The organism is Streptomyces sp. NPDC107528, from assembly GCF_055639295.1.
The window spans coordinates 1-57,200 of sequence record NZ_JBVKAV010000021.1 but is presented as its reverse complement, the minus strand read 5'-3'; the positions used below and the strand labels follow the sequence as shown (position 1 = coordinate 57,200).

Annotated in this window: 48 protein-coding genes and 1 other RNA gene (1 of these 49 running past the window's edge); 23 read left to right on the top strand and 26 right to left on the bottom strand. The window is 71.2% G+C overall.

All coding sequences use genetic code 11. The features are described from left to right. Positions 1-131: the start of an ABC transporter ATP-binding protein gene (locus ACZ7L5_RS43395; RefSeq protein WP_471524465.1), read on the bottom strand. It extends 745 nt beyond the left edge of the window; 131 of the gene's 876 nt are visible here — the first part of the coding sequence; it begins with the start codon at positions 129-131; its stop codon lies beyond the left edge, outside the window. A gap of 49 nt (positions 132-180) precedes the next feature. Continuing rightward, positions 181-1,104, bottom strand: coding sequence for an ABC transporter permease (locus tag ACZ7L5_RS43390; protein ID WP_471524425.1), 924 nt, complete (start codon positions 1,102-1,104; stop codon positions 181-183). Positions 1,105-1,251: 147 nt separating this feature from the next. Between ACZ7L5_RS43390 and ACZ7L5_RS43385 the strand changes: the two genes are divergently transcribed. Together ACZ7L5_RS43385 and ACZ7L5_RS43380 are read left to right on the top strand one after the other, a co-directional pair. Then, positions 1,252-1,890 carry a TetR/AcrR family transcriptional regulator gene (locus ACZ7L5_RS43385; RefSeq protein WP_365063394.1) on the top strand — a complete coding sequence of 213 codons (639 nt, stop codon included), beginning with the start codon at positions 1,252-1,254 and terminating at the stop codon, positions 1,888-1,890. An 80-nt stretch (positions 1,891-1,970) separates the two neighbouring features. Beyond that, on the top strand, positions 1,971-2,615 hold the full coding sequence (locus ACZ7L5_RS43380; RefSeq protein WP_471524423.1) for a response regulator: 645 nt from the start codon (positions 1,971-1,973) through the stop codon (positions 2,613-2,615). An 85-nt stretch (positions 2,616-2,700) separates the two neighbouring features. Here ACZ7L5_RS43380 and galE read toward each other — a convergent pair whose 3' ends face one another. Both galE and ACZ7L5_RS43370 read right to left on the bottom strand, forming a co-directional pair. Then, complete coding sequence (gene galE / locus ACZ7L5_RS43375) at positions 2,701-3,681, bottom strand: UDP-glucose 4-epimerase GalE (protein WP_471524421.1); 981 nt, start codon at positions 3,679-3,681, stop codon at positions 2,701-2,703. A gap of 76 nt (positions 3,682-3,757) precedes the next feature. Beyond that, on the bottom strand, positions 3,758-5,455 hold the full coding sequence (locus tag ACZ7L5_RS43370) for a glycosyltransferase family 2 protein (RefSeq protein ID WP_471524419.1): 1,698 nt from the start codon (positions 5,453-5,455) through the stop codon (positions 3,758-3,760). A 138-nt stretch (positions 5,456-5,593) separates the two neighbouring features. Here ACZ7L5_RS43370 and ACZ7L5_RS43365 point away from each other — a divergent pair, with 138 nt between their 5' ends. Further along, entirely contained in the window at positions 5,594-7,225 is a 1,632-nt protein-coding gene (locus ACZ7L5_RS43365) for a glycosyltransferase family 39 protein (protein WP_471524418.1), read from the top strand. On the opposite strand, the gene ACZ7L5_RS43360 is transcribed toward ACZ7L5_RS43365, so the two are convergent. Next, complete coding sequence (locus ACZ7L5_RS43360) at positions 7,179-7,673, bottom strand: MarR family winged helix-turn-helix transcriptional regulator (RefSeq protein ID WP_384185406.1); 495 nt, start codon at positions 7,671-7,673, stop codon at positions 7,179-7,181. The two genes, ACZ7L5_RS43365 and ACZ7L5_RS43360, sit on opposite strands and share 47 nt — an antisense overlap. A 93-nt stretch (positions 7,674-7,766) precedes the next feature. Here ACZ7L5_RS43360 and ACZ7L5_RS43355 point away from each other — a divergent pair, with 93 nt between their 5' ends. Next, positions 7,767-8,180, top strand: coding sequence for an organic hydroperoxide resistance protein (locus ACZ7L5_RS43355; protein WP_328881267.1), 414 nt, complete (start codon positions 7,767-7,769; stop codon positions 8,178-8,180). Positions 8,181-8,199: 19 nt separating this feature from the next. Here ACZ7L5_RS43355 and ACZ7L5_RS43350 read toward each other — a convergent pair whose 3' ends face one another. The 8 genes from ACZ7L5_RS43350 to ACZ7L5_RS43315 form a co-directional block, all read right to left on the bottom strand. Beyond that, positions 8,200-9,846, bottom strand: a complete 1,647-nt coding sequence (locus ACZ7L5_RS43350; RefSeq protein ID WP_471524415.1) for a hypothetical protein — start codon at positions 9,844-9,846, stop codon at positions 8,200-8,202. 88 nt (positions 9,847-9,934) lie between these two features. After that, the gene (locus ACZ7L5_RS43345) at positions 9,935-12,175 is read right to left on the bottom strand and encodes a bifunctional glycosyltransferase/CDP-glycerol:glycerophosphate glycerophosphotransferase (protein WP_471524413.1); all 2,241 of its coding nucleotides are present in this window, start codon (positions 12,173-12,175) and stop codon (positions 9,935-9,937) included. A 9-nt stretch (positions 12,176-12,184) separates the two neighbouring features. Further along, a complete protein-coding gene (locus ACZ7L5_RS43340) occupies positions 12,185-14,386 on the bottom strand; it encodes a CDP-glycerol glycerophosphotransferase family protein (protein WP_471524411.1) in 2,202 nt (733 codons plus the stop codon). Between the two features lie 177 nt (positions 14,387-14,563). Beyond that, positions 14,564-16,843: a bifunctional glycosyltransferase/CDP-glycerol:glycerophosphate glycerophosphotransferase gene (locus ACZ7L5_RS43335; protein ID WP_471524409.1), complete on the bottom strand. Its 2,280-nt coding sequence runs from the start codon at positions 16,841-16,843 to the stop codon at positions 14,564-14,566. A gap of 170 nt (positions 16,844-17,013) precedes the next feature. Further along, positions 17,014-17,928, bottom strand: coding sequence for a carbohydrate ABC transporter permease (locus tag ACZ7L5_RS43330; RefSeq protein WP_471524407.1), 915 nt, complete (start codon positions 17,926-17,928; stop codon positions 17,014-17,016). Next, complete coding sequence (locus ACZ7L5_RS43325) at positions 17,925-19,271, bottom strand: carbohydrate ABC transporter permease (protein WP_471524405.1); 1,347 nt, start codon at positions 19,269-19,271, stop codon at positions 17,925-17,927. The genes ACZ7L5_RS43330 and ACZ7L5_RS43325 overlap by 4 nt, the downstream gene beginning before the upstream one ends. A 4-nt stretch (positions 19,272-19,275) precedes the next feature. Further along, positions 19,276-20,658, bottom strand: coding sequence for an ABC transporter substrate-binding protein (locus ACZ7L5_RS43320; protein WP_362388611.1), 1,383 nt, complete (start codon positions 20,656-20,658; stop codon positions 19,276-19,278). Between the two features lie 244 nt (positions 20,659-20,902). Continuing rightward, positions 20,903-24,397, bottom strand: a complete 3,495-nt coding sequence (locus tag ACZ7L5_RS43315; protein ID WP_471524463.1) for an FHA domain-containing protein — start codon at positions 24,395-24,397, stop codon at positions 20,903-20,905. Between the two features lie 370 nt (positions 24,398-24,767). On the opposite strand from ACZ7L5_RS43315, the gene ACZ7L5_RS43310 reads away from it, so the two are divergent. From ACZ7L5_RS43310 to ACZ7L5_RS43295, 4 genes are all read left to right on the top strand, one after another. Beyond that, positions 24,768-26,471, top strand: a complete 1,704-nt coding sequence (locus ACZ7L5_RS43310) for a serine/threonine-protein kinase (RefSeq protein ID WP_471524403.1) — start codon at positions 24,768-24,770, stop codon at positions 26,469-26,471. Positions 26,472-26,604: 133 nt separating this feature from the next. Then, positions 26,605-27,846 carry a serine/threonine-protein kinase gene (locus ACZ7L5_RS43305; protein ID WP_471524401.1) on the top strand — a complete coding sequence of 414 codons (1,242 nt, stop codon included), beginning with the start codon at positions 26,605-26,607 and terminating at the stop codon, positions 27,844-27,846. A 102-nt stretch (positions 27,847-27,948) separates the two neighbouring features. Next, the gene (prfB, locus tag ACZ7L5_RS43300) at positions 27,949-29,055 is read left to right on the top strand and encodes a peptide chain release factor 2 (RefSeq protein ID WP_362388616.1); all 1,107 of its coding nucleotides are present in this window, start codon (positions 27,949-27,951) and stop codon (positions 29,053-29,055) included. A 294-nt stretch (positions 29,056-29,349) separates the two neighbouring features. Continuing rightward, a complete protein-coding gene (locus ACZ7L5_RS43295) occupies positions 29,350-29,964 on the top strand; it encodes a hypothetical protein (RefSeq protein ID WP_471524399.1) in 615 nt (204 codons plus the stop codon). Positions 29,965-30,080: 116 nt separating this feature from the next. Here the strand turns inward: ACZ7L5_RS43295 and ACZ7L5_RS43290 are convergent, their stop codons facing one another. Then, positions 30,081-30,272: a hypothetical protein gene (locus ACZ7L5_RS43290; protein ID WP_272123918.1), complete on the bottom strand. Its 192-nt coding sequence runs from the start codon at positions 30,270-30,272 to the stop codon at positions 30,081-30,083. 257 nt (positions 30,273-30,529) lie between these two features. On the opposite strand from ACZ7L5_RS43290, the gene ftsE reads away from it, so the two are divergent. From ftsE to ACZ7L5_RS43250, 8 genes are all read left to right on the top strand, one after another. Further along, a complete protein-coding gene (gene ftsE / locus ACZ7L5_RS43285; RefSeq protein ID WP_328427280.1) occupies positions 30,530-31,219 on the top strand; it encodes a cell division ATP-binding protein FtsE in 690 nt (229 codons plus the stop codon). A 36-nt stretch (positions 31,220-31,255) separates the two neighbouring features. Beyond that, positions 31,256-32,173, top strand: a complete 918-nt coding sequence (gene ftsX, locus ACZ7L5_RS43280) for a permease-like cell division protein FtsX (RefSeq protein ID WP_328427281.1) — start codon at positions 31,256-31,258, stop codon at positions 32,171-32,173. A 67-nt stretch (positions 32,174-32,240) separates the two neighbouring features. Beyond that, complete coding sequence (locus ACZ7L5_RS43275; RefSeq protein WP_471524396.1) at positions 32,241-33,407, top strand: S41 family peptidase; 1,167 nt, start codon at positions 32,241-32,243, stop codon at positions 33,405-33,407. A 59-nt stretch (positions 33,408-33,466) separates the two neighbouring features. Then, positions 33,467-34,015, top strand: coding sequence for an SsrA-binding protein SmpB (gene smpB / locus ACZ7L5_RS43270; RefSeq protein WP_328884435.1), 549 nt, complete (start codon positions 33,467-33,469; stop codon positions 34,013-34,015). Positions 34,016-34,142: 127 nt separating this feature from the next. Beyond that, positions 34,143-34,530: a transfer-messenger RNA gene (ssrA, locus tag ACZ7L5_RS43265) on the top strand. A gap of 178 nt (positions 34,531-34,708) precedes the next feature. Further along, positions 34,709-35,719 carry a DUF4232 domain-containing protein gene (locus ACZ7L5_RS43260; protein ID WP_471524395.1) on the top strand — a complete coding sequence of 337 codons (1,011 nt, stop codon included), beginning with the start codon at positions 34,709-34,711 and terminating at the stop codon, positions 35,717-35,719. Next, positions 35,716-36,279: a hypothetical protein gene (locus tag ACZ7L5_RS43255; RefSeq protein WP_471524393.1), complete on the top strand. Its 564-nt coding sequence runs from the start codon at positions 35,716-35,718 to the stop codon at positions 36,277-36,279. Before ACZ7L5_RS43260 ends, ACZ7L5_RS43255 begins: the two co-directional genes overlap by 4 nt. A 77-nt stretch (positions 36,280-36,356) precedes the next feature. After that, positions 36,357-37,340 (top strand): extracellular catalytic domain type 1 short-chain-length polyhydroxyalkanoate depolymerase, encoded by a 984-nt coding sequence (locus ACZ7L5_RS43250; protein WP_406415757.1) that lies wholly within the window; start codon positions 36,357-36,359, stop codon positions 37,338-37,340. 148 nt (positions 37,341-37,488) lie between these two features. Here ACZ7L5_RS43250 and ACZ7L5_RS43245 read toward each other — a convergent pair whose 3' ends face one another. After that, positions 37,489-38,334: an SDR family oxidoreductase gene (locus ACZ7L5_RS43245; RefSeq protein WP_471524391.1), complete on the bottom strand. Its 846-nt coding sequence runs from the start codon at positions 38,332-38,334 to the stop codon at positions 37,489-37,491. 102 nt (positions 38,335-38,436) lie between these two features. Then, entirely contained in the window at positions 38,437-39,402 is a 966-nt protein-coding gene (locus ACZ7L5_RS43240) for a helix-turn-helix transcriptional regulator (protein WP_471524389.1), read from the bottom strand. A 64-nt stretch (positions 39,403-39,466) separates the two neighbouring features. Here ACZ7L5_RS43240 and ACZ7L5_RS43235 point away from each other — a divergent pair, with 64 nt between their 5' ends. Further along, positions 39,467-40,048 carry a TIGR03086 family metal-binding protein gene (locus tag ACZ7L5_RS43235; RefSeq protein ID WP_362388632.1) on the top strand — a complete coding sequence of 194 codons (582 nt, stop codon included), beginning with the start codon at positions 39,467-39,469 and terminating at the stop codon, positions 40,046-40,048. A gap of 71 nt (positions 40,049-40,119) precedes the next feature. Here the strand turns inward: ACZ7L5_RS43235 and ACZ7L5_RS43230 are convergent, their stop codons facing one another. The 5 genes from ACZ7L5_RS43230 to ACZ7L5_RS43210 all read right to left on the bottom strand — a co-directional run bounded on the left by ACZ7L5_RS43230 (position 40,120) and on the right by ACZ7L5_RS43210 (position 47,160). Further along, complete coding sequence (locus ACZ7L5_RS43230) at positions 40,120-41,640, bottom strand: FAD-binding oxidoreductase (protein WP_471524387.1); 1,521 nt, start codon at positions 41,638-41,640, stop codon at positions 40,120-40,122. A gap of 170 nt (positions 41,641-41,810) precedes the next feature. Next, positions 41,811-43,514, bottom strand: coding sequence for an NAD(P)/FAD-dependent oxidoreductase (locus tag ACZ7L5_RS43225; protein ID WP_471524461.1), 1,704 nt, complete (start codon positions 43,512-43,514; stop codon positions 41,811-41,813). An 80-nt stretch (positions 43,515-43,594) separates the two neighbouring features. Next, positions 43,595-45,067 (bottom strand): FAD-dependent monooxygenase, encoded by a 1,473-nt coding sequence (locus tag ACZ7L5_RS43220; protein ID WP_471524385.1) that lies wholly within the window; start codon positions 45,065-45,067, stop codon positions 43,595-43,597. A gap of 176 nt (positions 45,068-45,243) precedes the next feature. Beyond that, positions 45,244-45,639: a pyridoxamine 5'-phosphate oxidase family protein gene (locus ACZ7L5_RS43215; RefSeq protein ID WP_328881287.1), complete on the bottom strand. Its 396-nt coding sequence runs from the start codon at positions 45,637-45,639 to the stop codon at positions 45,244-45,246. Positions 45,640-45,672: 33 nt separating this feature from the next. Continuing rightward, positions 45,673-47,160: an MFS transporter gene (locus tag ACZ7L5_RS43210; protein ID WP_471524383.1), complete on the bottom strand. Its 1,488-nt coding sequence runs from the start codon at positions 47,158-47,160 to the stop codon at positions 45,673-45,675. 161 nt (positions 47,161-47,321) lie between these two features. On the opposite strand from ACZ7L5_RS43210, the gene ACZ7L5_RS43205 reads away from it, so the two are divergent. Next, on the top strand, positions 47,322-47,741 hold the full coding sequence (locus tag ACZ7L5_RS43205; protein WP_383239539.1) for a winged helix-turn-helix transcriptional regulator: 420 nt from the start codon (positions 47,322-47,324) through the stop codon (positions 47,739-47,741). A 36-nt stretch (positions 47,742-47,777) separates the two neighbouring features. On the opposite strand, the gene ACZ7L5_RS43200 is transcribed toward ACZ7L5_RS43205, so the two are convergent. The 3 genes from ACZ7L5_RS43200 to ACZ7L5_RS43190 are packed head-to-tail and all read right to left on the bottom strand — an operon-like array spanning position 47,778 to position 50,093. Then, positions 47,778-48,329, bottom strand: coding sequence for a flavin reductase family protein (locus tag ACZ7L5_RS43200; RefSeq protein WP_471524381.1), 552 nt, complete (start codon positions 48,327-48,329; stop codon positions 47,778-47,780). Positions 48,330-48,342: 13 nt separating this feature from the next. After that, entirely contained in the window at positions 48,343-49,653 is a 1,311-nt protein-coding gene (locus ACZ7L5_RS43195) for a cation:proton antiporter (protein WP_471524379.1), read from the bottom strand. Further along, positions 49,650-50,093, bottom strand: coding sequence for a nuclear transport factor 2 family protein (locus ACZ7L5_RS43190; RefSeq protein WP_471524377.1), 444 nt, complete (start codon positions 50,091-50,093; stop codon positions 49,650-49,652). Before ACZ7L5_RS43190 ends, ACZ7L5_RS43195 begins: the two co-directional genes overlap by 4 nt. Positions 50,094-50,379: 286 nt before the next feature. Here ACZ7L5_RS43190 and ACZ7L5_RS43185 point away from each other — a divergent pair, with 286 nt between their 5' ends. Then, positions 50,380-51,072: an antibiotic biosynthesis monooxygenase family protein gene (locus ACZ7L5_RS43185; protein ID WP_328881292.1), complete on the top strand. Its 693-nt coding sequence runs from the start codon at positions 50,380-50,382 to the stop codon at positions 51,070-51,072. Between the two features lie 64 nt (positions 51,073-51,136). Continuing rightward, on the top strand, positions 51,137-51,811 hold the full coding sequence (locus tag ACZ7L5_RS43180) for a response regulator transcription factor (protein WP_471524375.1): 675 nt from the start codon (positions 51,137-51,139) through the stop codon (positions 51,809-51,811). A 41-nt stretch (positions 51,812-51,852) separates the two neighbouring features. Here the strand turns inward: ACZ7L5_RS43180 and ACZ7L5_RS43175 are convergent, their stop codons facing one another. Continuing rightward, a complete protein-coding gene (locus tag ACZ7L5_RS43175; RefSeq protein ID WP_471524373.1) occupies positions 51,853-52,686 on the bottom strand; it encodes a ScbR family autoregulator-binding transcription factor in 834 nt (277 codons plus the stop codon). A 218-nt stretch (positions 52,687-52,904) separates the two neighbouring features. On the opposite strand from ACZ7L5_RS43175, the gene ACZ7L5_RS43170 reads away from it, so the two are divergent. After that, the gene (locus ACZ7L5_RS43170) at positions 52,905-53,900 is read left to right on the top strand and encodes a ScbA/BarX family gamma-butyrolactone biosynthesis protein (protein ID WP_471524371.1); all 996 of its coding nucleotides are present in this window, start codon (positions 52,905-52,907) and stop codon (positions 53,898-53,900) included. Positions 53,901-54,611: 711 nt separating this feature from the next. On the opposite strand, the gene ACZ7L5_RS43165 is transcribed toward ACZ7L5_RS43170, so the two are convergent. Beyond that, a complete protein-coding gene (locus tag ACZ7L5_RS43165; RefSeq protein WP_363039876.1) occupies positions 54,612-55,322 on the bottom strand; it encodes a ScbR family autoregulator-binding transcription factor in 711 nt (236 codons plus the stop codon). A gap of 565 nt (positions 55,323-55,887) precedes the next feature. Here ACZ7L5_RS43165 and ACZ7L5_RS43160 point away from each other — a divergent pair. Together ACZ7L5_RS43160 and ACZ7L5_RS43155 are read left to right on the top strand one after the other, a co-directional pair. Beyond that, entirely contained in the window at positions 55,888-56,637 is a 750-nt protein-coding gene (locus ACZ7L5_RS43160) for a response regulator transcription factor (protein WP_328881297.1), read from the top strand. A gap of 352 nt (positions 56,638-56,989) precedes the next feature. Continuing rightward, a partial coding sequence (locus ACZ7L5_RS43155) for a biotin carboxylase N-terminal domain-containing protein (protein ID WP_471524369.1) occupies positions 56,990-57,200 on the top strand: 211 nt, incomplete at its 3' end.

The following is a 57,200-nucleotide window of genomic DNA, read 5'->3' as shown; positions in this document are numbered from 1 at the left end:
TTGAGGGCGGCGGTGGCGGAGCCGCGGCCGGCGCCGGTGCCGTTGACGCGGTAGACGATGTCGACGCCGTCCGCGATGACGGTGGGGACCTGCTGGAGCTGCTGGGCCTGCTGGACCTGCTCTTGTGTGATCCGTTGTGCGGTCTGTGAGGTCTGTGCGATCTGTGCGTTCTGTGCGTTGTCAGCCACGGCCGTACGTCTCCTCAGCCTTCCAGAAGTAGATGAAGCCGCCGACGCCGGCGAGCAGCGCCCAGCCCGTCGCGATCGCCCACACGTGCGGCGGGAGTTGGCTCGCGTGGAAGCTGTCGATCAGCGCGAAGCGCATCAAGTCGATGTAGACGGCCGCGGGGTTGGCCTGCAGGGCCGCGGTCAGCCAGGACGGCCAGTCGGTGTGCTTGGCCATCATGTGGCTGATGCTGAACATCACGCCCGACGCGTACATCCACGTACGCAGCACGAACGGCATCAGCTGGGCGATGTCCGGTGTGCTCGCACCCATGCGGGCCATGATCATCGCGATGCCGGTGTTGAAGACGGACTGAAGCACCAGCGCCGGGACCACCAGGATCCACGAGACGCCGACCGGGATGCCGAAGAAGAGCAGGATCACGACCAGGGCCGCCATCGAGAACAGCAGCTGCTGGAGCTGCTGCAACGCGAAGGAGATCGGCAGCGCCGCCCGCGGGAAGTGCAGGGCCCGGACGAGGCCGAGGTTGCCGGATATCGCGCGGGTGCCCGCCATGATCGAGCTCTGCGTGAACGTCCACACGAACACCCCCGTCACCAGGAACGGGATGTAGTCCGGCACCCCCCGGCTCGTGCCCAGCAACTTGCCGAAGATGAGGTAGTACACCGCCGCGTTCAGCAACGGCGTCATCACCTGCCAGAGCTGGCCGAGCTTCGCCTGGCTGTACTGCGCCGTGAGCTTGGCCGTCGAGAAGGCGCCGATGAAGTGCCGGCGCGCCCACAGCCGGCGGACGTACGCGCGCAGGGAGGGGCGGGCCCCGCTGACCGAGAGGCCGTGCCGGGCGGCGAGGGCCGCGAGGTCGGCTTCGTAGGGCGGGGCGGGGGCCGTGGGGGGCGGCGTGTGGAGGGCCTGGGTCACATCCGCTGCTTTCGCTCAGGGGGAGGGGGTGGGGCGGGTTCTTACGCTTCTCTTCACGAACTCTTACGTCGGGACGGGACCGTTTCGTCGCAACGTGAGCGTAGGTCTTGTGGACGTCGGAACGCAACCGTTTCGTCGCAACGCCCTATGCTGTTCCGCATGACGACGAACGCCGACCAGCCCCAGACGAGTCCGCGCCGCCGGACCCCCGCCGGGGCGGCCGTGCTCCGCGAGGACGTGACGGAGGCCATCCGGGCGGCCGTCTTCGAGGAGCTGGCGTCGGTCGGCTACGCGCGGATGTCGATCGAGGGCATCGCGCGCCGCGCGGGCGTCGGCAAGACCGCGGTGTACCGGCGCTGGCGTTCCAAGCTGCACCTGGTGCTCGACGTGGTGTCGGCGGTGGCGGTCATGGGGCTGCCGACGCCGAACACGGGTTCCCTGGAAGGGGACCTGAGGATGCTGTACGAGGTGACCTCGCGAGCGTTGCGTCACCCCGTCGTGTCGCAGATCATTCCCGACCTCCAGGCCGAGGCGGCCCGCAACCCCGAGATCGCCGAGGCGCTGCAGAAGGCGCTGGAGCAGGGGCAGGAGGGGGTCGCCAGCAAGATCCTTGCCGGGGCGGAGCAGCGTGGCGAGGTGCGGGCGGGCATCGACAACGAGCTGGCGCTCGACCTGATCTCGGGCCCGTTGTACTGGCGGATGGTCGTGGCCCGCAGCCGGAAGCTGCCCAAGGGCTATCTGGACGCGCTGGCCCGGGCCACCACGGAGGCGCTCAAGGCGCTGTGAGTAGGCTGCGCGCGGCGACCGCCGGTTGAGCGAGGTGGTGTCACCGCGGGCGCGGTGACCGGAGTAGAGGCGGAACTGCCGTGAGAGTCGTGATCGCCGAGGACAACGCCCTGCTGCGTGAAGGCCTCGTCCTCCTCCTGACGTCGGCCGCACACGAGGTCGTGGCCGCCGCCACCACGGGCCCCGAGATCCTGCCCGCACTGCGGCAGCACCGCCCCGACGCCGCCGTGCTCGACGTGCGGATGCCCCCGGACTTCCGCGACGAGGGTCTGCGCGCCGCGCTCACCGCCCGCAAGGAGTTGCCCGGGCTGCCGCTCCTGGTGCTCTCCCAGTACGTCGAGGAGTCGTACGCCGCGGAACTGCTCGCCGGCGGCGCGAGCGGCCTCGGCTATCTGCTGAAGGACCGGGTCGGCCGGGTGGACGAGTTCCTCGACGCGCTGGAGCGGGTCGCGGCCGGCGGCACCGCCCTGGACCCCGAGGTCGTCACCGAGCTCCTGACCCGGCGCCGCGACTCCCCGCTCGACTCCCTCACCCCGCGCGAGCGCGAGGTCCTGGCCCTCATGGCGGAGGGCCACGACAACGCGACCATCGCCAAGAGCCTCGTCGTCACCGAACGCGCCGTCCACAAACACATCGGCAACGTCTTCCTCAAGCTGGGGTTGCCGCAGAGCGACAGCGGTCATCGCAGGGTGCTCGCGGTGCTGACGTATCTGAACAACTCGTAGGCAGCCGGTAGGCGGCTGGGCCCGCCGAAGCACCTCCCCCCCGAAGCACCTCCGCCCCCCCCGAAGCACCCCACGCGCCCCCGAACTACCTCCGCGCCGCCCCCGGATGCAGCCGGACCCACCCGTCCCAGGCCGACGCGATCATGTCCTGCACGTCGTGCTTGGACTTCCAGTCCAGTTCCGTCGCGATGCGGTCGGCGGAGGCGACGACGCGGGCCGGGTCGCCGGGGCGGCGCGGGGTGACGGTCGGGGGGCGGTCGTAGCCGGTGACGGCGTTGACCAGGTCGATCATCTCGCGGACCGAAACGCCCTCCCCGCGGCCGATGTTGAGGGTGAGGGAGTGGCCGGGGGACGACTGCAGGGCCCGCGCCGCGGCCACATGGGCCTCGGCCAGGTCGACGACGTGGATGTAGTCACGGATGCAGGTGCCGTCGGGGGTCGGGTAGTCGTCGCCGAAGATGCGCGGGGGCGCGTTCTCCGTGAGCTTCTCGAAGACCATGGGGATGAGGTTGAAGACGCCGGTGTCGGCGAGTTCGGGGGTGGCCGCGCCCGCCACGTTGAAGTAGCGCAGCGACGCCGTGGACAGGCCTGTCGCGCGGCCCGTGGCCCGGACCAGCCACTCGCCGGCCAGCTTGGTCTCGCCGTACGGCGACATCGGCGCGCACGGCGTCTCCTCGGTCACCAGGTCCACGTCCGGCATGCCGTACACGGCCGCCGAGGAGGAGAAGACGAAGGACCTTACGTTCGCCGCCGTCACGCCCTCCAGCAGGATGCGCAGGCCCTCGACGTTCTCCCGGTAGTAATGCAGCGGCAGGTCGACGGACTCTCCCACCTGCTTCTTCGCCGCCAGGTGGACGACACCGGTGATGCGGTGGGCCGCGATGGCGCGGGCGACGCGCTCGCCGTCCAGGGTCGAGCCGACCACCAGCGGGACGCCGTCGGGCACGCGGTCGGCGATGCCGGTGGACAGGTCGTCGTACACCACGGCGCGTTCGCCCGCCTCGGTCATCGCCCGTACGACGTGCGCTCCGATGTAACCGGCGCCGCCGGTGATCAGCCAGGTCATGTGCGGCCGTTCCCCTCGTCAGTGGGCCCTTTGGTTATCCGTGGTCTGCGGTACGGGTCTGCGCTACTGGTCTGCCTCAAGTGTGCGTCTGCCAGTGAAGCAGGCGGCGGAGTCTGCCGCGGACCACGGACAGAACTCCTCGTGAACCGGGGGCCACGCGCAGTGCCAGCGCTCCGGAATGTGTGACGTACGGCTGTACGAGTACTACGGCGTGACCCGCTCCGACCACCGCGCGTCGGCGCAGCGGACCGGCGCTCGTGAGGGCGTGCGCCGTGACCTCGCGGTACGCGCCGCCCCGAAAACGCACGCGGAGGCGGAGGTCCCAGGTGCGGGACACGCTGGACGGCCCGTACGGCCCGGACGTCCTGGGTACTCCCAAGAACGCGGTCCAGTGGACCGTGGTCTCGGCCGACCAGACGCCGTCGGGCGAGGGCGAGGGCGAGGGCGACGGCGTGAGCGTCACCCTGGTACGCGGTCCCGCCGCCCGCCCCGTCTCCCGGCACCGCCACTCCAGCTCCAGCGCCTCGGGTCCCGCCTGCGCCACCCTGCCGTACAGCTCGTGCAGGCGCAGCCGGAGGAGGGCGGTACGCGCGCGTGGGTGCAGTTCCGCGTCGACGGCGAGGGGGAGGAGGCGGACAGGGCGGGTGAGCAGCGCGTCCAGGGTGGGTTCGGGGAGGTCGGCCGACCAGACGGGGGTGCCGTCGGGGGCGTGCGCGTAAGGCGGCAGGAGGCGGGCGGGGCGGGCGGCCAGGTCCCTGAGGCGGGGCAGGTCGCGGGGCTCGGGGGAGGCGAGGACGACGCGGCCGATGAGGCGGCCGGGCGCGGTGGGGTTGTGGGCCCAGTCGGACGCGTCGTACTCCGCGAGGTACGCCCGCGTGTGCGCCCACCACGCGTGCTGGTAGTGGGTGTCGTGCAACCCCAACTCGCGCGCGTATATCCGCACCTCGTGGTCCAGGAACTTGCCGCGTGCCGCGCGCGCCAGCTCCTTCTGCCCGGCGCCCAGCAGGATGTCGTACGCCAGCCGGCTCGCCTCCGTGCGGGCCCGCCAGTTGGCGACGTCGGCGCGGTCCAGGGAGATGGACAGCCGGTCGGCCGAGCGGCGTACGTGCCAGACGTACACCCGGTCGGGGACGAGCGCGATGCGCGGTCCGGCGGCGAGCACGCGTGCGGTGAAGACGAAGTCCTCGTAGGGGAAGCGGCCTTCGGGGAAGCGGATGCCGTGCTCGCGCAGGAACTCCGTGCGGTACAGCTTGTTGACGCAGAGCGTGTCGTGGACCAGACGCGGGCGCTGGGCAGGCCGCTCGAACACGGCGTGCGCGGCGTAGAGGGGCGCCTGCCATGGCACCTCGCGCCGCCCGGGCAGCTCGCGCCGCACACAGAGCCCGCCCGCCACCTCCGCACCCGCCCCCGTCGCCGCCGCGAGCAGCGCGTCCACGGCCCCCGGCGGAAGGACGTCGTCGCTGTCCAGGAACATCACATAAGGCGAGGTCACCCGGTCGAGGCCGGTGTTGCGCGGGCTGCCGCAGCCGCCGCTGTTGACCCGGCGCCGGACCACCTTCACGCGTGGTTCGGTCGCGGCGAGACGGGTGAGCACCTCGATGCTGCGGTCCGTCGAGCAGTCGTCGACGGCGACGACCTCATGGACGGCTGGGCCCTGCGCCAGCGCCGAGCGGACGGCGGTCGCCACGTGTGCGGCGTCGTTGTAGCCGATGACGATCACGCCGACCTGCGAGGCGCGCGCGGTGCGGGCGGTGGGAGCGGCGTGCGGGTGCATCAGGGGCACGGTCCGGAATCGCGGGATGGGTTCATTACCGCGGGATCGTATGCCGGGTGAGTGGCATATTCATGGCGATACACGGTGATACGCCGTCAATAACCAGTAAGCATCAGTTAATAGTACAAACTCGTTCCCGTGGTGATCGGGGAACGGGAGCCGAGTAAGAGCGATCGCGAGGGCGGTGCGGCCGCGATCGTCGCCGTGTGTGTCCCCGCGGTCGTCATGCTCGGGCTCGGGCTGTGGGGCCTCGACCGCGACGGCATGTGGCGGGACGAGGGAGTGACCTTCCAGGTCGCGCGGCGGTCGGTGCCGGAGATCCTGCGGCTGGTGCAGGGCGTGGACGCCGTGCACGCCCTGTACTACCTGCTCATGCACGCCGTCCTCGCCGTACATCCCGGCGAGATCGCCCTCCGGCTGCCGTCGGTGCTCGCGGCGGCCGCGGCGGCAGGGCTGATCGCGGCGCTGGGGGTGCGGCTGGCGCGACCGAGGGTGGGGTTGTGGGCCGGGCTGCTGTACGCGGTGACGCCGCTGGTCGGGCACTACGCGCAGGAGGGCCGGTCGTACGCGCTGGTGACCGCGGGGGCGGCCGGCGCCACGCTGCTGCTGGTGCGGAGGGGGTGGTGGGCCTACGGAGTGGTCCTCACGGTCACCTGCCTGCTGCACGAGCTGGCCGCGCCGGTCGTGTGCGCGCATGCGGTGACGTTGGGGTTGGGACGGGCGCCGGGACGGGTGTGGGCCGCGTGGGGATGTGCCGTGGCGGCTGCAGGGGCCGCCCTGCTGCCGTTGCTGCTGGTGTCTCGGGCGCAGGCCGGGCAGGTGGGGTGGCTGCCGGTGCCGGGGTGGGGGAGCGCGGAACGGCTGCTGCGGGAGTTCGCCGCCGGGCCCACGGGCGTGGTCTTCGGGGTGTGCGTCCTGCTGATGGTGGCCGGGCTGGGGGCGGGCCGGGTCGCCGCGGTCGCGTTGCCGTTGCTGGTGGTGCCGCCCGGGCTCCTCATCGCCGTGTCCCAGGTCCGGCCCATGTACGACGACCGGTACGTGCTGTACGCCCTCGCGGGGGCGCCGCTGCTCGTGGCCGCGGGGGCGGAGCGGCTGACCGGCCTCGTGCGCCGCGCGCGGCCGTACGGCGACCGCCCCGCCCTCCTCGCTCACCCGCACCGGGGTGGTCCTGCCCGCACCGCCGGCCGATCCCCGCGCCTCCCCCTGACCCCCCTGGCCGGCACCCTCGCCATCGCCCTGGTCTTCCTCCACCACCTCCCCCTTCACCGCCAGGACCGCTCCCCGGCCCACCGCCCCGACAACCTCGCCGTCACCTCCGCCTACGCCGCCCGGCATCTGCGCCCCGGCGACCCGGTGCTGTTCGTGCCGTCGATCGGGCGGCGGGCCGTGCTGGCGTATCCGAAGGGGTTCCGGTGGGCGTGGGACATCGCGCTGCGGCAGTCCGGGCCGCGGTCGGGGACGCTCTACGGCCGTGAGGTCGGGGCCGGCGAACTGCGGCGCAGGCTTGCCTCGGTCGACCGGGTCTGGGTCGTCGCCGAGCCGTACGCGCTGACCTCCCCCTGGTATCCCAGCAACCCCACCGAGCGCGTCAAGCTCGCCGTCGTGGGCGAGGAGTTCCGGCCGCAGTCCGCGGGACTGCCCGACGGCCCGCTACGGCTGTACGTCCGCCGCCCGCCCGCCGAACGCACGGCGCACCTGGCCTCGGAACGCACCCCGCAGTCCGCTAACCGCCCGCGCCCTCCACCGCCGCCGAGTCCAGCGCCGAGGTGAGCTGGTCCAGCCGTGCCCGCAGCTCGCGGATCTCGTCGACGTCGAAGCCCGTCGCCGCGGCGATCCGGCGGGGCACCTGCAAGGCCTGTTCGCGGAGTGCGGCGCCCTCCTCGGTCAGCCGTACCTCCACCGAGCGCTCGTCGCGGGCGCTGCGCTCCCGGCGTACCAGGCCGGCCGCCTCCAGCCGCTTGAGCAGCGGCGACAGGGTGCCGGAGTCGAGGCGCAGGTGTTCGCCCAGCTTCTTCACGGGCAGGTCGCCCTGCTCCCACAGCACCAGCATCACCAGGTACTGCGGGTAGGTGAGCCCCAGGTCCTTCAGGACCACGCGGTAGACGCCGCCGAAGGCGCGCGACGCGGCGTTGAGGGAGAAGCAGATCTGCTGGTCGAGGCGGAGCCAGTCCGCCGTGGGCGTGCTCGTCATGACTCCAGGGTAGCTCGTGCTCGTCATTTAGTTGTGTGCAATTGAATTGTGTGCTCTACTTGTCGTCGTCGGCGGCCGCCAACGGAGCCGCCGGAACGTGACTTGAGAGGGATGGTTTCCATGGACGCGCTCTACACCGCTGTCGCCACCGCCACCCACGGCCGCGAGGGTCGCGCCGTCTCCAACGACGGCAAGATCGACCTGCAGCTGGCCGCGCCGGTGGAGCTGGGCGGCAACGGCCAGGGCACGAACCCGGAGCAGCTCTTCGCCGCCGGTTACGCCGCTTGCTTCGGCAGCGCCCTCGGCCTCGTCGGCCGCCAGGCGAAGGTCGACGTCTCCGACGCCGCCGTCACCGCCGAGGTCGGCATCGGCAAGCAGGGCGAGGGCTTCGGCCTGAAGGTGACGCTGCGCGTGGAGCTCCCCGACACCCTCGACGAGGCGACCGGCCGCAAGCTGGTCGACCAGGCCCACCAGGTCTGCCCCTACTCCAACGCCACCCGCGGCAACATCGAGGTAGACCTCGTCATCGAGTAACCCCACGCAGGAGCGGCGGTCACCCGATCCGCGCCAGCACCTCCCCCGTCTCCCGGCTCCACGCCACCACCACCGCCTCCTCCGGCACCCGCTTCCACCGCGTCAGCAGCAGCCAGCGCGCGTGGTAGCGCCGGGCGACGGTCGTGCGCTCGGCGCGGGTCGAGGCGGGGGAGAGGTAGGCGCGGACATCGGCGAGCCGGCGTTCCCGTTCCCGCTCGTCCAGGGCGGGGTCGGGCCAGATCGGCGCGGCCAGGTTCGGTCCGTGTCCGGGGATGGAGCGAGGGGCGTAGTGCCCGTCGCTGATCACCACCTCGCCCTTCCCGACCTGCCGTGCCACCCAGGCGTACGACGGCCACAGTGAGGGCTGTTCGAGCCCGATCGGATCCAGTGCCCGCGGCACCACCGCCCCGCCCTGCACGGTCAGGAACCCGACGCAGGCCCCGGCGACCGCCGCCCCGCCCAGCACCCGGCGGGCCCCGCGCCAGGGCCGGGGCGCCGCCAGCTCCACGGCCAGGGCGAACTGCGGCGGCACCAGGGTCAGCCCGAGGATCCTGCCGTAGGTGTAGTGGCCGCTGACCCAGCCGTACGCCACGAGCAGGCAGTCGAGGGCGAAGAGCAGCACCAGCGGATCCCGCCACGAGCCGCGCCGCCACCGCAGCCACAGCGCCGGCAGCCCCAGCAGCGCCAGCCAGAACTGCCCGCCGAGCTGCTCGTAGAGCCGCTCGTGCATCCAGTCCACGCTGTCGTCCCCGGCCAGCGCGAACACGTCGAAGTACGGCCAGGACCAGGCGAGCAGTGCCGCCGTGCCCGTCATCACCCCCCATCGCACGGCCAAGGCGCCCCGCTGCCCGCGAAGCAGGCCCCGCTGCCACCCCGCCACGAACGCCACCGCGCCCAGCGCCGCGGCCACCGCGGTGATCGGATGGATCAGCAGGATCAGCCCGTACAGCACTCCGATCCCCGCGTACCCGGCGAGCCCCGGCAGCCCGCTCGGTCCGACGTACCGGACGAGCCCCTGCTGCCGGTCCTCCCCCTGCTCCGGCCCCCGCCCCTGGCCCCGCGCCCGCGCCCCCGTCAACGCCCAGGCCCAGAAGGTGAGGCCGATGGCGAAGGCCGAGGGATAGCCGAGATTTCCCGTCATCGACATCAGGTTCAGATAGCCGCTCCACCAGGCCCGCTCGGTCCCCCACAGGAGCGTCATCGCCCCCAGCGCGAGCACCGGCGCCCATGGCCTCGGCGTCAGCACCCGCACCAGGCGGCCGATGCCGGTCAGCAGCACGAGCAGGTTCAGCGCACCGGCCAGCCGCACCACCTCCCAGCCGCCCAGCCCCGTCAGCCGGGCGAACACGCCCTGCGCGACCGCGTACGGCGAGTAGTACGGGCTGCCCGCGCCCGGCAGGTCCGCCATCGGGTGGCGCGGGTGGAGCAGGTCCGCCTTCAGGCGTTCGACGACCGCCGCGTGCTGACCCGCGTCGCAGCACAGCGGCACGGCCCAGTACGCCAGCAGCATCACCAGGTAGAACAGGAAGCCGTAGACCTGATACGGCGTCGGACGCCAACTGCGGCCGCCGCGCAGGGCACTCGCGCCACGCACGGTCCTCCGGACGAGGACACCGACAGCGGCGCCCGCGGCTCTGGCCGTAGAGGTGGTGCTGGTTTGAGGCATTTGCCGTATGTTCCCGGCAAGGTCAACACCTCTACCTCACGTCACCTCATCGAGTGAGCCCCATCCGGGGAACCCGTCGTGGAACGCTTCAGCGGGCGTCCATGAGCGACGACCTCGCCGCCGCCGGCGCAGGCACCCGCTCGACCCCGCCCTGACGCTCCGGCATCCGCTCACCCAGCATCACCGTCCGTACGACCCGCTCCGCGGCCAGCCCGTCGTCGAACTCGCAGAACCGCTCCCGGAACCCCGCCCGCAAGCGCGCCGACTCCCCGTCCTGCCACGTCCCGGAAGCGAACAGCCACGCCAACTCCCGGTACGAGCGCGACACATGGCCCGGCGCGTCGGCCGTGATGTCGAAGTAGGCGCCCCGGCTCGCCGCATACGCCCCCCAGTCGTCGGCGTGGACCACGATCGGCCGGTCCAGGTTGGCGTAGTCGAACATCAGGGCGGAGTAGTCGGTGACCAGCACGTCGGCCGCGAGCAGGACGTCCTCGACATGCGGTTCGTCGGTCGCGTCGATCACCACGCCCCGCCGGTGCAGATCGGCCAGGCCCATCCCACGGGCCGTGCCCTTCGCGAGCGACGGATGGAGCCGTACGACGAGGGTGTGGCCGGTGCCGAGATCCCGGGCGAACCTGGCCAGGTCGATCCGGTCCACGTGGCCGCCCCGGCGGTACTCACGCCGTGTCGGCGCGTACAGCACGACGGTGTTGCCCGCGGGGACGCCGAGCCGCGCCCGCACGGCCTCGCCTGTCTCGGGGTCCGCGTCGACCAGCACGTCGTTGCGCGGGCTGCCCGTCCTGAGCGACGAGAAATGGCACGGATACGCCCGCTCCCACGCCAGTTCCGAGTGCCGGTTGGCCACCAGGCTGTAGTCCCAGCGGTCGGCCCGCCACAGCATCTTCGGCACGTCGAAGCCGTGCCGGGCGCCGGGCTTGGTCAGCAGGTCGGCCGCCATGTGCTTGAGCGGGGTGCCCTGATGGGTGTGGACGTGGACGCTGCCGGGGCGCTTGGCCAGGGTGCCGGGCCAGTTGACGTTGTTCACCCAGTACGTGGCCCGCGCCATCACCTCGTGGTAGCGCCGCGAGCCGGGCGTCACGAAGTCGATGCCGGGCGGCAGCGCGTCCACCGCGTCCTCCTGGACCACCCACACGCCCCTGATGTGCGGGGCGACCTCGCGGGCCTTGGCGTGGATCGCCGCCGGATCACCCAGCACCCCGCGATGGGAGAACGCCGAGTAGACGGCCAGCCGCGGATCGAGCGGGAGCTTCGACTGGGCCGCGTACCAGGCACGTTGGGCCCGGTTCGACGCCGCGCGCGTCACCAGCCGCTTGCCGCTGCCGGCCGCCCTGCGCACATCATGCAGACCGCGTGCCACGGCGAACGACGCGTAGGAAGCCGTCGCCACCAGCCGCATCTCCTTGCCGCGCCGGCCGTCGGGCGGCGTGAAGCCCGCCGGGAGGTGCCGGGCATGGAAGGAGCGGATCTCGCGGTAGAAGTCCGGCCGGTCCGCGGGCCGCACCCGGTCCTCGCGCGCGAGGACGAACAGCATGTGATCCAGGGCCCGTTCGAACAGCAGTGGGCGCGCCCACGCCAGGTCCGTGCGCTCGGCGAGGAACGCGAACAGGCCCTCGTACTGAGGGAAGATGTCGAAGTGCCGCCGCCCCGGCGTCTTCGTGATCGCTCCCTGCCGCCGCTGCCGGTACTCGACCCCGATCCGCTCCAGGCAGGCGATGCGGTCGGCCAGCACCATCGAGCGGTAGGTGGCGGGCGCGTCCTCGTACAGGCCCGGCGCGTAGCGCAGCTCGTGCTTCAGGAAGAACTCCCGCCGGTACGCCTTGTTCCAGGCGACCAGGAACAGGTGCAGGTACTCCGGGTTCTCGCGGACGTTGAAGGTGCCCGCGCCGGCCGCGGCCAGCAGGTCGGCCGCCGTACTGCGGCCGCCGCGGCCCCACCAGTGGGTGCGCACATGGTCGAAGACCAGGATGTCCGGCTCGTCGGCCGCCTCCAGGCGCGCGGCGACGGCCGCCAGCAGGCCCGGCGTGTACTGGTCGTCGCTGTCGAGGAAGAGGACGTAGTCGCCGCTCGCCTGCTCCAGACCGGCGTTGCGGGCCCGGCCGAGGCCGACGTTCTCCGGCAGGTGCAGCACGCGCACGCGTGCGTCACGGTCGGCGTAGGCATCCAGGATGGCCGGGCAGCCGTCGGGGGAGCGGTCGTCGACGGCGATCACCTCGAAGTCGGTGTACGACTGCCCGAGCACCGAGTCCAGGCACTCCCGCAGGAAGCCCTGCACCTTGAAGACGGGGACGATGATGCTGAAGCGGGGCACGTCGGTACCTCAGTTCCTTACGAGGGTCGTCGCGGCGGGGGCGGGGATGCGCTCGGCGAGCGGGACCACCGGCGGGATCGCCTCGGGCGGCTCGCCCAGCAGCACCCGGCGTACGACGCGCTCGGCGGCGCGTCCGTCGTCGAACTGGCAGAACCGCTCCCGGAAAGCGGCGCGCAGGGCCGTGGCCTCGTCGTCCGCCCACGAGCCGTCGCGCAGGACGGCCGCCAGCTCGCCCGGTGTCCGCGTCACCCGGCCCGGCGGTGCCTCCATCAGGTCGAAGTAGACGCCCCGCAGCTCCCGGTAGACGTCCCAGTCGTCGGCGTACACGACGATCGGCCGGTCCAGGTTGGCGTAGTCGAACATGATCGACGAGTAGTCGGTGATCAGCGCGTCGGCGGCCAGACACACGTCCTCGGAGGAGCGGTGCGCGGTGACGTCGATGATCCGGCCGGTGCCGCGCCCGGCGCCGCGGTCGTAGAAGTAGTGGGCGCGCAGCAGCACGACGTACTCGTCGCCGATCTCCTCGCACAGCGCCTCCAGGTCGAGGCTCGACTCGAAGCCGGTGGCGTGGTCGCGGTGCGTGGGCGCGTAGAGCAGGGCCTTCTTGCCCTCGGGGATGCCGAGTTCGCGGCGGACGCGGGCCACGTCGGCGGCGGTCGCCGTGTAGTAGGCGTCGTTGCGCGGATAGCCGTACTCAAGGGTCTCGTGCGCGGCGGGGTAGGCGCTCTCCCACATCTGGGTCGAGTGCCGGTTGGAGGTGAGGTTGTAGTCCCAGCGGTCGACGCGGGCCAGCAGCTTGGCGAAGCTGCCGGTCGCCGCGGCCACCACGGGATACGTCGCCTGGTCGGCGCCCATCTTCTTCAGCGGGGTGCCGTGCTGGGTCGACAGGTGCACGCTGCCCTTGCGCTTGATGACGGCGTCCGCGAAGTTGGCGTTGTTGATCAGGTACTTGGCCCGGGCGAGCACGTCCCAGTACCTGCGGCTGCCGATGACCGCGTACTCCACGTCCTTCGGCACGGTGTGCGCCTGCTCGGCCTCGACCAGGAACACCGAGCGCAGATGCGGGGCGAGCTCCCGCGCCTTGGCATGGATGGCGGCCGGGTTGCAGACGTAGCCGCGGCCCCAGTACGCGCAGTACACGGCGAGATTCCGGTCCAGCCGGCGGCGCAGCTGCCACCGGTATCGCAGCCGGGTGCGCAGCCCGCGCGGCCGCGGCACCGCGGAAGCCGCCCGTGTCGCCGCCCGGTTGGCGCCGCGCAGCGCCCGGAAGGCCGCGTACGCCCCCCTCGCCAGCAGCCGGTGCTGCACACCGAGACTCCCGCCCGGCACCCGGAACCCGGCGGGCCGGTACCGCCGGTAGAGCCCGCTCGCCCGCCGGAAGAAGGCCCGGCGCCGGCGCGGCAGCCGTCGCGGATGGGCGGCCGTCTTCAGTACGGCGGCGAAGAGCTGCTCGAACAACGGCCCGAGCCGGCTCTCCGGCAGCCCTTGCTCGCCGGCCCGCGCCAGCACCAGCTCGGCCTGGTCGAGCAGCTCGAAGTGGTGCTCCCCGGGCAGGTTCGGCCGGCTGCCCTGCCGCCGCACCAGATGCCGTAGGACGACCTGGCGCAGCACCGCCATGCGCTCGGCACCCAGCACGACCAGGCCACCGAAGCCCACGTCGGTGAAGTGGCCGTCGGGGAAGGGGAGTTGCCGTGCCGCGAGGAAGGCCCGCCGGTAGGCCGCACTCCACGCCGGGAGCTGGACGCCCGTCAGCATCGGAGCCTGCTCGGGGGCGAACACCCCGCCCGGCGTCCGCGCGAGCACCGGCGCGGCCGGGTTGGTCGGCTCGCCCACCCACCACGGGGTCCGCTCGTGCTCGAAGTACAGGACGTCCACGTCACCGGTCTCGCTCAGCCGGGCGTCCAGCGCCGCCAGCGCGCCCGGCACCAGCTCGTCGTCGCCGTCCAGGAACAGCAGCCAGTCGCCGATCGCCGCCCGCAACCCGGCATTGCGCGCCCCCGCCAGACCGGCCGTCGGCGGCGAGTTCACCGGCGCCACCCGGCAGTCCCGCTCGGCGTAACCGGCGGCGACGTCCGCCGCCGGGGAGTCGGGGGCGTCGCAGACCGGGATCAGCTCGAAGTCGCCGAAGGACTGGGTCAGGACCGAGTCCAGCGCCTGGGACAGCCGGCCCGCGACCCCATGGGACGGAACGATGATGCTGAAGCGGGGCATACTGCTCTTTCTGTCGATTTTCCGGCGGCCGGGTTCCTCAGCAGGGCGGGGCCGGCCTCAGCCGGCGCGGGTACGGCCGGGCCGCCCTGCCGGACGCCAGGTGGGCGGCCGGGTCGGCGTGGGCCGTGACGGGCTGGAGGGCATGGAACTCCTCTTCCGTTTCCGTGAGAACGGCGTTCAGAGGCTCTCGGTGACGGTCCGGCGCCCCGTCGGTTGCGGCACGGTCGTGAGCGGGGAGCGCGTGAGCGACGCGGCCGGCGACGGCACGGGGTGGCGCTCAGCGAGCGGTACGACGGGCGGATGGCAGGTCTCGCCGAGCACCACATGGCGTACGACCCGCTCGGCGGCGCGTCCGTCGTCGTGGGGGCAGAAACGCTCGCGGAACGCCGACCTCAGCTGCGCGGAACGCGAGCCCCGCCAGTGCCCGGAGGCGAAGATGTCGATCAGCTCGTCCTCGTCGTGCGCCACCGCGCCCGGCGGAAAGGAGCGCAGGTCGAAGTAGGTGCCACGGGCCGCCTCGTACGCCTCCCAGTCGTCGGTGTGGACCACGATCGGCCGGTCCAGGTTGGCGTAGTCGAACATGATCGACGAGTAGTCCGTGACCAGGGCGTCCGAGGCCAGGCACAGCTCCTCGGCACTCGGATGGCCGGTGACGTCGATGACGCGGCCGGCGGTGGGTGTCAGGGGGCCGCCGTGCCGCGGGTCGGCGCGGGCCAGGACGATGAAGCGGGGGCCCAGGCGGCGCAGGAGCCGGTGCAGGTCGAGAGGGGTGCGCTGGGTGCGGCGGTAGTCGCGGTGGGCGGGGGCGTAGAGGATCACGACCGTGCCGTCGGGGATGCCGAGCCGCTCGCGGATCCGGGCCACGTCCGCGGAAGTCGCCTGCTGGAAGACGTCGTTGCGGGGGCTGCCGTATTCGAGGGTCGTGTAGCCGCCCGGGTGTACGCGCTCCCAGGTCAGGGTGGAGTGGCGGTTGGCGGACAGGACGTAGTCCCACGTGTCGACGTCGTCGAGGAGCTCGTCCACGTCCATGTCGCCTGCTGCCGCGGGTCGTTCGCTCAGGTCCAGGCCCATGTGACCGAACGGGGTGCCCTGTTGGGTCTGCACGAGGACCTGGCCGGGGCGCTTGACCAGGCGGCGGTCGAAGCCGTCGTTGTGGACGAGGTACTTGGAGCGGGCGAGGGCCGTCCAGTAGGCGGCCGTGTCGGGGCGCAGGCGGCGCGGGCCGGACGGGGCGGTGTCGTGCCGCTCGGGGTCGGCGTCCGTGTCCGCGTCGGCGATCCAGGCGGTGCGGATGTGCGGGGCGTGCGTGCGGAAGGCCTGCTCCAGGGCGCCCGGGCTGTCGCCGGGGCCATGGACGCCCTTGGCTGCGAAGGCGGCGCGGTCGGCACGCAGGGGGAGGCGGCGCTGGACGCGGTAGTGCAGGCGCAGGGCGCCGCCGCGCAGGCCCTTCAGCAGGCGGTCGGTGAGCTTGCCGGCGCGGCGCAGCAGGGCCGACGCCAGTTGCAGGGCACGCCACGTGCGGTGCAGGCCGAGACGGACCAGGCCGTGCCGCAGGCGGTTGCGCGGGGGGACGGGGGCGCCGGGGGAGCGGTAACGGCGGTAGTGGGTGCGGGCCTTGCGCAGGAACGCGGCCCGGCTGCGACGCGGGAGGCGGTCGCGGCGGGCGAACACCACGACCAGGTGGTCGACCATCCTGCGGAACAAAAGCGGTCGCCAGCGCGCCAGTTCTGGGTTCTGGTCGACGTAGGCGAAGACACGGTCGTACTGCTCGAAGATGTCGAAGTGCCGCGGGCTGACCGTGCCGAGGATCGCGCCCCGGCGGCGCTGCCGGTAGTGCACGCACACCCGGTCCAGGGTCGCGATCGACTCCGCCGTCATCAGGACCGGGTACGTCCAGGGCGTGTCCTCGTAGTAGCCGGCCGGGAAGGCGAAGCCCTCCTCCTCGACGAACTCCCGCCGGTACGCCTTGTTCCAGGCGACCATCAGCAGCCGCAGCAGCCCCGGCCGGTCCGCCAGCCGGAACGGCGCCGGGCCGTCCTCGGCGAGCTGGGCGGCGGCCTGGTTGCGGATCGTCTCGCCCGTCCAGAACGTGCGCGCGTAGTCGTAGACCAGCACGTCCGGCTCGGCGGTCTCCTTCAGCCGGTCCGCGATCGTGTGCAGGGCGTCGGGGGTGAGCGTGTCGTCGCCGTCGAGGAAGACCAGGTAGTCGCCGGTGGCCTCGGCCATACCGGCGTTGCGGGCGGGTCCCAGGCCCTGGTTCCGCGCGAGGTGCACGGGGAGTACGCGCGGATCGCGGGCCGCGAACTCGTCGATGATCGCGCCGCACGCGTCCGGCGAGCAGTCGTCGACGGCGATCAGTTCGAGATCGGGATACGACTGCGAGAGCACCGATTCCAGGCACTCGTGCAGGTACGCCTGAACCTTGAACGCGGGGACAATGACACTGAACCTGGGCAAGGGACATCCACTGGGTCGGCCGGGGCGGTGGGCGGCGACAGCGCCTTGCCCGGCAACGGCCAATGGAGTGACTTGGTTACGCCGCGGTACGGCATACGGGGGATCATGAATGAACGTGCGGGGGCGGACCGATGGCGGTCCGCCCCCCCGCAAGCGTGTTGCGCTTGCGCCTACTTGACCGCGCCCGCCATCACGCCGGACACGAACTGCCGCTGGAACGCGAAGAACACGACCAGTGGGATCACCATGGAGATGAACGCGCCGGGTGCCAGGACGTCGATGTTGTTGCCGAACTGCCGTACCTGCGTCTGCAGGGCGACCGTGATCGGCTGGCTCCCGGAGTCCGTGAAGATCAGCGCGACCAGCATGTCGTTCCACACCCACAGGAACTGGAAGATTCCGAGCGCGGCGATCGCCGGACCGCCGAGCGGCATCACGACACGGAAGAACAGGCGCAGTTCACCGGCGCCGTCCAGCCGGGCCGCCTCCAGCAGCTCCCTCGGGATCTCGGCGAAGAAGTTCCGCAGCAGGAACACCGCGAACGGCAGCCCGAAGCCGACGTGGAAGAGGATCACGCCGGTCAGGGAGCCGAAGATGCCGATTTTGCCGAACAGTTCGGCGATCGGGATCAGCGCCACCTGCACCGGCACGACCAGCAGGCCGACCACGCCCAGGAACCACCAGTCGCGGCCCGGGAACTCCATCCACGCGAACGCGTATCCCGCGAGCGAGCCGATCACGACGACCAGGACCGTCGCCGGGACCGTGATCAGCACGGTGTTGAGGATCGAGTCGGTGATGTCGCTGTTGCTCAGGAGCTTGTCGTAGCTGTCGAAGGTGAGTTGGGAGGGCTGGCTGAAGACCTCCCACCAGCCGCTCGCGGTCATCTCCTCCGGCGGGCGCAGCGACGACAGCAGCAACCCGATCGTCGGGACCAGCCAGAACAGGCCCACGAGGATCAGGAACACCCGCACAACCCCGCCGCTGACGAACGAGGCGAGCCGGCCGCCGAGGGACTGCTCGGCCTTCACGGTTTCGGGCGGCGGCGGTACCGCCTTGCTGAGCCCGCCGACATCGGTACTCATCGCCTGCCCTCCCGCCTGAGCCTACGGATGTTGAACCACATCACGGGAATGACCAGGAGCAGCAGGAACACCGCGATCGCGCTCGCGATGCCCGGCTGGTCCTCGGAGAAGCCCTTGCGGTACAGCTCCAGCGCCAGGACGTTCGCGTCGTCCTGGGAGGAGCCCGGGGCGATGATGAAGACCAGGTCGAAGATCTTCAGGACGTTGATCATCAGGGTGACGGTGACGACCGCGAGGACGGGCGCCAGCAGCGGCACCGTGACGCGGCGGAACACCTGCCACTCGTTGGCGCCGTCGACGCGGGCCGCCTCCAGCAGATCGCGGGGGATGCCCGCGAGCCCGGCCGCGATCAGCACCATCGCGAAACCGGCCCACATCCAGATGTACGACCCGATGATGGCCGGTGTGACGAGGGACGGTCCGAGCCAGTCCAGGCCGTTGTACGGCTCCTTGAAGTTGTCCGGCGGGAGCCGCAGCTGGGCCCCCTCGGCGGCGGCCGGCAGCTTGAACGTGCCGTCGTCGGCGGCCTTCGTGCTGGCCACGACCTTGCCGTCCTTGACGGCCTCGATCTTCATCCCGGGATACCCCAGCTCGGCCGCGTCGACCTCGCCGAGGGTGCCGACGCCCTTGCCGCGCGTGAAGTCCTGCCAGGTGGTGCCGGTGATCCCGGCCGGATCGGCCTTCGCCTGTACGGCCGCCTCGGAGTCGTCCGGCATCTGGTCGGGGGCGACGCCCACCAGGGGCAGGCTGACCGGGGTGCCCGCGCTGACGGTGTCCTTGGTGATGAAACCGCCGCCCGGTGCCGCTTCGAGCGGCGACTCCCGCCCCGGGTGCGCCTTCGGGAACGCCGACGCCTGCGCGAACGTGTCGTGGACGCCCACCCATACCGCGTTCGCGACGCCCTTGTCCGGGTCCTGGTCGTACACGAGCCGGAAGATGATGCCCGCCGCCAGCATCGAGATCGCCATCGGCATGAAGACGACCAGCTTGAACGCCGTGCCCCAGCGCACCCGCTCGGTCAGCACCGCGAAGATCAGACCGAGCGCGGTGGCGACCGTCGGGGCGAACACCACCCAGATCACGTTGTTCTTGAGGGCCGTACGGATGCCCTCGTCCGTGAACAGCGCCTCGTAGTTGTCGAATCCGGCGAAGCCGCCGCCGGACTGGTCGTAGAAACTGCGGACGAGGGAGTACCCGATCGGGTAGACCACGAGCGCGCCGAGCAGCACCAGAGCGGGCAGCAGGAAGAGCACCACCACGGACCTGCGCGTGCCGGTCACACTCTTGCGCGACTTGGGTGCGGCAGGGGGCGCAGTGCCCCCCGCCGCTTCCGTCGACGCCATGGCGTCAGTTTCCGAAGGCCGCGGCCGCGTCGGCTTCCAGCTTCTGCTGTGTGCCCGCGACGTCCGACGGGTTCTTCAGGAAGTCCTGGAGCGCCTTCCACTCGCCCTTGCCGGGCGTGCCGCCGAAGGCCTGCGGGGCCTGGTCGGACATGTCGAAGCGGAAGTCGTCACCCGAGTCGATCAGGGCCTTGGCGATCTTCTGCTGCACCTCGTTCGGATACGCCGAGTTGGGGACGTTCTTGTTCGGCGAGAGGTAACCGCCCAGCTTCGCCTGGATGGTCGCCGCGTCCGGGGAGGCCAGGAAGGTGGCCAGGGCCTGCGCGGCCTCGGAGTCCTGCAGGATGACGGCCGCGTCGCCGCCGGAGACGACGGGTGCGGTGTCACCCACGGTCGGGAACGGGAACACCTTCGCGTCCGTGCCGACCTTCGCCTTGGCCTGCGTGATGTTGACCTGCGCGAAGTCGCCTTCGTAGACCATGGCGGCCTTCGGCTGGTCGCCGCCGGTGAAGACCTGCGTGACGGAGGCCGGGAAGTCCGTCTGCAGCGCACCGTCCGCGCCGCCCGCCACATAGTCCTTCTTGCCCCACACCTGGGCGAGCGTGGTGAGCGCGTCCTTCACGGACGGGTCGGTCCACTTGATCTCGTGCCTGGCCAGCTGGTCGTACTTCTCCGGGCCCGCCTGCGAGAGGTAGACGTTCTCGAACCAGTCGGTGAGGGTCCAGCCCTCCGCGCCGCCGACCGAGAACGGTGTCACGCCGGAGTCGTAGACGGTCTGCGCGGTGGTGAGCAGCTCGTCCCACGTCTTGGGCTCGGTGGCGCCCGCGTTCTCGAAGACCTGGGCGTTGTACCAGATCAGGGACTTGTTGGCGGCCTTGTAGTAGACGCCGTACTGCTTGCTGTCGACCTTGCCGATGTCCTGCCAGCCCTGCGAGTAGTTCTCCTGGAGCTCCTTGATCGCCTCGGCGCCCAGCGGCTTGGCCCACTTCTTGTCGACGGCCTGCTTGATGGCGCCGGGCTGCGGAAGCATCGCGATGTCCGGCGGCTGGCCGCCCGCGACCTTCGAGCCGAGGAAGTTGATGATCGGGTCCTGGGCCGGCACGAAGGTGACCTTCGCGCCGGTGCGCTTCTCGAACTCCGCGAGGACCTTCTTGAAGTTCTCCTGCTCGGCACCGGTCCACACGGCGGCGACCTCGAGGGACTCGCCGTTCAGTTTGGGAAGGGTGACGGTGTCGGCGGTCTCCTGGCCGGATCCGCCCTGTTCGTTGCCGCTGTCGTTGTCGTCGCCTCCGCATGCGGTGAGCGAGAGTGCGAGGGCGCCCGCGCATACGGCCGCCGCGGCCCTGACGGCCCTGGTTGTCCGGTTCCTGCTGCTCGTGCTGGTGCGCATCACTGCCCCGTTCTTCGTGCCTCGTCGAACGTTCGAGCGCTGTCCCGTGCGATCTGGTCTACGCCTTGGGTTTGGGGGCGGCAAGACCGCGTCCGCTGTCAAGCGGGAGATCGTGACCGGCTCGTGACCAGGGGCCCTGCGCTGGGGTGAACGTCCCTGGGGGCTGCCACCCCCAGACCCCCGCTATCGGCCTGAACGGCCTCGTCCTCAATCCCCGGACGGGCTGAAATGTGGCGGACCGGCGTCACAGGAGCGAGGGCACCCCGGTCGCCGCGACCTCTCGCGCCGCCCTCTCCACCGCGCTGGCCAGCAGCGCCAGGTCCGTAGGCCCGTTCCCCAGCTCGCGGACCGGGCGCCTGGCCGGCGGATCGCCCATGCGGTGCCACTCCAGCGGCACGACGGTGGGCCGCAGCGTCGCCGTCCGCGGGATACGTCCCGTGACCCGCCCGCCCTGGAACGGCACCGCTCTGCCGTCCGCCCAGGTCAGCCGGCCCCGCCCCGGCGCTGGTTCGTCCGGGCCCGCCGTCACCGCGTCCAGCGTCACCCGCAGCGTCGCCAGTCGCGCCGGCTCCGACTCCGCCGTACGGCCACCGATGGCCGCCGCGGCCACCAGATGCACGCCGAGCCGCTCGCCCTCGCGGGCCACCGCCTCCAGCGCGCGTATCACCGAGCCCGCCGCCGGCCGGCCCGGCGATCCCAGTGCGGGCGAGACCAGCGCGTCCAGGTCGTCCACGACCACCACGAGCCGGGGCAGCGGCGGCACGGCCTCGGCCTGCCGACGGGCCGCCCCCGGCCGCAGCCGGATCGTGGAACTGGACGGCGCGTCCAGATCCCCCGTCAGCTCGGCGGCACCGGAACCGGCCCCCGCCGCGCGCTGTGCCACCATCCGGCCCGACAGCTCACGCCCGGTGTGCCACTCGGCGAAGTCGGACCGCCCGAGGAGCTCCGCGCGCCGCTTCAGCTCGGCGCTGAGCGACTGGGCGAACTCCCGCATGCGGACGGGGTCATTGGCGGTCAGGTGGGTGGTCACATGCGGTATGTCCGTGCACGCCCGCAGCCCCTCGGCCTGCCCGCCGCCCCCGCCGACGCTGTCCCGGCCGTCGATCAGCACGACGCCCAGCCGGTCCGGCCGCTCGGCCGCGGCGAGCGACGCGACGACGGCCCGCAGCAACTCCGTACGCCCGCTGCCGGGCGGGCCCTCGATCAGCAGGTGCGGTCCGTCGGCGCCGAGGTCCGCGCCGACCGGCCCGCGCGGCCCGGCGCCGAGCACGGCACACGCCCGCCCGCCGAGGGCCTGAGGGTCGTCGGCCGCGTCGGCCCACCGCGCCATCAGCGACGCCGGGGTGGCGCGGGCCAGCCCCAACTCGTCGAGCAGCCGCGCCGCCTGAGGCAACGGCACGGACACGCGTGCGTGCCCCTCCCCGACGGTCCCTTCCGTCCGCAACGGCGCCAGGGCCCGTGCGAACCGCTCCGCCCAGGCGAGGGAGACGGCGTCCACCGCGGCGACGGTGCCGTGCCCGATGGGGCCGTGGGGGGTGGCTGCTGGGGCCGTGGGGCCGGCGGCGCCGGGCCCTGCCTGGCTGTCGCCGCCCGTGTCGTGTCCGCCCGGGGCGCTGTCGACGGTGCCGTGAGCCGCGGCGGTCTCGCGTCCGACGGCGCCCTGTTCGGGCGACCCGCCCCGCGCCACCCGCATCAGCCGCAGCGCTGTCGCCACGTCTCCGCTGAGCAGCCCGACCGCCCCGCACTCCCGGAAAACCGGCGCCACCTTGCACGCCACTTCGTAGGTCTCCGTCACCGGCGACGCGGGCGACGCCGAAGCCGTCTCGGCGAGGCACACCACGTGGATCCCGGCCCGCGGCCCCTCCAGCGCCAGCCGCGCCACCGCCTCGCGCACATCGGCGCCCCCGGGATCGCCGTCCACGACGACCACGGTGTACGGCCCGGGGAACCCGTCCGCCCCCGCGCCGGGCACGTCGTCCTGTGCCCACGAGGGCCGCCGAGCGGCACGCTGCGCCGGCACCTGCCCGTCCGGCACGGCTGCGGCGCCCGCACCGCGCGGTTGCGCCGTCAGGTCCTCCAGCCGGCGCAGCAACTCCTCGGTGCGGACCGTCGCCTGTTCGCGGTCGTAGGCCAGCAGCAGTCGGCAGTCCTGGCCGTGCCCGGGGCGGACATGCGGGAGCCAGCCCAGCCATGCCCACTCGGCGGTGCGCTCCTCCAGCGTGCGGGAGCGGTCCGCGCTGAGCAGGACCACCTCCAGGGCGTCGGGCGAGTGCAGCGCGGCGAGTTGGGCGACCACCGCGCGGGCCAGTCCGGCGAGCCGCTCGCGCGGACCGGCCAGGCCCAGCGCGCCGACCTCCCGCAGATCGGCGGTCACCGGCACGGCGGGCAGCAGCCCCGAGCCGTCGGGCGCCGCACGGTCGGCCGTGCCGAGCCGCACCGTGAGGGCCTCCGGGTGACCCGGTGAGCGCTCCCACAGCCGGGGCCCGGGCCCGAGCGCGGTCAGCAGCAGGGACGCCGGGTCCGGCCAGGCCTCCGGCAGCCGGGAGCGGTTCGTGGTCGAGGGGAGGCCGGTCGCCTCGCCCGGCTCGTCGACGTCGTACGCGTCGCGCCGGACCGCGTCCTGCTCGCCGCGCCCGCCGGCCAGCCGCCGCGCCCATGCCGTGAGACCGCCGCGCCTGCGCACGCCCGGCGGGACGTCGGTGCCCCGCAGCGGGGTGCCCTTGCGGGTACTGCCGGCCGCTGTGCCGTCGGTGAGCCCGGTCCCGGCCGTGGGGGATGCACCGGGGAGCAAGTCCCGGGCGTCCTCCTCGCCTTGACGTCCGTCGAGCGTGCCCACGCCGAAGCCCGCGCCGTGCGTGTCGCCTCCGCCCGGTCCCGGGAGCGGCGGCTGCGCCCCGCCGTGCCGCTCGATGCGCGGCGCCCCGCCCTGAACGGGCACGACCGGCGGCTCGACGGGGCCGTGCCCCTGAGCGGTCGGCCGTCCTCCGGAGAGGGCGTCCGTGTCGCTTCCGTCCGCCACGCGTGCGTGAGGCACTGCCGTGTCACCCCGCGCGGGTGCCGCCGGGCCGTCGACCTCGCGGTCGCCCCCGGCGGGCACGCGGGTGTGCCCCTCCCCGTCCGGCTCGGTCCGCACCCGTGCCCCCGGGCCGCCCGCCGGAGCCAGCCGCAGGGCCGATTCGCCGATCCGCAGCAGCGCGCCCGGTACGAAACGCACCGGGCGGCTGGTCAGCCTGGTGCCGTCCAGCGTCGTGCCGTTGGTGGAGCCGAGGTCGGCGACCGAGACGCGGCCGTCGGCGGCGACCGTGACCGCGCAGTGCAGCCGGGAGACGTCCGGGTCGTCGAGCGGTACGTCGGCCTCGGCGGAGCGGCCGATGCGGATCTCGCCGCCGTGCAGCAGGTGCACCCCGCCCGCGTCGGGGCCCGCCACGACATGGAGCTGGGTCGGGGCGTCGTCCAGCTCGGGGTGGGGCTCGGGCGCCGCCGGGGCGCCGAGGGAGAGCACGGCGCCGTCTATCAGAGGGGGCTCGCCGAGTGTGCTGCGCCGGTCGTCGAGGCGCTCCGCGCCCGCGTACAGCACCACCGGGCCGTCGCCCCCGGACACCGCCGAGGCGAGTGCCGAGGCCACCGCGGCCAGGGCCGTGCCCGCTGGTGCCGTCACCAGCACGTCGCAGCTCGCGGCGCGGCCACGCGCCGGGGCGGGCGGGGCCAGTGGGTCTACGACGGTCAGCCGGATCTGCATCGGCGTCAGCGGTCCCTTCTGCGCGGACGCGGACCAGGGCCCTCCAAGACGGCCCTCCCCACCCCACACGAGCACATCGGCCAGTACTGCACGCATCCTCGCACCTGCCACTGACAACGCGCCCCCCGCCCGAAGACAAGTGATCTTGATTGGTCGGCTCTGCCCGCAAAAGTGCCTGACAGATGACCTACCGACGACCGCTTGAGATCGGTCACGTCCGCTTGCGGCAACCACGAGACAGAGGCGAGCGTCTTTCCTTCGAACATGTACGGGAAGCCGTACGTAAGACGCACAGAATGAGGACAGGCCGGTGCCCCGGGGCACGGCACTACAGTGGGTCGGAACGTAGGCAAGCAGCAGGGAGCGCGACGTGCGGCCGGTAGGCAGCAAGTACTTCCTCGAGGAGCCGCTGGGTCGCGGCGCCACGGGGACCGTCTGGCGAGCCCGCCAGCGGGAGACCGCGGGCGCCGAGGCCGCGGTGCAGGGGCAGCCCGGCGAGACCGTCGCGATCAAGGTCCTCAAGGAGGAGCTCGCCAGCGACGCGGACATCGTCATGCGGTTCCTGCGGGAGCGGTCCGTCCTGCTCCGGCTGACCCACCCGAACATCGTCCGGGTACGTGACCTGGTCGTCGAGGGTGAGCTGCTGGCGCTCGTCATGGACCTCATCGACGGCCCCGACCTGCACCGCTACCTGCGCGAGAGCGGCCCCTTCACCCCGGTCGCCGCGTCCCTTCTCACCGCGCAGATCGCCGACGCGCTGGCCTGCAGCCATGCCGACGGCGTCGTCCACCGCGACCTCAAGCCCGCCAACGTCCTGCTCCAGCAGAACGGCGGCCAGATGCACCCGATGCTGACCGACTTCGGCATCGCCCGCCTCGCCGACTCCCCGGGCCTGACCCGCACCCACGAGTTCGTCGGCACGCCCGCGTACATCGCGCCCGAGTCCGCCGAGGGCCGCCCGCAGACGTCCGCCGTCGACATCTACGGCGCCGGAATCCTCCTCTACGAGCTGCTCACCGGCCGTCCCCCCTTCGGCGGCGGCTCCGCCCTGGAAGTCCTGCACCAGCACCTGAGCGCCGAGCCGCGCCGCCCGTCCACGGTCCCCGACCCGCTGTGGACCGTCATAGAACGCTGTCTGCGCAAGAACCCCGACGAACGGCCCAGCGCCGAGAACCTCGCCCGCGGCCTGCGCGTCGTCGCCGAGGGCATCGGCGTGCACGCGAACTCCGCGCAGATCGCGGCGGCCGAGGGCGTCGCCGCGCTGCTCGCCCCCGACCCGGCGCCGGCGGCCGTGCCGGGCTCGGCCGACCCCACCCAGGTGCTGCAGCACGGCGCGGCCCCGGGGGCGTACGACCCGAACGGCGCGACCAGCGTGCTGCCGCACACCGGCGCCCCCGGCATGCCGGGGGCCGCGGACCCCACGGCCGTACTGCCGAACACGGGCGGCCCCGGTGGACGGGGCGCCGCCGACCCGACGGCCGTCATGCCGCCGGTGCCGCCGGGACAGCCCGGTCAGCCCGGCCCCGAGGACCCGCACCCCTGGCAGAACCAGCTGCGCGCCGCCCGGGACCGCAACGAGCAGACGCAGGTCCAGTACCTCGACCCCAGCCAGGACCCGCTGCGCCGGCGCCCCCAGCGCCAGGTCGCCCGCCCGCAGCAGCAGCCCCAGCAGCCCCAACAGCAGCGCCCGCCGCAGGGCCGGCAGCAGGGCTACGGCCATCCGCAGCAGCACCAGCCGCAGCAGTACGCCCCGCAGCGTCAGCCGCAGCAGCAGCCCCAGCGGTACGCCCCGCCGCCCACGCCGGAGCCGCAGCGGCCCCGGCGCGAGCCGCGTCAGCCACGCCAGCGCAGCGCCAACCCGATGCGGATCCCCGGCCTCGGCTGCCTCAAGGGATGCCTGTTCACGATCATCATCCTGTTCGTGGCGGGCTGGCTGGTCTGGGAGCTGAGCCCCTTGCAGGAGTGGATCGGCACGGGCAAGGGCTACTGGGAGCAGCTCAGCGACTGGTTCAGCACCGTGAGCGGGTGGATCGGAGACCTGGGCGGCTCGGGCGGAGGCTCGGGCACGAACTGACCGGAGCCGGCGCGATACGGCGTCGGCTGGTTTGGTTATTTGTCGACACCTGGCGGGTGATTTCCGCCTCGGCGGTGAAGGTTGGCTCTCCGGACGCGTAGTTTTAGCGACACACGCGTCTGTAGGAGCAGCCTTGGCACGGAAGATCGGCAGCCGGTACACCGCCAACCAGATCCTGGGGCGGGGCAGCGCCGGCACGGTGTGGCTGGGCGAGGGGCCTGAGGGGCCCGTCGCCATCAAGCTGCTGCGCGAGGACCTCGCCTCCGACCAGGAACTCGTCGGACGCTTCGTGCAGGAGCGCACGGCCCTGCTCGGCCTGGAGCATCCGAACGTGGTCTCCGTGCGCGACCTCGTGGTCGACGGCAACGACCTCGCGCTGGTCATGGACCTGGTCCGCGGCACGGACCTGCGCACCCGGCTCGACCGCGAGCGGCGACTCGCGCCCGAGGCCGCCGTGGCGATCGTCGCGGACGTCGCCGACGGGCTGGCGGCGGCGCATGCGGCCGGGGTCGTGCACCGGGACGTGAAGCCGGAGAACGTCCTGCTGGACATGCAGGGGCCGCTGGGGCCCGGGGGTTCCCATCCCGCCCTGCTGACGGACTTCGGCGTGGCGAAGCTCATCGACTCGCCGCGCCGCACCCGGGCCACGAAGATCATCGGTACGCCTGACTACCTGGCCCCGGAGATCGTCGAAGGTCTGCCGCCGCGGGCCGCGGTCGACATCTATGCGCTGGCCACCGTCCTGTACGAGCTTCTCGCGGGCTTCACCCCCTTCGGCGGCGGCCACCCGGGCGCGGTGCTCCGCCGTCACGTCACGGAGGCGGTGGCGCCGCTCCCCGGCATCCCCGACGAGCTCTGGCAGCTGATCATCCAGTGCCTTGCGAAGGCACCGGCCTCGCGGCTGCGGGCGTCGGAGCTGGGGGTGCGGCTGCGGGAGCTGCTGCCGTTGGTGGCCGGGATGCCGCCGCTGGACGTGGACGAGCCGGACTCGGAGCCTGCGGAGGATGAGACTCCGGTCACCGAGGAAACGGCGCCCGCGGGGGAGCGGGCGCGACGGCGGGGCGCGGTCCCGTTGGTGCCGGGCGCCAAGCCGGCGGACTCCAACCGGGACACGCACACGTCGATGAGAGTGCCGGGGCCCGACGAACTGGCCGGGGGCGCGCGCGGTACGGCGCGGGTGCCTCGGGCAGCGGGCGCCCCGCGCCCCGGCTCCGCCCGCCATCGCGCCGTGACGCGGAGGCGCCGGGTGGCGGTGGGGGCGGCCGCGGTGGCGCTGGTCGCGGCGGCCGGGGTGGGCGCGTGGCTGGCGACGTCGGAGGACGACGCCGGGGCCACACCCCAGGACACGAACAACACGGCTCCGGCCACCCCGTAGGTCCGCCACCCCGCCCCCTGATACGTCAGCGGCGACGCCGGGCGCGCCGTCGGGCACGGTCACCCGGCATGGCCCGCTTGGCGGAGCCGTTACGCTGGAGGCGTGGCAGTCGTCGATGTATCCGAAGAGCTCAAGTCCCTCTCCTCGACCATGGAGTCGATCGAGGCCGTTCTGGACCTCGACAAGCTGAGGGCAGACATCGCCGTGCTCGAGGAGCAGGCGGCCGCGCCGTCCCTCTGGGACAACCCGGACGAGGCGCAGAAGATCACCAGCAAGCTGTCCCACCTCCAGGCCGAGGTGCGGAAGGCCGAAGCCCTGCGTGGCCGGATCGACGATCTCGCCGTGCTGTTCGAGATGGCCGAGGAGGAGGACGACCCGGACACCCGTGCCGAGGCCGAGTCCGAGCTCACCGCCGTCCGCAAGGCGCTGGACGAGATGGAGGTGCGGACGCTCCTCAGCGGCGAGTACGACTCCCGGGAGGCGCTCGTCAACATCCGTGCCGAGGCGGGCGGCGTCGACGCCGCCGACTTCGCCGAGAAGCTGCAGCGGATGTACCTGCGCTGGGCGGAGCAGAAGGGTTACAAGACCGAGATCTACGAGACGTCGTACGCCGAAGAGGCCGGCATCAAGTCGACCACCTTCGCCGTGCAGGTGCCGTACGCCTACGGCACGCTCTCGGTCGAGCAGGGCACCCACCGGCTCGTGCGCATCTCCCCCTTCGACAACCAGGGGCGCCGCCAGACCTCCTTCGCGGGCGTCGAGATCCTTCCCGTGGTCGAGCAGACCGACCACATCGAGATCGACGAGTCCGAGCTGCGCGTGGACGTGTACCGGTCGTCCGGTCCCGGCGGCCAGGGCGTCAACACCACCGACTCCGCGGTGCGCCTCACCCACATCCCCACCGGCATCGTCGTCTCCTGCCAGAACGAGCGGTCGCAGATCCAGAACAAGGCGACCGCGATGAACGTCCTCCAGGCCAAGCTGCTCGAGCGGCGCCGTCAGGAGGAGCAGGCCAAGATGGACGCCTTGAAGGGCGACGGCGGCAACTCCTGGGGCAACCAGATGCGGTCGTACGTGCTGCACCCGTACCAAATGGTCAAGGACCTGCGTACCGAGTTCGAAGTCGGCAACCCCGAGGCCGTGTTCAACGGTGAGCTCGACGGGTTCCTGGAGGCCGGGATTCGCTGGCGCAAGCAGCAGGAGAAGTAACTTTGTCGACAAGGCAACTGCCGCCACTCCGGCGGCAGTTGCCTTTTCTGTGCCTGCATGTCTGGGTTTTACATCACACTCACAGTCTCCAACCCCATGCATAGCTCCCGTATTTGGACATGGCGCCCGCAAACGGCCTTGACGTGTCTTTGAAAAATGGGAAGGGTAAAGCGTGGCATGCGTATCTCTGGGGCGCATGTGAACCGGGGGATTCGAGTTAAGCGACGTCCTCCGTCGATCACGGCCCCCGAGCGCCGCCTCACTGACGATTCAGCTACTGGGGGTAGCAACCACATGACGAAGAAGACGCGGATCCGTATCGCGCGCCTCGCGGCCGGTGCCGTGATCGCGGCCGGTGCGTCGCTGACCGCTGCGGGTGCCGCTTCGGCCGCGCCGGCGGAGGACTGCCTGCTCGGCATTTGCATCGGTGGAGAGGACGACCCGACCGACCCGCCGGTGCCCACCGACCCGCCGACCGATGTCCCCACCGACATCCCGACGGACATCCCGACCGAGGAGCCCACGGTTCCGACGGACCCGACGGTCGAGCCGACCGAGCCGGAGGAGCCCACCGAGGACCCGACCACCGAGCCGACCGACCCGGGTGACGGGAACGGCAATGGGGACGGCAACGGCGACGGCAACAACGGCGGCGGTAACAACAACACCGACCCCGACGGTGGCACGTCCCCCCAGGAAGAGGGTTCCTCCTCCCTGACGGAGACCAACACCGACAGCACGGGCACCGGCGCCAACACGTCCGCCCAGGGCAACGGTGAGGAGCTCGCCGAGACCGGTGCCGCTCAGACCACGTTCCTGCTGGTCGGCGCCGCCACCATGATCGCCGGCGGTATCGGCTTCCGCCTCCTGCCGCGCCTCGTGGGCGGCCGTGGCGGTGCGGCTGCCTGACGGTAGCCGCTCGTCCACACCGCGTGATTCACGCCGTACGGCCGAGGGGCCCGGAGCGCACTTCGCTCCGGGCCCCTCGGCATGTCCGCAAGTTTGTACGCGGTGCGGGCGTCGCCCTATGCCGTCTGGTGCGCCAGCAGTGCCACAGCCGCGATCAGCACCGCCAGCAGGGCGATCAGCGTCATCGGGTTCAGACCCGCGAACGGGTTCTCCTGCTGCAGCCGCTCACGGTTCGCCCGGCACACGGGACAGCGGCCCTCACTCACGGGCGCGGCACAGCTCGCGCACACCAGCCGGTCGTACGTCATGCGCCACCCTCCTAGCGAGTTCCCTCCGGGGGTTCAACGGGTTTGGCCCCGAGAACGTTCCCCCCTCCACAATGCCAGGTTCCTTTGGAAAGGGCGCGGGCGCTCTCGGAGGAGGGGGACCGCCATCGCCCCTGAGGGCGTCACCTGACCCGGCACAAAATGCACAACCCTCACGCAACCCCTCCCGGTGCCTGCGCCCCTACCCCTGGTTCGCGTATGGTCACGCTCATCTACCCCCGGCGACCCATGGTGCATCCGTGATCCGACTCGACAACGTCTCCAAGGTCTACCCCAAGCAGACCCGCCCCGCACTCAGGGATGTGTCCCTGGAAGTGGAGAAGGGCGAGTTCGTGTTCCTCGTCGGGTCCTCCGGCTCCGGAAAGTCCACCTTCCTGCGGCTGATCCTCCGCGAGGAGCGGTGCACCCACGGGCAGGTGCACGTCCTGGGCAAGGATCTCGCGCGCCTGTCCAACTGGAAGGTGCCGCAGATGCGCCGCCAGCTGGGGACCGTGTTCCAGGACTTCCGGCTGCTGCCGAACAAGACGGTCGCCGAGAACGTGGCCTTCGCGCAGGAGGTCATCGGCAAGTCACGGGGCGAGATCCGCAAGTCCGTGCCGCAGGTGCTCGACCTCGTCGGGCTGGGCGGCAAGGAGGACCGGATGCCCGGTGAGCTCTCCGGTGGTGAGCAGCAGCGCGTGGCGATCGCCAGGGCCTTCGTCAACCGGCCCAAGCTGCTGATCGCCGACGAGCCGACCGGCAACCTCGACCCGCAGACCTCCGTCGGCATCATGAAGCTGCTCGACCGGATCAACCGGACGGGCACCACCGTGGTGATGGCGACGCACGACCAGAACATCGTGGACCAGATGCGCAAGCGCGTCATCGAGCTGGAGCAGGGCCGCCTCGTCCGCGACCAGGCGCGCGGCGTCTACGGCTACCAGCACTGACCGCGACCGTCCACGGAAAGGCCTGAAGAAGACGCCATGCGCGCCCAGTTCGTACTCTCCGAGATCGGTGTCGGTCTCCGCCGCAATCTGACGATGACCTTCGCCGTCATCGTCTCCGTCGCCCTGTCGCTCGCCCTGTTCGGCGGGTCGCTCCTGATGAGCGACCAGGTCAGCACCATGAAGGGCTACTGGTACGACAAGGTCAACGTCTCGGTGTTCCTCTGCAACAAGAGCGACGCCGAGTCCGACCCCAACTGCGCCAAGGGCGCGGTGACCGACGACCAGAAGAAGGAGATCCTCGCCGACCTGGACAAGATGACGGTCGTCGAGAAGGTCGTCTACGAGTCGCAGGACCAGGCGTACAAGCACTACAAGGAGCAGTTCGGCGACTCCCCGCTGGCCGCCTCGCTCACGCCGGACCAGATGCAGGAGTCGTACCGGATCAAGCTGAAGGACCCGGAGAAGTACCAGGTCATCGCGACCGCCTTCGACGGGCGCGACGGTGTGCAGTCAGTGCAGGACCAAAAGGGCATTCTGGACAACCTCTTCGGGCTGCTGAACGGCATGAACTGGGCCGCGCGGGCCGTGATGGCGCTGATGCTCGTGGTCGCGCTCATGCTGATCGTCAACACCGTGCGGGTGTCCGCGTTCAGCCGGCGGCGTGAGACCGGCATCATGCGGCTGGTCGGCGCCTCAGGCTTCTACATCCAGGCGCCGTTCATCATGGAGGCCGCGGTCGCCGGGCTCATCGGCGGGTCGGTCGCCTGTGCCTTCCTGGTGATGGCGCGGTACTTCATCATCGACCACGGCCTGGCCCTGTCGGAGAAGCTGACGCTGATCAACTTCATCGGCTGGGACGCGGTGTTGACAAAACTGCCGCTCATCCTCGCGACGAGCCTGCTGATGCCCGCGTTGGCGGCGTTCTTCGCGTTGCGCAAGTATCTGAAGGTGTGACCAACGCCAATGGGGCCGTCCGGTCAACGGACCGTACGGCCCCTCGCGTTGTCCTAGACTCACCGGCATGTCAGGTCGTGACCTGTTCTGTCAGCCCCGCCGCTTCGGCCGCGGGGCCGCCCTGACATTGGTCTTCGCGAGCGTGCTCGTCGCCGGTGCCGCGACCGGCTCGCTGCCCGGCCCCGACCGGAAAACCCCCGCCGACGCCGCAGGTTCGGCCGCACCGGCGGGCCGGCACGTGGATGTCGCCGAGGCGGCCGCCGAGGCCATGGCCGCGGGCAAGTCCCCCATGGAGGCCGCCGAGCGCGCGGTCAGCCGCAGCGGGGACCGCTGGAGCGCCGTCTACTCCCAGGGCGAGTACGAGGAGTTCGAGGAGGCCCTCGACGGCGAGTACACCGGCGTCGGGCTGTGGGCGCGCCGGGAGCGCGACGGCCGTATCGAGGTGACGAAGGTGCGGGCGGGGTCGCCCGCGGCAGTCGCGGGGATCCGCTCGGGCGACCTGGTGCGCAGCATCGACGGCAGGAAGGTCGACGGGCGTCCGGTCACCGAGGTCGTCTCGTTACTGCGGGGCGACGCGACCGACGCGGACGCAGGTACGGCCGTGGAGGTGGGGATGGAGCGCGGCACGCGTGCGTGGGACCTCACGCTGCGCCGGGCCCGGCTGTCCACCGACTCCGTCACCGTAAGGGAGCTCGCCGACGGCGTCACCGTCATCAAGATCGCCTCCTTCACCAAGGGCTCCGGCGACGCGGTCCGCGAAGCCGTCCGCCAGGCCCCGGCCGCAACCGGTGTCGTCCTCGACCTGCGGGGCAACTCCGGCGGCCTGGTCACCGAGGCCGTCACCGCCGCCTCCGCCTTCCTCGACGGCGGCCTCGTCGCCACCTACGACGTCGACGGCGACCAGCGCGCCCTGCACGCCGAACCCGACGGCGACACCGCCAGGCCCCTCGTCGCGCTCGTCGACGGCGGCACGATGAGCGCGGCCGAGCTGCTCACCGGCGCCCTGCAGGACCGCGGCCGCGCGGTCGTCGTGGGCACCCGCACCTTCGGCAAGGGCTCGGTCCAGATGCCGAGCCGCCTCCCCGACGGCTCCGTCGCCGAGCTGACCGTCGGGCACTACCGCACCCCCTCCGGGCGAACCGTCGACGGCCGCGGCATCACCCCCGACCTGGAGGCCGACCAACAGGTCCTGGAGCGGGCCGAGACGGTCCTCAGCGGTCTCGGCGACTCGTAAATCGGCTTTCCCCGCACCCCCTCCGTAGTGCGAAAATGGAAGGCACTATGAGCAAGGGAATGTACGTACCCAAGGAGTCCCAGCCCAAGCAGGGCGGCGGGGCGGCCGGCAAGGCGGGCCGAGACGGCGAGAAGGGCGGCAAGCGCAAGATCGTCGCCCAGAACAAGAAGGCCCGGCACGACTACGCGATCATCGACACCTTCGAGGCCGGCCTGGTCCTCATGGGCACCGAGGTCAAGTCGCTGCGTGAGGGTCGGACCTCGCTGACCGACGGCTTCGTCCAGATCGACGGGGGTGAGGCGTGGCTGCACAACGCCCACATCCCCGAGTATCACCAGGGCAGCTGGACCAACCACTCCGCGCGCCGCAAGCGGAAGCTGCTGCTGCACCGCGAGGAGATCGACAAGCTGGAGGCGAAGTCCCAGGAGACGGGTCACACGATCGTGCCCCTCGCCCTGTACTTCAAGGACGGCCGCGCGAAGGCGGAGATCGCCCTGGCGCGAGGCAAGAAGGAGTACGACAAGCGCCAGACCCTGCGGGAGAAGCAGGACCGGCGGGAGTCGGACCGGGCGATCGCGTCGGCGAAGCGGCGGCAGCGCGCCCAGTAGCGGGCTGCCGGGGAATACGCTGGCATGGTCGTGCGTTGGTCACGTACGATGGCACTGCACCTCACAGAGGGTGCGCGCCCCTCTCCGGTCGCCGGAGGTTTGCCGGAGGGGATTGAAAAAACAACATGGGGATGATCGGTTTCGACAGCGGCTGTTCAAGCAGGGGAAGCGTGTCGAGGAAGCGGCAATGATCTCGTAAACCATATGTCGCAACCAATAATCGCCAATTCCAAGAGCGATTCCCGCGCCTTCGCCCTCGCTGCCTAATAAGCAGTGAGCGAAGGCCCTTAACGGGTGTCAGCCCGGGGGTGTTCCCGACCCGGACCCTGGCATAATCTAGGGGACTAAACCATCGAGCCCGGTCACGGGGTTCGATGGGAAACCAAACAGTGACTGGGCCCGTCGGCGACTTGTTCGCGTGATCGCCGGGGCCGAGAAAATCGCAGCGAACTGCACACGGAGAAGCCCTGCTTCTGCACCGTTGGACGCGGGTTCGATTCCCGCCATCTCCACGATCGGGAGGTTTCCGAACCTCCCTAACCCATGTGGGCAAAGGCCCCGCCGCCTCCGGGCAGCGGGGCCTTTGCCATGCCGGGACTCTCCTGCGGGGCTGGAGTGATCTGTGACACCCCTGTGACCGGAGGTGTGGGTTCCGCCACAGACCGTGGGTGCGGCCCCTGGTGAGGTGGGCGGATGCCTACCGCCTCGCGTACCGTCCCCGCTGCCCTCGCCGGTGTTCTGCTGCTGGCCGCGTGCGGTTCCCAGAGTGCCTCCCAGGGCGACGACGCGACGAGGGCTCGCGGCGCCGGGGCCCCGGTCAGCGCCGCGTCGCTGTGCCCGTCGGGCTTCGTGCAGTACGGCAGCCCGCCGGCGTCCGTCGAACCGGCCGTCACCCCCTCCGGTACGCCGACGCCGCTGCCCCTGCCCTCCTCGATCGACGGTCCGGGTGAGGACGGGGTCAAGGTGACCGGCCTGTACGCCTGGGGGCAGGACAGCGGCTGTGACGCCGACTTCTCCGCCGAGTTCGAGGTCACCAACCAGGGGACGGAGGCGGCCACTTACACGGTGACCATCAGCTTCCTGTCGGCGTCCGGAGGCGCCGTCGACAACGTCGATCAGACCGTCGCGTCGGTCGCGCCGGGTCGGACCGTCAAGGCGGCCGTCGCGATGACGAGGACGGCCGGGCACGCACCCGAGGTGACGGGCGCGGACGTGCTCAAGGTGCGCAGCGTTCCCGTCGGCGAGGCGTCGTCCGCCTCGGGGGCGTGCCCCGCGTCCGGGGTGCACGTCTACGCCGACCGGGGGGACGCCGCCATGGGGCTGCGCGTCGTCGGGCTGCATCTCGTCAACTGCGGCACCCGGACCTACGAGCTCAACGGCTACCCGCGACTCGAACTCCTCGACGCGGACCACGACATCGTCGACGGCGTACGGATCCTCCAGGGCACCGATCAGATCAGCACCGGCACCGGTGGCACCGGCCGTCCCCAACGCGTGACCCTGCAGCCGGGTGAGGCCGCTCAGTCGGCGTTGGCCTGGCGGAACACCACCGAGGCCGGCGTCGGTGACCCGGTCAACGCGCCGTACGTCCGGGTGCGGGCCAAGCAGGGCGCCGACCCCGTGACGGTGATGCCGGAACTGGACCTCGGGACGACCGGGAAGCTCGGCGTGGGGCCGTGGAAGAAGGACGAGACGTACCGGTGACCGGCGTTCTCGCCGTCCTGGCGGGTGCCCTCGTGCTGGGTCTGCTCGCCCATCCGCGTATCGGGCCCGGCGTCAAGGTCCTTGCTCTCACCGCGCCTCCGGTGGCCGTGGTGGTCTGGCTGCTGGACGCGGTGGCCGACGAGACCTGCGCCGCCGTTGCCGTCTCCGCGGTGTACGGCGTCGTACTGGTCGCGCTGAACGGACTCATCGGCCATCCCCGCCTTCCGACCTGGGTGAAGACGACGGCGTTCGTCACCATCCCGGTCGCCGCGGTGGCCTGGCTGCTGGTCGTCACGGCGGACGACACGGCCAAGGACCCCGGCGAGGACCCGTGCTCCATGCGCTACGGCGGCGTCGGCGTCTCCAAGGCGTTTCCCCCGCAGGCGTACTGCCTCTACGAGGACGGCGGGACGCACAACCTCGCGGCGGGCGCCCAGTTCGTGTTCTGGGTCTGCTTCGTCAGCAGCCTGCTGCTGCTCGCGGCCGGGCTGTGGGAGGTCGCGCGGGATCCGCACAAGCTCGTGCGGCAGTTCCGTACGGAGCGGTCGCGCGCTCGATGAAGCACCATGGCTGAGGCGTCCGTTGTGGTGTCCCGCTCCATGTCGACGGGTCGTTCATGCTTCTACGGTCCCTCCGCATGACACAGACCAGAGCCGCAAGTCGTCGAATCGCCGTCTGCGCGAGCCTTCTCGTCGCCCTGATCGCCGCCTTCCTCACGCCGGGCCGAGCCGAGGCCGCCTCTCTCCAGGAGGTCACCGGGTTCGGGTCCAACCCCGGTGCGCTGCGCATGTTCCGGTACGTCCCCGACGGGCTGCCCGCCGGACGGCCCGTGGTCGTCGCGCTGCACGGGTGCACGCAGAACGCCTCCGGATACGGCACCGGCAGCGGATGGCTCCAGCTGGCCGACCGCTGGGGCTTCTCCGTCGTGCTGCCGCAGCAGCAGAGCGCCAACAACGCCTCGTCGTGCTTCAACTGGTTCCAGAGCGGGGACATCGCGCGCGGCCAGGGCGAGGCCGCGTCCGTCGCCCAGATGGTCGACCGGCAACTCGCCGACACCTCCGCGGACGCGTCGCGCGTGTATGCCACCGGGCTGTCCGCCGGGGGAGGGATGACCGCGGTGATGATGGCGGCGTACCCGGAGAAGTTCGCGGCGGGCGGGATCGTCGCCGGGCTGCCGTACGGGTGTGCGCAGGCGGCCGGGTCGCCGTATGTGTGCATGTACGTCGGGGCGACGCAGACCCCGAAGCAGTGGGGCGACCGGGTGCGGGCCGCCCGGCCGGGGTACGCCGGGCCCTGGCCGGCCCTTGTCGCCTTCCAGGGCACGGCCGACTACACCGTGAAGCCCGTCAACATGACCGACCTGGTGAAGCAATGGACCGATGTGCACGGGGGCGATCAGGTCGCCGACGTGAGTGACACCGTGGCCGGGTATCCGCATCAGGTCTTCCGGGACGCGGGCGGGCGTGCGGTCGTGGAGACGTACAGCGTCACCGGGATGGGGCACGGGCAGCCCGTCGACCCGGGGAGCGGGAGCGAGCAGTGCGGGACGGCCGGTGCCTATGTCCTCGACGTGAACCTGTGCGCCGCGTACCGGATGGGACGGGCCTGGGGACTGGGGTGAGCCGAGGGCGCTCCGCCGGCGCGGGCGGTGGTACGGGATGACGCTGAAGGCCGAATGGCCCGCCCCGGACCCGTACGGGGGATTCCGGGTCCGGGGCGGTGCTGAGGGGGCCGCGGGGTGCGCTACTCCGCGGCGCCGGGCGTCGGCGTCACTTGAAGGCGTGGACGTTGCGCTGTGCCCAGCCCGCGAAGGAGCCGGCCGGGCGGCCGAGGATCTCCTCGGTGTCGGGGCTGACCCGCTGCTCGGCGGGGAGGGGCTCGCCGAGGATGTCGAGCGTGCCGTCGATCACCGGCTCGGGCATGAACTGCGCCATGTGCTCCCGCGCCTGCTCACGGGTCAGCTCCACGAAGCCGACCTGCTCGCCGATCGCCTCGGCGAGCGCCGCCGCCTGCTCGCGCGGGGTGACGGCGGCCGGACCGGTCAGCTCGTACGTCCGGCCCGCGTGGCCCTCCTCGCGCAGGACCACGGCGGCGACCTCGGAGATGTCCGCCGGGTCCACGACCGGCAGCGCCACGTCGGCGAACGGGGCGATCACCGCGCGCTGCGTGCGGACGCTCTCGATCCAGGCGTAGGCGTTGGAGGCGAAGCCGCCCGGGCGCAGGATCGTCCAGTCCAGGCCCGAGGAGCGCACGGCCTCCTCGAACTCCCGCAACCGGCCGTGCGAGAGGGCGTCCGGGCGGGTGCCGTTGATCTGCGAGGAGAGCAGCACCACGCGCCGCACGCCGGCCTCCTTGGCCGCCGCCAGCACGTCGACGGCGGGTGCGCCGCCGCCGAGCAGCTCACCGGCGAGCAGGATGAACAGGGCCTCGGCGCCGTCCAGGGCGGGACCCAGCGTGGCGGGATCGGCGAGGTCGGCGCGGACATGCCGCGCTCCCTCCGGAAGGTCGTAGGAGAGGGGATTGCGGGACACGGCCGTCACCTTCTCGCCGGCGGCGGCGAGGGTCTCGACGAGCGGGCGGCCGACGTTTCCGGAGGCTCCGGTGATAGCGAACATGAGAACTCCCAAAGGTGTGTGAAGAGGGTGGAGTTGGGGCGGATCCATGCGATGTCTGCGACGTTAGCATCCTCCGTATAGTAGGTACCTAGAGGAAAGTGACTATGTGGCCGGCGCCTCCTGGAGCGCCCCGTAGCGCGCCGTCAGGTCGCGGCCGAGGCGGGCCAGGTGTTCGCGTGCCTGGGGCGGGCCCACCACCTCGACCCGGGCCCCCAGACCCGCCAGCTGCGCGGCCAGCACCTCCACCGACGGCCCGGCGGCCTCGATCTCCCGTCTGCCGTCCTCCAGCAGCCGGCCGATGCTCAGCCGCCCGCCGAGCAGGCGCTGGAGCACGGGCAGGGCGTCCTGGTCGGCCCGCGCCGTCACGGTCGCGGCGAGGAGGCGGTCCTCCAGCTGGGTGACCAACGTCCGCCAGGCGGCGGTCAGATCGAAGTCGGCGGGACGACGGACCGGCTCGTCGGTCGGATCCGCCGAGGTCACCCGGCCCAGCCGGAAGGAGCGCAGCCCGTCCGGCGTGCCGGCCACCAGGTACCAGTGGCCCGCCTTGAGGACCAGCCCGAGCGGGTCCACGGTGCGCTCGTGCGGTACGCCGCCGGGGCGGGCGTAGCCGAGGCGGACCCGTACGCCGTCCAGCACCGCGCGCTCCAGGGCCGTGTGGTGCGGGCCGCTCGCCATCACGGCGGTGCGCGACCAGTCCTGGTCGTCGACGATCCGCGCCCGGGACGCCGCCTCGGCGTGCGGCCGCAGCGGTTCCGGCACCGCGCGCAGCAACTTCCGCAGCGCGGAGCGCAGTTCGGGGGAGGCCGCCGAGGAGCCCGCGGCCAGGAACAGTGCCTGAACCTCAGGTGAGGTGAGCCCGGTCAGATCCGTGCGCGCTCCGCCGACCAGCCGCCATCCGCCGCCCCGGCCGCGCTGCGCATACACGGGGACGCCGGAGACGATCAGGGCCTCCAGGTCGCGCCGCGCGGTGCGTTCGGAGATCTCCAGCTCGGCGGCGAGTTCCGCGGCGGTCACCCGGCCGCGCGCCTGGAGGAAGAGCAGAGCCGCCACCAATCGGTCAGCTCGCATCAGTGATCAGCCTTTCCTGGAAAGTGGCCGGAGGGTGGCCTGTTTGGCCGGAAGACTCGATGACATGACGAACTCCATGAGCGACCCCCGCAACGGACTGCTGAAGGCCGTCGACCTGGCCGGTGACGTGCTCGCCTCGGTGCGGCCCGAGGACTACGACCGCACCACGCCGTGTCCGGACTACTCGGTGCGCCAACTGTCCAATCACCTTGTCTCCGTGCTCCGCCGGGTTGCCGTGATCGGCGCCGGCGGACAGTTCTTCAGCGTTCCGCACTTCGCCGAGGACGTCGCCGACGGCGCCTGGGCCGAGGCCTGGGCCGCCGGGACGAAGGAGCTGCGGTCCGTCTGGACGGACCCGGCGGTTCTGGGCCGGGAGATCGGGCTGCCCTGGGGGCCCGTCCCCGGCGCCGCCGCCGCGGTCATCTACACCAACGAGTTCGTGCTGCACACCTGGGACCTGGCCAAGGCGACCGGCCAGAGCCCCGCCTGGGACGACGACGTCCTGGCCGCACCGCTCGCCGCCATGCAGCGCGCCGTGCCCCGCGAACCGCGCGGCGGCCAGGTGCCCTTCGGCCCCGTCGTGGACGTCCCGGAGGACGCCCCCGCCATCGACCGCCTGGTCGGCTGGTACGGCCGCAAGCCCTGAGCCGAACCGCTTCCCCCACGAGCCGCCGGACCCCGTCGTCCGGCGGCCTTTCGCGGTGCGGGCCGTGACGGTCAGGCGCTGCCTATGGACTGCGGGAAGCGGAAGAACCGGTACGGGTCGTACTTGGACTTGATCTTGGTCAGCCGGGAGTAGTTCTCCGCGTAGTACGACGCCTTCCAGTCCTTCAGCGACGGGTCCATCCAGTTCTGGTAGGTCTCGCCGTTCGACAGCGGGTCGATCGTCGCGAAGCCGTGGTCGGCCCAGGCGTTCGCCACCGCCTTGGCCTCGTCGGTCACCTGGGCCGGGTCGTTGATCAGGACCCGGTAGTTGACCGAGAAGAGCGAGTCGCGGTGCACATACGCGGTCGCGGTGCGCGCGATGTCGTTCGCGGCGCCCCCGAAGAAGTGGAAGTCCAGGTAACGCGCCTGCCCCGCCCTGCGGTTCGCGTCGAACGCCGTCATCACGTCCGCCCAGCCGCTCGCCGCGTACGGCTCGCTGCCCATCCGGGTGCGCTCCAGGCCGTACGCCGGCCGGGACAGGGTGCCCTGCGGGGTCTTCTCGGAGCGCTGGCACTGGGCCTCGGTGAGGGTGGCGCAGCCGAAGATCATCATCATGAGCTGCTGGTACGTCATGATGCCGTCCTGGCGCTGCACGGGGGCGCCGGTCAGGGCGAGCAACCGGGCCGCCTCACCGGCCAGTTCGGCCGGCGTGCCGCGGGAGGCGAGGAAGACGTTGGCCTGCGGCACCGAGCCGGGCGCCGCGTCGGGCTGTACGACGTAGGCGCCGCCGCCGATGGTGTGCGGGGCGTCCACCAGCCACCGGGCCACGCCGTCGAGGACGTCGGCCATCCGGTCGTACGGGAAGATCAGGTTGCTGATGGCCATCTGGTCGCCGCTGTGCGGGGTGACCGTGAACCGGGTGACGATGCCGAAGTTGCCGCCACCGCCGCCGCGGATCGCCCAGAACAGGTCCGGGTTCTGCTTCGCCGAGGTGGTCACCACGCGGCCGTCGGCGAGCACCACCTGGGCGGCGGTCACCGCGTCACTCGCCATGCCCGTCGGCCGGGTCAGGAAGCCGAAGCCGCCGCCCTGGAGGAAGCCGCCCGCGCACACGGTCGGGCAGCCGCCCTCGCTGACCACCAGGTGGTGCGGGGCCAGCGCGTTGAGGATGTTGACGTTCTGCGCGCCCGGGCCGATCTCCACCGACGTGGGGCTCTTCACCGTCACGGCGTTGAGCCTCGACACGTCGATGATCAGGCCCGGCGTCGTGGACCAGCCGCCGTAGTTGTGGCCGCCGCTGCGGACCGCCGTACGGACGCCGTGGTCCTGGGCGAAGCGCACGCAGACCGAGACGTCCGCCGCGCTCGCGCAGTAGGCCACCGCCTGCGGGTTGACGGCGTCGAACTGGCCGAGCTCCAGCTGGCGGGCGACGGAGTAGTAGGGGTCGGAGGGCAGCACGAGCCGGCCCGAGAGCCTGGCCGCGAGCTGGCTCCAGGGAGTACCCGAGCCCTCGGCGGCGACGGGGATGGCGGGCACGAGGGCGATGCCGGCTGCGGCCGAGCCGGCGCCGAGCAGGGTTCTACGACTGATCACACGGTGTCCCAGTGTCGATGCGGGTGTGGTGGACGGAGGTTCGGTGAGGGCGCCGGGGCCAGGGGCCGGGCCCGTGGCCCGCACAGGGCTGCGCGTGGGGGTGGCACCACGCCCTGTGCGGGCCGGTCTCGGGGGGTGCGGCGGCGGTCAGGAGGTCGGGAGCCAGGAGGTCAGGAGACCTTCTTGCCGCGTACGGCGGACTTGGCGACGCCCTTGAGCATCGAGCGGCCGAGGTCGCGCATCTCCTTGGGGCCGTTGGTGCTCGCCCACCACATGAACTTGATCATCGTGGGGGTGGTGGCCCGGTAGAAGCGGTGGTCCTCGCCGTCCTTCCAGCCGAAGGGCGTGTTGACCGACTCGCAGTCGTTGATGGCCTGGAAGACGATGTCGGCCGCCTTGTCACCGTCGATCTCGCCCGCTTCGTAGCTGAGGCAGGTCTCGTTGGTGACGTCGAGCAGGTGCTTGAAGGCGTGGCTGTCCGGCCACCACAGGCCCGGGTAGGGCGAGTTCTCCATCTCGCGGAAGTGCCGGTCGTCGCCGTCCAGGACGAACTCCTGGCGGGCCTGGATCTGCCGCATGGTGGCGGGCGTGGTGAAGCAGGCCCAGACCCGGAACACCGCGTTCCAGAGCCGGAAGTGGGAGAACGCGATGTAGGAGCTGTTGACGATCATGTCGTTGTAGGTGAGCAGCCCCTGCTCCAGACGCTCGACGTACTCGAAGCGCTTGGCCGAGAAGTCGTCATCGCGCAGCGCTTCCAGGACGCGGTAGCACAGGGCGTCCACCACTTCGAAGGTGTTGGACAGACCGCGCGAGTAGAGCGGGTCCACGAAGCCGGCCGCGTGGGACATCAGACACCAGCGGTCGCCGACCGTCTGCTTCGAGGAGTACTGGATGCGGTCCGGCGTCGAGATCCACTCCCGCACCCGCCGCGCGCCGTCGAACTGGCGCTTCACGGCCGGGTACATGTCGAGGTAGTGGTTGAACTCCTCGTCCGGCGTCTTGTCCTTGGGCTGCGGGTACAGCCGCTCGTCAAAGGTCAGGCCGACGCTGCACATCGGGTTGCGCGAGTCCGTGTGGTTGTCGAACGGGATGATCCAGAACCAGCCGCGTTCGATCAGGTGGTGCAGGGTGCCGCCGTGGAACGGGGACTCGGCCGGCGGGCGCAGCGCGTCGGGGTAGTTGCACACGTCGTCGTACGGCTTGATGCCGACGTAGTGCGTGAACATCGAGCGCGCGTGGTGCTTGATCCGCGAGGGCTTCTCGCGCAGGTCGAACTTCTGGGCGAGCGGGGAGCGGAATCCGCTGGCGTCGATGAGGTACTTCGCGCGGAACACCTCGCCGCTCTGGCCGGTGACGGTGACGCCGTCGTCGTCGAAGTCCAGGTCGGTGGCGCGCCAGTTCTGCCGCAGGGTGCAGCCGTACTTGGCGGCGACGTTGAAGTAGTACGTGTCGGTGTCCTGGCGGAACATGTGCGACGCCTCGGTCAGCATCTTCGGGATGACGAACATCGTCGCCTCGCGCGGGTCCGGCTCCCGGTCCGGGACGTGCCGTACGAATCCGAAGCTCTGCTTCCTGCCGTGGTGGGCGCCGATGTACTTGGTGACCGCCTTGATGTCGAGCAGGTGCTTGATCTCGGGGACGTCGTAGCGCACGGCGAGGATGTGCAGCCACTCCACGAGCTGCGGGTTCTGCGACTCACCGACCGCGAACCGCGGGTGCTGCCCGGCGTCGACGAGCACCACCTTCGCGCCCTGCCGGGCCAGGATCGCGCCGGTGATCGAGCCGCCGATCCCGGCGCCCAGGATGATCACGTCGCACTCGGTCCACTCGCCGGCCTTCGACGCCGTCTTCTGTGTGTCGGCCTTGGTGGGCATCTGTGTCTCGGCCTTGCCGGTCAACTCGGAACTCCTCTTCTGACGAACCGTCGGCGCGTCGGCGCCGTTCGGATGGGCGGTCAGTTACCTGCGGGTGAGCCGAACCAGCGCTCCAGAGCGGTCGCGAGGCCGTCGGTGGAGCCGTCGATGCCGACCCAGGCGATGTAGCCGTCGGGGCGGACCAGCAGGTCGGCGGCCGGGGCGGCGGGGTCGGGGCGGGAGGCGGCGACCACGTCGACGCGGTCGGCCCAGCCGGCGGCGGCCTCGCTGAGGGCGTCCCCGCCGCGCAGGTTCAGCAGCAGCGGACGGCCGCGGGTGAGCAGTTCGTACGTGCTGCTCTTCTCGTCGCCGACCAGCAGCTCCTGGTCGGGCAGCCGGCGGCCGAGCAGCGGGTGGCCGCCGTCGCCCATGTCGTAGCCGATGTCCAGGCCGGTGACCAGGCCGACCAGATGGCGGCGGACCGCCTCGATGCCGACCAGCTCGCCGAAGAGGCGGCGCAGCGGCTCCATCTCGGGGCCGCCGAGGTACAGGGAGCGCTGCACGAGGGTGTTGGCGACGATGCGGGCGCCGACCGGGTGGCGCTCGGAGTGGTAGGTGTCCAGCAGGCCCTCGGGGGCGTGCCCGCCCAGCTCGGCCGCAAGCTTCCAGCCGAGGTTCACCACGTCGCCGACACCGGCGCTGATGCCCTGGGCGCCGATGGGCAGATGGATGTGCGCGGCGTCGCCCGCGAGGAAGACCCGGCCCTGGCGGTACTCGGAGGCCTGTCGGCTGCCGTCGGTGAAGTAGCTGGTCCACAGCGGCTTGTGGCCGGTGATGTCCTCGCCGGTGACGCGCTGGAAGGCGGCGGCGACCTCGGGGAAGGTGGGCGCCTCCTGGGTCGGGCGGACGCCGGCGCCGCGCTCGAAGACGACGACGCGGGTGGCCTGGGGGCCGAGGGGGAGCACCACGACCATGCCGGACTCGCCGACCTCGCCGGTCGGGCGGATGCGCAGCTCGTTGGTGGCGACGTCGGCCATCAGCATCTCGATGGTGGCGCTGGTGCCGGGGAAGTCGATGCCGGCCAGCTTGCGCACGGTGGAGCGGGCACCGTCACAGCCGACCAGGTAGGCCGCGCGCAACGTCTCGACGCCGTCGGCGGTGCCGACCTCGACGACGACACCCTGCTCGTCCTGGGTCATGCCGACGACCTCGTGCCCGCGGCGGATCTCGGCGCCGAGGCCGGTCGCCCACTCGAGCAGAATGGCCTCGGTCCGCGACTGCGGAACACCGCGGACGCCGAAATTGCCGCCCTCGACGATCCGATAGTCGATGGGCAGTCCACCGAAATGCCCGAAGGGTATCGTCTCGAGTTGACCGAATTTCTCGAGAAGTCCCCGCTGACCGAACTCCTCGATGGTGCGGGCGGAAAACCCGAGCGCCCGGGACTGCCGCATCGGCTCCGCCAGGCGGTCGAGTACGACCACCGACCGTCCGGACAGGCGGAGTTCACCGGCGAGCATGAGTCCGGAAGGGCCGGCCCCGGCGACAATCACGTCGGCATGAAAATTATCCATGTTTCCTCTCCCAGTGGATTTTTCTCCAGTATTCCGGGGGAGTTGGGGAAGCTGAATGGCCGCAAGTACAGGTCTCTGACAAGTTTCGTCAGAGATTCTGCAGTTGCGTCAGGCGGTGGAAATGCGCGAGGGCGCCGGAAGGAAGTTCCGACGCCCTCGGCCGGCTCGGACCCGGCTCAGAGCAGGCCCAGCACCCGGTCGACCTGGATCTCGATCACGACCAGGCCCGGCGGCTCCGGCGGCGGCGTCCAGTACCGCTTGGCGTACCGCCGGATGCCCTCCTGGACCCGTAACGGGTCGTCGTGGACGGTGGCGGTGCCCTCCAGGGTGATCCAGCGGGGCCCCACCGTCTGGCAGAGGGAGGCCCGGCCGGCGGGCGTGGCCAGAAGGTTCCTGGCCTTGCGCCGTGTCACCGCGGTCATGACCCGCGCCAGGCCCGCCTCGCCGTCCCAGGTGAACCGCACGGGCGTCACATGGGGCGAGCCGTCGGGGCGCAGCGTGGTGAAGGTGCACAGATGGTTCTCGGCGAGGAAGTCCTCGGCCGCGGAGGACAACCGTGGTGACGTCGGCATGGTGGCTTTCCGATCTATGGCGGGGTTCCGATCTCAGGCTTCGGCGGGAGCGGCGGCCGGCTGGTCCGACGCCCTGGTGAAGGGCAGCAGGAGCAGCGTGAGGAGCAGGCCGGCCACGGCGAAGCAGGCACCCGCGAGGAACGCGTCGTGGAAGACCTCGGTGCGCGCCTGGGTCACCCGCGCGGGCACCCCGTCCGCCCACTCGGTGAGCTGCTCGACCTGGCGGAAGGCGTAGGTGGCGGCCACGGCGAGGCCGAGGGCGCCGCCGACCTCCTGCGCGGTGTTGATGAGCCCCGCGGACAGACCGGACTCGTCCTCCTGGGTGCCGGTGAACGCGGCGACCTGCACCGGCACGAAGGACAGGCCGAGACCGAGACCGGAGATCAGGAACGCGGGCAGCAGGTCCACGACGTAGGAGGCGTCGGACGGGGCCCGCCACAGTAGGAACATGCCCACGCTGGTCAGCGTCAGGCCGGCCATCAGCACCGGCTTGGCGGCGACCTTGGTCACCAGCTGGGAGGCGATACCGGCGCCGACCGCGACGATCACTGCGAGCGGGACGTAGGCCAGACCGGTCTTCAGGGCCGACCAGTTGAGGACCTGCTGCATGAACAGGCTGGCGAAGAAGAACAGCGTGACGCAGGTGCCGAGCAGCAGGACGGCGACGATGTTGGAGGCCCGCAGCGACTTGCGCTTGAAGACGCCGAGCGGGATCAGCGGTGCCTCGGCGCGGCGCTCGATCAGCAGGAACGTGATGAGCAGGACCGCGGAGAGGGCGAAGCCGCCGTAGACGCGGGCCAACGGGACGTCCGAGTCGTCGATGGTCTGGCCGAGGCTGAAGATGAGCAGCACGAGACCGGCGGTCAGCGTCACGGCACCGGCGACGTCGAAGGAGCTGCGGCGTTCCGCGGCGCGGCTCTCGCCGACGATCCTCGGGGCGATCAGGGCGCAGACCAGGCCGATCGGCACGTTGATGAAGAAGATCCAGCGCCAGCCCGGGCCGTCGGTGAGCAGACCGCCCAGGGTGACACCGGCGACGGCGGCGATACCGCTGAGCGCGCCCCACGCGCCGAGCGCCTTGTTGCGCTCGGCGCCCTCCGCGAAGTTGTTGGCGAGCAGGGACAGCGCGGCGGTCGCGATGAACGCGGCGCCGAGGCCCTGGGCGCCGCGCGCCACGATCAGCATGGCCGCGCTCTGCCCGAACCCGGCGAGCAGGGAGGACAGGGCGAAGAGGATCAGGCCGGTCTGCAGCATCCGGCGACGGCCGAAGGCGTCCGCCAGCCGGCCGGTCAGCAGCAGGAAGCCGCCGAGCAGCATGCCGTACGTGGTGACGATGTACTGCAACGACGTCTGGGAGATGTGCAGTTCGTCCTCGATGGTCGGCAGGGCCACGTTGACGATGGACACATCGAGGAAGGTCATGAAGCCGGCCAGGCAGAGGAACGCCAGGATGAGTCCCGGGCGGTGCGGCGGGGCCGATTCGTCGGTGGGGTGGGGACGCAGCGACTCTTGGGTCGACATGTCGCTCCTAGGAGATGTGACGGAGAGTTCCGTAGGGACGGGAAGTGCGGGAATGACATGGCGCGAGGCCGGGAGCGGGGGCCCGCTCACCGTCTTCCGGGAAGCTAGCATCCTGGGTAAAGTAGGTACCTAGAGGAAAGTGACTTCCTGGGAGGGTCCGAATGGGCAGCACTGGCGCCATGGGCAGCACCACCACGCGTGGCGGACAGGTCGACTCGGAGCTGGCGTGCCCGGTCTCCCCGGTGGTCGACATCGTCTTCAGCCGCTGGACGACACCGATCCTGTGGACGCTGCACGAGTTCGGCCGGCAGCGTTTCGTCGAGCTCCAGCGCAACATCCGCACCATCACGCCGAAGGTCCTCACCCAGCGACTGCGCCAGATGGAGCGCGACGGCCTGGTCGTGCGGACGTACTACCCCGAGGTGCCGCCCCGGGTGGAGTACGAGATCAGCGAGCTGGGCCGCAGCCTGGCGCCGATCTTCGCCCACCTCGCCGAGTGGTCCGGGGAGAACCTCCAGAAGGTGGAGCGGGCCAGGCGGGAGTTCGACGCGGCGGACGAACCGGCCGCTGTACCGCGCTGACCTGCGCCGGGACCTTCTGCTGACCCCGGACGGCCGCTAACCCCGGGCCGGCTCGGGGACATCGGTGTCGAGGACGCGCATCGCGCCCTTGTAGAAGACCAGCGGGTCGGTCTCCTCCGTCGACGTGCCAAGGGCGGTGACCTCGCCGAGCAGGATGGCGTGGTCACCGCCGTCGTACTCGTCGGCGAGACGGCACTCCAGGAAGGCCAGCGCCTCGGTGAGGACCGGCAGTCCGCTCGTGGAGCGGTGGTGCGGGACCTCCGCCAGGCGTGCCGACTCACGGCCCGCGAACTTCCACGCCAGCCCTGCCTGACTGCGCGTCAGAAAGTTGACCACGAAGCCTCCGGACCGCTGGAGGGCCGGACGCAGACGCGACTGCCGGTGCAGGCAGAACAGCACCAGCGGCGGCTCCAGTGAGACGGACGTGAAGGAGTTCACCGTGGTGGCGGCGCCGTCCTCGGGACCTCCGGTGGTGATGACGGTGACGCCGGTGGCGAAGTTGCCGCACACAGTGCGCAACGCGCGGCCGTCGACCGGCGGTTGCGGCAACTGCCGGCCGTGCTGGGACAACGGTTGGACGGGTATCACGTGAGCCCCCTCGTCAGGTGCGCGGCGCGGTCGCGTCCGCGACGGGTGTACGAGCCTTTTCGGTCACGCCGGCCGTGAGGTGCTCGCGCCGGGACAGCAGCGGGGCCGCCATCGCCGTCGTCACGAGGGCCATGATCACCAGCATGGTGAACATCCGTCCGTCGAGCACTCCGAGGCTCACGGCGGCGTTGAGGATGATGAGTTCGGTCAGGCCACGGGTGTTCATCAGCACGCCCAGGTCCTTGGACTCACGCCAGGACAGGCCGGACAGCCGGGCCGGGACGATCGCGCCGACCAGCTTGCCCGCGCAGGCCACACCGATGACCAGGGCCAGGGACAGGTAGTCGGTCGCGGTCAGGGAGCCGAGGTCGACGCCGAGTCCGGTGACGATGAAGAACACCGGCAGCAGCACGACGCTGACGTCGTCCAGCGGCCGGCGCAGGTTCGCCGCGAGCACCCTCCGGGGCTCGCGCGGCATGACGAAGCCGAACAGGAACGCGCCGAAGATCTGGTGGATGCCGATCCACGAGGTCAGCCACGACGAGGCGAACACACCCGCGCACAGCACCGCGAGCAGCGCGCTCCAGCGCTCCGTCGCCGCCCAACGCCACACCAGCCGGGCCACCAGCGGCCGTACCACCAGGAACATCAGCGCGACATAGACGACGCTGAGCGCCCCGATCCGGGCCAGGCCCGCGTAGTCGCCGTCCGAGCTGACCAGCGCCGACACATACGCCAGCAGACACCAGGCGAGGACGTCGTCGATCGCGGCGCTGGCCAGTGACAGGGCGCCGACCCGGGTGTCCATCAGCTTGTTCTCGGTGAGGATCCGTGCCAGCACCGGGAACGCCGTCACGGACATCGCGGTGCCCATGAAGGTGGCGAACGCGATGAAGGAGATGTGCTTGCCGGCCACCGTGTCGTGGTGCGGATACAGCACGACCGCCGCGGCGACGCCCAGCCCGAAGGCCAGCACGATCGACGACAGCGAGACGCTCGCCGCCAGACGCGCGTGCGGCCGTATCAGCCGCTTCTCGAACTCCCAGCCGACCACGAACATGAACAGGACGAGGCCGACCTGGGAGACAGCAGAAAGCAACGGCCTTACGTCGCCCGGGAACAGGCGCTCCGTCAGATTGCCCGGGAACAGGCCGAGCAGACTCGGGCCGAGCACGATGCCGGCGGTGATCTCGCCGATCACCTTGGGCTGGCCCAGCTTCCGGGCGAGCGCACCGAGGGCGGCGCCGACCAGCAGGATCACGCCGATGCCGAGCAGCATGGTGGCCATCTGCTGCTCCCCGCCCCCCGCCGCCGACGCGGTCATCGGGAGCCCCTGGGCCGCGGCGGGCTGCCCGTCGACCAGACCAGCTGGAACGACAGCTCCGTCAGACGCCAGCCCTGCTCGGTGTGCCGGGCCTCGCCGTGGACCAGGGTGCCGGAGACGAACAGCGGATCGCCGGGCGCGTCCGGATGGTGTACGTGGGTGGAGACCAGGTTGGCCCGCAGCACCGCCCGCCTCTCGCCGGTGAGGTCCACCACCGCCGGAGAGTTGAGATGCTGGGTGCGCGCGAACGCGTCGAGTGCCTGCCGGTGCCAGGCGGCGAGCCCTTCGATTCCCTCGTGCTGGGCCATCGGGAACACGACACGGGCGTCGTCGGTGAACAGCGTGCGCGCCCACGCGTCGTCGAGTTTGTCCTCGTCGAGGCCCAATAGATATCGGTCCAGCAAGGTGCTGATTTCGGCTGCTGACGTGACGGAATTCATTACCCGAGCATCGCGTGGTGGCCAATGGGCACCCAAGGGCACTTGTCGAAGACCTGACGTAGCTGCGGAAGATCTGACGCTGACGGAAAAGACCTGACAATCCGCGCGCAGTCCTGAACACAGCTCCCTTCAGCAGGAGTTGAGGACTTGTCATGCTGGTCGGGAAGCACTGATCCGTTGAGCCGATCTGTTGAGCTGATTCGCTGAGCTGATCCGCTGAGCCGGAAATTCGAGTTCTGCTTCTTTCGTCAACCTTTCATCACCCGATCTACCGGAAGAGAAGAGAATGCCGAAGATCGCAGCCGATGGTAAGAACCTGACCGTCCTCAACCTGTTCTCCACCGACTCCGCCGAGAAGCAGGACAGCCTGCTCGCCGCGATGCGCGAGATCGTCGACGCCGCCGCCTACGACGGCTGGATCTCCAGCACCGTGCACAGCGGGCAGACCAAGTTCGGCACCGCCAACTTCATCCAGTGGCGCTCCACCGAGGACCTGGAGGCCCGCTACGCCGGCGAGGAGTTCAAGCACCGCACCCTGCCGCTCTTCGGTGAGATCACCACCGCGATCCGGCTCCTCCAGAACGAGGCGGTGTTCACCCAGTCGAAGCCGGGCGCCGGGGACACCGAGATCGGGCCGGAGCGCGAGGACTACACGGTCATCGACCTTTACGGCGTCGCCGAGAAGCACCAGGACGATCTGGTCGACACCCTCGGCGCGGCCCAGGACTGGCTGCAGAAGGTCCCGGGATACCGCAGCCACACGGTGCTGCGCGGTCTGCGCGGCCGTGGCATCGAGGGCAAGTGGGTCGTCGTCTACGCGCAGTGGGACAGCAAGGAGGCCTACGACGCCTTCCGCGAGCAGCCCGCGGCGCAGCGGTCGGCGGAGCGGCAGAGGATCGACGCCAAGCTGGACGCGCTGGCCATCTGGCGGGACTCCAACACCTACCGCGTGGTGCACACCCGGTCGGCGGGCGAGTGACGGTCCGGGCCGCCGACCGGGAGGTGCCCGGCACCGCCCGGACGCGGCCCGGAGTGGAGTGCACATGCGCGTACTTGTGATCGATCCGGATGACGGGACCGCCGAGCCCCTGGTCTGCCGCCTGGTGCGCAACGGCCATCAGGTCCGGCGGGCCCGCACCGGACGGGCGGCCCTCCAGGCTTGGGAACAGGCCGAAGTCGTCCTGCTCGACCTGGAGTTGCCCGACCTCGACGGTCTGCAGGTGTGCGCCGAGATCCGGGCCAGGGGCACCACCCCGCTGATCGCCTTCACCAGCCGGGACACCGAAATGGACCGGGTGCTCAGCCTGCGGTCGGGTGCGGACGACTGTCTAGTGAAGCCGTACGGGTTCCGGGAGCTGATCGCCCGGATGAACGCGGTGACCCGGCGCGTCGCCAGCGGCGGGGGTCCGGCCGGCGTGTCCTGCGGGGCCCTGCGGCTGGACCCCGGGACGCGTGAGGCGTGGCTCGGCGAGCAGCCGTTGGAGCTGACCCGCAAGGAGTTCGACATCCTTCTGCTGCTGGCCTCGGCACCGGAGACGGTGATCTCACGCCGGGACCTGATCGCCGGGGTCTGGGCGGACGAGTGGGCCATCTCAAGCCGCACGGTGGACACCCACGTCAGCGCCCTGCGCGCGAAGCTGGGCGAGGGCTGGATCACCACGGTCCGGGGCGTCGGCTACCGCCTGGAGGAAACGTCGTCCTCCGCCCCGCTTCGGTGATGCGCGATGCCGGTCTCCGGGGGCGGGTTGCGGACCGCCGATCAGGCAGCGCTGTCCTCCCCCTCCGGGGCAGCGCTCCCTTCCGGTACCGGGGTGGCGGCGGCGTCGGGCTCCCAGGCCGTGCCGTCCTCCGACGCGGAGCCGTCTTCCGACGCGGAGCCGTCCTCGGCCGCGGCGTCGTACCCCTCGTCGGCCGGTGCGTCCTCCCCCTCCAGCGCCGCATCGCGCGACGCGAGCAGCGACACGGCTCGGTCGGGGGTCAGTTCCAGCGTCGGGAGGATCTGCGGCATCGCGATGGTCGGCAGGAGGTGGCGGAACATGGAGATCACCCGGCGCGTCAAGTCCTTGCGCTGACACAGCACTTGGGACGTCCACTGGATACCGGTGAAGGACCCGGACAGCAGCTCCGCCGTCTCCGCAGGGTCCACGTGCGGCAGCAACTCGCCGCGTCCGCGCGCCTCGACGAGCAGTCCGGTGAGGCGGTCCGCCCAGGACTGGAACGGTCTGCCGTGAAAGGGATTGCCGCTCTCCGCGCTCTCGGCACTCTCGCTCCACTGGTCCATGGCGAGTCCGACGCTGGCCCGGGTCAGCGGGTCGTGCTGCAGCTGATGCGCGAACAACAGGCCCTGGTCGGTGAGTTCCTGCAGCTTCGTGCGCTGTGGAGGCAACGGGCCGAGCTCCAGCTGCGCCGCTATCACCCCGAGGGCCAGGTCCTCCTTGGAGGTGAAGTGGAAGTACAGCGCCCCCTTGGTGACACCGGCCCGCGCGATGATCTCCGTGATGGTGGCGGTGCTGTAGCCCCGCTCGTCGAACACCTCGGCGGCCGCCAGCAGGATCGACTTCCGGGTCTGGATGGCTCTTGCTTGACGTGCCATGCGTCCGTGCCTGTTTCTATGTCAGAGCTTGGTCAGGTTCCCCCGCAAAGAGAACCGGACTGCCAGTCTTTTGTCGAGAGGGGAACGATCCCCACATGTATCGACTCAGGGGGCAATCCATGCCTGATGGCGCGATATCCGTAGTAGACCGGTTTGTTGAGTCTCGTACGGGTCTGGACCCGGCGCAGGAGCGACCCGACCCCGCCCATGGGGGCAGCATGGCCCGGCACAGCGGTCCGCTTGCCGGACCGGCCGCACCGATCCACTCGGAAGAGTCCGCCTCACGGCCCGCATACCGGACCGACTCCCCGGTTCTGATTCCCGACGGCAGGGCCACCGCGGAGCTGTGCCACCGCCCGGACCCCGAGGACCGTTTCCCCGTCGATTGGCTGCGCCTGACCGAGCACAGCTTCCTGGTCTCGGTGAACTGGCCCGCCGCACACCGCTTCTTCGCCCCGCTGCCCGGCGGGTATCAGGATCCGCTGCTCGTCGCCGAGACCACCCGGCAGGCGACGATGATGCTGGCTCACGCCGAGTTCGGAGTCCCGATCGGCGACCAGTTCGTCATGCGGGAGCTCGGATACCGCGTCGAGACAGCGGAGTTCACCGTGGCGGGCGCCTCGGGCGCGATCGACGTCGTCGTCGAGTGCACCGACGTCCAGCTACGCGCCGGGCGTCTCGTCGGCATGCGGGTCGACCTGCGCTTCCAGCGCCTCGGCCGGCTCCTCGCCACGAGCATGGGCATCCTGGGCTGCACTTCGGCGCGCGTCTACCACCGGCTGCGCGGCGAGCGGCTTTCCGTCGCCGGCCGGCCCCTGCCGCTGCTGCCCGCCGTCGCGCCGCGCGAGACCGGCCGCGGCGACCGCAAGGACGTCGTCCTCGCCCCCTCCAGGCACCGGCCCGGCTGGCGGCTCCGCCTGGACACCACGCACCCCACACTCTTCGCCCGGCCGAACGACCACGTTCCCGGCATGGTGCTCCTCGAAGCCGCCCGCCAGGCCGCCAACGTGCTGACGCCCGGGCACGACTTCCACCCCGCCTCGATGCGGATCGCCTTCCACAAGTACTGCGAACTGACCGAGCCCTGCTGGATCCTGGCAGGCCCGGACCGGTCCACGGAACAGGGCACCGTGATGCAGGTGGAGGGCCTCCAGCAGGACGAGCCCGTCTTCACGCTGACCCTGGGCGACGGCGCGCCGAGGGACGGCGGCTGAGCCGGCACGTCCTGGCGGCGGCGCAGGGGGTTCCGGCGGATTCGCCGGTCATCTCGTCCGTCCCGAGCGGCGAACACACGGTCGCCACGGCGTGCGTCGCGGGGGCGTACGGCCGTGGTCGACCCGCGCCCTGCCGCCGGCAACTCCCGCACGGTCGCCGGGGTCCGAGGGCCCGCCGCCGACGGCACCGCCGGTACGCGATGGCGAGGGCATCCCAATTCAGCACCGGCCCCGCGGCCGATCCGACGGTCGGTTCCGGTGGCCGATCCGACAGCCGGTCCCGCGACCGCTCCGACGGCCGGTCCCATTGCCGCGCCGTCGGCTGGTCCCGCGGCCGATCCGACGGTCGCTCTCACGGCCGCTCCTACTGTCGGTCCCGCGGTCGCTCTCACGGCCGTCCCCACTGTCGGTCCCGTGGTCGCTTCGACGGCCGCTCCCGGTGCCGTGCCGACGGTCGGTCCCGTGGCCGATTCGACGGTCGCTCTCACGGCCGCTCCTACTGTCGGTCCCGCTGCCGCGCCGACGGCTGGTCCCGCCGCTGGTCCCGAGACCGCTCCGACGGCCGATCTCACGGCCGCCCCCACTGCTGGCCCCGCGGTCGCTCCGACGGTCGCTCTCACGGCCGCCCCCACGGCCGGTCCAACGACCGCTCCAGCGGCCGATTTCACGACCCCTCCCACGGCCGGTCCCGGACCCGGTATCGGCTCCGCATCACCTCACCCCCGTGGTCGCTGCCTCCGCGTCGATCTCTTCCTCCGGGGCGTAGGGCAGGTAACGCGACACGGCGACCGCGTGGTCGACGACGTCCGGCGTGCCGCCGGGGTTCAGTGCGCCGAGCAGGCTCGGTGCGGCGAGCCCCGGCAGGAAGCCCTGCCAGAACCCCGTGAAGGCCAGCCGGGTCCGATCGCCCTCGCCCCCCTTTATCAGTACTCCTATGCCGGTCGTCGCGGCGACGATCGCACAGGTCAGGGCCGGCAGCTGGACCTGCGCGGCGACCCCGCCCTCCTGGCGCGCGCGGTCCAGCAGCCGCTGCACGCAGGCGTGCCACGCGTGGATGAACTGCTCCCGCCCCTTGCGGGACCGGTCGTTGTCCAGCCGCAGCCCGGCCCGTGACACCACGTCCCAGGACAGCAACTGGCTCAGGGTGTGCGAGATGTCGGTGAGGGCCTGCAGCGGCTCGGAGTTCTTCTCGTACGCGAGGCGCGCGGCGCGCCACAGGATGCCGCGCGCCTCGTTCACGACCGCCTGGGCCAGGTCCTCCTTGTTCGCGAAGTGGAAGTGCAGCGCGCCCGTGCTCATGTTGGCCCGCGCGCTGATGTCGGAGAGCCTGGCCGAGGCGTAGTCCTCGCGGTCGAAGACGTCTGCCGCCGACTTCAGCATGAGCCGGCGGGTGCGGATCGCCCTCTCCTGTTGTAGTCCCACCTGCCTGAATCCTTTCATCCCGCAGTCCAGAAAACGGACTTGAAGGTTTGTTTGTGGGGTGCGGATGTCCGAGTGACGGGAGCGTCGGTCCGGCTGCGGCTCTCGTTTCTATCGACACACTGTCAGTACTGCCCAGAAGATCACACTTTCCCACCTCATGACCAGGGCGAGGGAGAAGTGGAAGCAGGGAATCAGCCAGCCGAGAACATCCCGGACGGTCTACCACTGCCCTCAGGGGATGCGCAATGCATCGGGCGAGGCTGCCCCGGGCACTCGATCCACGTTGATCTACGGGTGAGTAGGCCCGGTGGTTGAGACCCAGAACAAACCGCAGCCGCCGTCAGTGATTGCTTTCCGATGGCCGGGGGGCGAATTTTGACCACTTCCAAGATCCAGAATTACGAGCCCGGTTACGTCCCGCGGCGGAATTGATCCTTCATGTCCTGCCAACTCCGGCAAAAGTGGCATCAGTTGTCACGGACGGTGAGTTTACCGAGTTTTTTTTTGACAAACCGAGAGGTAGGTTTTTAGGCTCGACAAGCCAAGGCGCTCGAGCGGGAACTACATGTTCAGGGGGAGAGCAGTGAGCCAACGCGCAACGAGCAGCACTCTGGAGTTTCGAAAGCCCATCACCTCGCAGATCCGGAAGCCGTCGACCAACTGGCGGGTCCTGGTGGTCGAGAACAACACCGGTGACATGGAGGCCCTCGCCGCCGGACTGCGGCGGCACGGCCACCAGGTAGAGGGGGTCGGCACGGGCAACGCGGCTCTGCAGGCCTACCAGGTGTCGGACATCGTTCTGCTGGACCTCGAACTACCCGACCTGGACGGTCTGGAGGTGTGCCGCTCCATCCGTTCCCTGAGCGACGTCCCACTGATAGCCGTCACGGGGTGGGGGACGGAACTGGACCGTGTCCTCGGTCTCCAGGCCGGCGCGGACGACTACCTCGTCAAGCCCTACGGCTTCCGGGAACTGATGGCCCGGATGGACGCCGTCATGCGTCGCTCGCGTCCGCAGGTGCAGATCGAGCAGGTCGTCTCGCGCGGGCCGTTGCGCATCGACGCCGCCTCGCGCGAGGTGAGTCTGCACGGCCAGGTCGTGGAGGTCACCCGTAAGGAGTTCGATCTGCTCTATCTGCTCGCCTCCCACCCGGAGACGGTGATCTCACGCAAGCGCATCATGCAGCAGGTCTGGGGTGGGTCCTGGTCCCGTCGCACCGTGGACACCCATGTCAGCAGCCTACGAGGCAAGTTGGGGGGCAGCGACTGGATCGTCACCGTACGCGGAGTGGGGTTCCGCTTCGGTAGTGGCTGATCTCGCACCCGGCGCGATGTCACCACATCGCCGCCGACTTCGAAAAGGGCGGGCTCCGGACGGGGAGCCCGCCCTTTCGCATGCCCTGGCCTTTTCCTGTGCCGGTCGACGGTTCTGCCGCCCTCAGCGGTTCGACGGGGCTTCTGACAATTTCCTGACACTTGCCTGGCGCTGCGCCAACAAAGCCGTATCCCCGCTGAGGATCTGGTCCGAAGGCTTAATGGGCGGCTGTTGAAAGCGCCGAGGTCAGGCATCGAGTATGGACAGGTATTCAGCGCCTGCCCGGGAGAGGAATTACCCCGGCCGCGCTTGATCATCCCAGAATTCCTGCCGATTGAGGAGGGGGCCAGTCGTGCGCAAGGTGCTCATCGCCAACCGTGGCGAAATCGCTGTCCGCGTGGCCCGGGCCTGCCGGGATGCCGGGATCGCGAGCGTGGCCGTCTACGCGGATCCGGACCGCGACGCATCGCATGTCCGCGCTGCGGATGAGGCGTTCGCCCTGGGCGGTGACACCCCGGCAAGCAGTTATCTGGACATCGAGAAAGTCCTGAACGCGGCGCGCG

Excerpts from the sequence above, each read along its gene's own strand:
- ACZ7L5_RS43340 (WP_471524411.1), bottom strand. The coding sequence starts at position 14,386 with ATGCCCCGCTTCAGCATCATCGTTCCGTCCCATGGGGTCGCGGGCCGG.
- ACZ7L5_RS43215 (WP_328881287.1), bottom strand. The coding sequence starts at position 45,639 with ATGCCGACGTCACCACGGTTGTCCTCCGCGGCCGAGGACTTCCTCGCC.
- ACZ7L5_RS43185 (WP_328881292.1), top strand. The coding sequence starts at position 50,380 with ATGCCGAAGATCGCAGCCGATGGTAAGAACCTGACCGTCCTCAACCTG.
- ACZ7L5_RS43180 (WP_471524375.1), top strand. The coding sequence starts at position 51,137 with ATGCGCGTACTTGTGATCGATCCGGATGACGGGACCGCCGAGCCCCTG.
- ACZ7L5_RS43175 (WP_471524373.1), bottom strand. The coding sequence starts at position 52,686 with ATGGCACGTCAAGCAAGAGCCATCCAGACCCGGAAGTCGATCCTGCTG.
- ACZ7L5_RS43275 (WP_471524396.1), top strand. The coding sequence starts at position 32,241 with ATGTCAGGTCGTGACCTGTTCTGTCAGCCCCGCCGCTTCGGCCGCGGG.
- ACZ7L5_RS43350 (WP_471524415.1), bottom strand. The coding sequence starts at position 9,846 with ATGCCTCAAACCAGCACCACCTCTACGGCCAGAGCCGCGGGCGCCGCT.
- ACZ7L5_RS43360 (WP_384185406.1), bottom strand. The coding sequence starts at position 7,673 with ATGACGAGCACGAGCTACCCTGGAGTCATGACGAGCACGCCCACGGCG.
- ftsX (WP_328427281.1), top strand. The coding sequence starts at position 31,256 with ATGCGCGCCCAGTTCGTACTCTCCGAGATCGGTGTCGGTCTCCGCCGC.
- ACZ7L5_RS43320 (WP_362388611.1), bottom strand. The coding sequence starts at position 20,658 with ATGCGCACCAGCACGAGCAGCAGGAACCGGACAACCAGGGCCGTCAGG.
- ACZ7L5_RS43325 (WP_471524405.1), bottom strand. The coding sequence starts at position 19,271 with ATGGCGTCGACGGAAGCGGCGGGGGGCACTGCGCCCCCTGCCGCACCC.
- ACZ7L5_RS43245 (WP_471524391.1), bottom strand. The coding sequence starts at position 38,334 with ATGTTCGCTATCACCGGAGCCTCCGGAAACGTCGGCCGCCCGCTCGTC.
- ACZ7L5_RS43195 (WP_471524379.1), bottom strand. The coding sequence starts at position 49,653 with ATGACCGCGTCGGCGGCGGGGGGCGGGGAGCAGCAGATGGCCACCATG.
- ACZ7L5_RS43370 (WP_471524419.1), bottom strand. The coding sequence starts at position 5,455 with ATGCACCCGCACGCCGCTCCCACCGCCCGCACCGCGCGCGCCTCGCAG.
- ACZ7L5_RS43235 (WP_362388632.1), top strand. The coding sequence starts at position 39,467 with ATGACGAACTCCATGAGCGACCCCCGCAACGGACTGCTGAAGGCCGTC.
- ACZ7L5_RS43170 (WP_471524371.1), top strand. The coding sequence starts at position 52,905 with ATGGCCCGGCACAGCGGTCCGCTTGCCGGACCGGCCGCACCGATCCAC.
- ACZ7L5_RS43160 (WP_328881297.1), top strand. The coding sequence starts at position 55,888 with ATGTTCAGGGGGAGAGCAGTGAGCCAACGCGCAACGAGCAGCACTCTG.
- ACZ7L5_RS43330 (WP_471524407.1), bottom strand. The coding sequence starts at position 17,928 with ATGAGTACCGATGTCGGCGGGCTCAGCAAGGCGGTACCGCCGCCGCCC.
- ACZ7L5_RS43225 (WP_471524461.1), bottom strand. The coding sequence starts at position 43,514 with ATGCCCACCAAGGCCGACACACAGAAGACGGCGTCGAAGGCCGGCGAG.
- ACZ7L5_RS43190 (WP_471524377.1), bottom strand. The coding sequence starts at position 50,093 with ATGAATTCCGTCACGTCAGCAGCCGAAATCAGCACCTTGCTGGACCGA.
- ACZ7L5_RS43385 (WP_365063394.1), top strand. The coding sequence starts at position 1,252 with ATGCTGTTCCGCATGACGACGAACGCCGACCAGCCCCAGACGAGTCCG.
- ACZ7L5_RS43355 (WP_328881267.1), top strand. The coding sequence starts at position 7,767 with ATGGACGCGCTCTACACCGCTGTCGCCACCGCCACCCACGGCCGCGAG.
- ACZ7L5_RS43205 (WP_383239539.1), top strand. The coding sequence starts at position 47,322 with ATGGGCAGCACTGGCGCCATGGGCAGCACCACCACGCGTGGCGGACAG.
- ACZ7L5_RS43290 (WP_272123918.1), bottom strand. The coding sequence starts at position 30,272 with ATGACGTACGACCGGCTGGTGTGCGCGAGCTGTGCCGCGCCCGTGAGT.
- ACZ7L5_RS43240 (WP_471524389.1), bottom strand. The coding sequence starts at position 39,402 with ATGCGAGCTGACCGATTGGTGGCGGCTCTGCTCTTCCTCCAGGCGCGC.
- ACZ7L5_RS43210 (WP_471524383.1), bottom strand. The coding sequence starts at position 47,160 with ATGTCGACCCAAGAGTCGCTGCGTCCCCACCCCACCGACGAATCGGCC.
- ACZ7L5_RS43250 (WP_406415757.1), top strand. The coding sequence starts at position 36,357 with ATGACACAGACCAGAGCCGCAAGTCGTCGAATCGCCGTCTGCGCGAGC.
- ACZ7L5_RS43315 (WP_471524463.1), bottom strand. The coding sequence starts at position 24,397 with ATGCAGATCCGGCTGACCGTCGTAGACCCACTGGCCCCGCCCGCCCCG.
- ACZ7L5_RS43295 (WP_471524399.1), top strand. The coding sequence starts at position 29,350 with ATGACGAAGAAGACGCGGATCCGTATCGCGCGCCTCGCGGCCGGTGCC.
- smpB (WP_328884435.1), top strand. The coding sequence starts at position 33,467 with ATGTACGTACCCAAGGAGTCCCAGCCCAAGCAGGGCGGCGGGGCGGCC.
- galE (WP_471524421.1), bottom strand. The coding sequence starts at position 3,681 with ATGACCTGGCTGATCACCGGCGGCGCCGGTTACATCGGAGCGCACGTC.
- ACZ7L5_RS43260 (WP_471524395.1), top strand. The coding sequence starts at position 34,709 with ATGCCTACCGCCTCGCGTACCGTCCCCGCTGCCCTCGCCGGTGTTCTG.
- ACZ7L5_RS43220 (WP_471524385.1), bottom strand. The coding sequence starts at position 45,067 with ATGGATAATTTTCATGCCGACGTGATTGTCGCCGGGGCCGGCCCTTCC.